52 protein-coding genes (1 of these 52 only partly in view) are annotated in these 57265 nt (G+C 69.4%); 25 read left to right on the forward strand and 27 right to left on the reverse strand.

Features of this window, described 5'->3' with window-relative positions:
* The 5 genes from ASD43_RS06835 to ASD43_RS06855 form a co-directional block, all read right to left on the reverse strand.
* On the reverse strand, positions 1-23 hold the start of the coding sequence (locus tag ASD43_RS06835; RefSeq protein ID WP_056415216.1) for a PLP-dependent cysteine synthase family protein. It extends 1036 nt beyond the left edge of the window; the window shows 23 of its 1059 coding nt (coding positions 1-23); it begins with the start codon at positions 21-23; the stop codon falls past the left edge of the window.
* Positions 24-43: 20 nt separating this feature from the next.
* A complete protein-coding gene (locus ASD43_RS06840) occupies positions 44-874 on the reverse strand; it encodes a hypothetical protein (protein ID WP_056415219.1) in 831 nt (276 codons plus the stop codon).
* 95 nt (positions 875-969) lie between these two features.
* Entirely contained in the window at positions 970-1773 is an 804-nt protein-coding gene (locus ASD43_RS06845; protein WP_056415222.1) for a GntR family transcriptional regulator, read from the reverse strand.
* 1 nt (position 1774) lies between these two features.
* Positions 1775-2179 (reverse strand): D-ribose pyranase, encoded by a 405-nt coding sequence (gene rbsD / locus ASD43_RS06850; protein ID WP_056415226.1) that lies wholly within the window; start codon positions 2177-2179, stop codon positions 1775-1777.
* Positions 2180-2232: 53 nt separating this feature from the next.
* Positions 2233-3183: a ribokinase gene (locus tag ASD43_RS06855; RefSeq protein ID WP_056415229.1), complete on the reverse strand. Its 951-nt coding sequence runs from the start codon at positions 3181-3183 to the stop codon at positions 2233-2235.
* Positions 3184-3290: 107 nt separating this feature from the next.
* On the opposite strand from ASD43_RS06855, the gene ASD43_RS06860 reads away from it, so the two are divergent.
* The gene (locus ASD43_RS06860; RefSeq protein WP_056415231.1) at positions 3291-3953 is read left to right on the forward strand and encodes a transaldolase family protein; all 663 of its coding nucleotides are present in this window, start codon (positions 3291-3293) and stop codon (positions 3951-3953) included.
* 116 nt (positions 3954-4069) lie between these two features.
* On the opposite strand, the gene ASD43_RS06865 is transcribed toward ASD43_RS06860, so the two are convergent.
* Positions 4070-4747 (reverse strand): FadR/GntR family transcriptional regulator, encoded by a 678-nt coding sequence (locus tag ASD43_RS06865; protein ID WP_056415235.1) that lies wholly within the window; start codon positions 4745-4747, stop codon positions 4070-4072.
* A 46-nt stretch (positions 4748-4793) separates the two neighbouring features.
* Between ASD43_RS06865 and ASD43_RS06870 the strand changes: the two genes are divergently transcribed.
* Complete coding sequence (locus ASD43_RS06870) at positions 4794-5774, forward strand: amidohydrolase family protein (RefSeq protein ID WP_056415238.1); 981 nt, start codon at positions 4794-4796, stop codon at positions 5772-5774.
* 130 nt (positions 5775-5904) lie between these two features.
* Here the strand turns inward: ASD43_RS06870 and ASD43_RS06875 are convergent, their stop codons facing one another.
* Both ASD43_RS06875 and ASD43_RS06880 read right to left on the reverse strand, forming a co-directional pair.
* Positions 5905-6678 carry an SDR family NAD(P)-dependent oxidoreductase gene (locus ASD43_RS06875; protein WP_235564059.1) on the reverse strand — a complete coding sequence of 258 codons (774 nt, stop codon included), beginning with the start codon at positions 6676-6678 and terminating at the stop codon, positions 5905-5907.
* Positions 6675-7535: a fumarylacetoacetate hydrolase family protein gene (locus ASD43_RS06880; RefSeq protein ID WP_056415242.1), complete on the reverse strand. Its 861-nt coding sequence runs from the start codon at positions 7533-7535 to the stop codon at positions 6675-6677. Before ASD43_RS06880 ends, ASD43_RS06875 begins: the two co-directional genes overlap by 4 nt.
* Before the next feature lie 136 nt (positions 7536-7671).
* Between ASD43_RS06880 and ASD43_RS06885 the strand changes: the two genes are divergently transcribed.
* Both ASD43_RS06885 and ASD43_RS06890 read left to right on the forward strand, forming a co-directional pair.
* Positions 7672-8967 carry an L-fuconate dehydratase gene (locus ASD43_RS06885; protein WP_056415245.1) on the forward strand — a complete coding sequence of 432 codons (1296 nt, stop codon included), beginning with the start codon at positions 7672-7674 and terminating at the stop codon, positions 8965-8967.
* A 142-nt stretch (positions 8968-9109) separates the two neighbouring features.
* Positions 9110-10081, forward strand: coding sequence for an aldo/keto reductase (locus ASD43_RS06890; RefSeq protein WP_056415248.1), 972 nt, complete (start codon positions 9110-9112; stop codon positions 10079-10081).
* A 116-nt stretch (positions 10082-10197) separates the two neighbouring features.
* Here the strand turns inward: ASD43_RS06890 and ASD43_RS06895 are convergent, their stop codons facing one another.
* The gene (locus ASD43_RS06895) at positions 10198-11199 is read right to left on the reverse strand and encodes a LacI family DNA-binding transcriptional regulator (protein WP_056415251.1); all 1002 of its coding nucleotides are present in this window, start codon (positions 11197-11199) and stop codon (positions 10198-10200) included.
* Positions 11200-11414: 215 nt separating this feature from the next.
* Between ASD43_RS06895 and ASD43_RS06900 the strand changes: the two genes are divergently transcribed.
* The 4 genes from ASD43_RS06900 to ASD43_RS06915 all read left to right on the forward strand — a co-directional run bounded on the left by ASD43_RS06900 (position 11415) and on the right by ASD43_RS06915 (position 16099).
* A complete protein-coding gene (locus ASD43_RS06900; protein ID WP_056415254.1) occupies positions 11415-12284 on the forward strand; it encodes a sugar phosphate isomerase/epimerase family protein in 870 nt (289 codons plus the stop codon).
* 177 nt (positions 12285-12461) lie between these two features.
* Positions 12462-13964, forward strand: a complete 1503-nt coding sequence (locus ASD43_RS06905; protein ID WP_056419282.1) for a sugar ABC transporter ATP-binding protein — start codon at positions 12462-12464, stop codon at positions 13962-13964.
* Entirely contained in the window at positions 13964-14995 is a 1032-nt protein-coding gene (locus tag ASD43_RS06910) for an ABC transporter permease (protein ID WP_174233215.1), read from the forward strand. Before ASD43_RS06905 ends, ASD43_RS06910 begins: the two co-directional genes overlap by 1 nt.
* Before the next feature lie 102 nt (positions 14996-15097).
* Positions 15098-16099, forward strand: coding sequence for an ABC transporter substrate-binding protein (locus ASD43_RS06915; RefSeq protein ID WP_045252554.1), 1002 nt, complete (start codon positions 15098-15100; stop codon positions 16097-16099).
* 98 nt (positions 16100-16197) lie between these two features.
* On the opposite strand, the gene ASD43_RS06920 is transcribed toward ASD43_RS06915, so the two are convergent.
* From ASD43_RS06920 to ASD43_RS06955, 8 genes are all read right to left on the reverse strand, one after another.
* Positions 16198-16494, reverse strand: coding sequence for a putative quinol monooxygenase (locus tag ASD43_RS06920; protein ID WP_056415257.1), 297 nt, complete (start codon positions 16492-16494; stop codon positions 16198-16200).
* Between the two features lie 238 nt (positions 16495-16732).
* Positions 16733-17710: a phosphotriesterase family protein gene (locus tag ASD43_RS06925; RefSeq protein WP_056415259.1), complete on the reverse strand. Its 978-nt coding sequence runs from the start codon at positions 17708-17710 to the stop codon at positions 16733-16735.
* Positions 17710-18654 carry a shikimate dehydrogenase family protein gene (locus tag ASD43_RS06930; protein ID WP_056415262.1) on the reverse strand — a complete coding sequence of 315 codons (945 nt, stop codon included), beginning with the start codon at positions 18652-18654 and terminating at the stop codon, positions 17710-17712. Before ASD43_RS06930 ends, ASD43_RS06925 begins: the two co-directional genes overlap by 1 nt.
* Positions 18655-18666: 12 nt before the next feature.
* Positions 18667-19623: an NAD(P)-dependent oxidoreductase gene (locus ASD43_RS06935; RefSeq protein ID WP_082539300.1), complete on the reverse strand. Its 957-nt coding sequence runs from the start codon at positions 19621-19623 to the stop codon at positions 18667-18669.
* Complete coding sequence (gene xylB, locus ASD43_RS06940; protein WP_056415267.1) at positions 19623-21137, reverse strand: xylulokinase; 1515 nt, start codon at positions 21135-21137, stop codon at positions 19623-19625. Before xylB ends, ASD43_RS06935 begins: the two co-directional genes overlap by 1 nt.
* A 10-nt stretch (positions 21138-21147) precedes the next feature.
* Positions 21148-21738 (reverse strand): glucose-6-phosphate isomerase family protein, encoded by a 591-nt coding sequence (locus tag ASD43_RS06945; protein ID WP_056415269.1) that lies wholly within the window; start codon positions 21736-21738, stop codon positions 21148-21150.
* A gap of 112 nt (positions 21739-21850) precedes the next feature.
* Positions 21851-22834 carry an acetylxylan esterase gene (locus ASD43_RS06950; RefSeq protein ID WP_056415272.1) on the reverse strand — a complete coding sequence of 328 codons (984 nt, stop codon included), beginning with the start codon at positions 22832-22834 and terminating at the stop codon, positions 21851-21853.
* A 15-nt stretch (positions 22835-22849) separates the two neighbouring features.
* Entirely contained in the window at positions 22850-23386 is a 537-nt protein-coding gene (locus ASD43_RS06955) for a CGNR zinc finger domain-containing protein (protein ID WP_056415275.1), read from the reverse strand.
* Between the two features lie 39 nt (positions 23387-23425).
* Between ASD43_RS06955 and ASD43_RS06960 the strand changes: the two genes are divergently transcribed.
* The 7 genes from ASD43_RS06960 to ASD43_RS06990 all read left to right on the forward strand — a co-directional run bounded on the left by ASD43_RS06960 (position 23426) and on the right by ASD43_RS06990 (position 30060).
* Positions 23426-24403: an EamA family transporter gene (locus tag ASD43_RS06960; RefSeq protein WP_056415279.1), complete on the forward strand. Its 978-nt coding sequence runs from the start codon at positions 23426-23428 to the stop codon at positions 24401-24403.
* Positions 24404-24440: 37 nt separating this feature from the next.
* On the forward strand, positions 24441-24884 hold the full coding sequence (locus ASD43_RS06965; RefSeq protein ID WP_157550881.1) for a hypothetical protein: 444 nt from the start codon (positions 24441-24443) through the stop codon (positions 24882-24884).
* Positions 24877-25248: a transcriptional regulator gene (locus tag ASD43_RS06970; protein WP_056415286.1), complete on the forward strand. Its 372-nt coding sequence runs from the start codon at positions 24877-24879 to the stop codon at positions 25246-25248. The genes ASD43_RS06965 and ASD43_RS06970 overlap by 8 nt, the downstream gene beginning before the upstream one ends.
* A gap of 313 nt (positions 25249-25561) precedes the next feature.
* Positions 25562-26233, forward strand: a complete 672-nt coding sequence (locus ASD43_RS06975; protein WP_056415290.1) for a GntR family transcriptional regulator — start codon at positions 25562-25564, stop codon at positions 26231-26233.
* A complete protein-coding gene (locus ASD43_RS06980) occupies positions 26230-27756 on the forward strand; it encodes an MmgE/PrpD family protein (RefSeq protein ID WP_056415293.1) in 1527 nt (508 codons plus the stop codon). Before ASD43_RS06975 ends, ASD43_RS06980 begins: the two co-directional genes overlap by 4 nt.
* A 187-nt stretch (positions 27757-27943) precedes the next feature.
* A complete protein-coding gene (gene prpB, locus ASD43_RS06985) occupies positions 27944-28852 on the forward strand; it encodes a methylisocitrate lyase (protein WP_056415296.1) in 909 nt (302 codons plus the stop codon).
* 74 nt (positions 28853-28926) lie between these two features.
* Positions 28927-30060 carry a bifunctional 2-methylcitrate synthase/citrate synthase gene (locus tag ASD43_RS06990; RefSeq protein ID WP_056415299.1) on the forward strand — a complete coding sequence of 378 codons (1134 nt, stop codon included), beginning with the start codon at positions 28927-28929 and terminating at the stop codon, positions 30058-30060.
* A gap of 293 nt (positions 30061-30353) precedes the next feature.
* On the opposite strand, the gene arfA is transcribed toward ASD43_RS06990, so the two are convergent.
* The 5 genes from arfA to ASD43_RS07015 all read right to left on the reverse strand — a co-directional run bounded on the left by arfA (position 30354) and on the right by ASD43_RS07015 (position 36285).
* Positions 30354-31877, reverse strand: coding sequence for an arabinosylfuranosidase ArfA (gene arfA, locus ASD43_RS06995; protein ID WP_056415301.1), 1524 nt, complete (start codon positions 31875-31877; stop codon positions 30354-30356).
* A 54-nt stretch (positions 31878-31931) separates the two neighbouring features.
* Positions 31932-32837 carry a carbohydrate ABC transporter permease gene (locus tag ASD43_RS07000; protein WP_056415303.1) on the reverse strand — a complete coding sequence of 302 codons (906 nt, stop codon included), beginning with the start codon at positions 32835-32837 and terminating at the stop codon, positions 31932-31934.
* A complete protein-coding gene (locus ASD43_RS07005; protein ID WP_045253584.1) occupies positions 32837-33796 on the reverse strand; it encodes a carbohydrate ABC transporter permease in 960 nt (319 codons plus the stop codon). The genes ASD43_RS07000 and ASD43_RS07005 overlap by 1 nt, the downstream gene beginning before the upstream one ends.
* Entirely contained in the window at positions 33793-35130 is a 1338-nt protein-coding gene (locus tag ASD43_RS07010) for an extracellular solute-binding protein (protein WP_056415306.1), read from the reverse strand. Before ASD43_RS07010 ends, ASD43_RS07005 begins: the two co-directional genes overlap by 4 nt.
* A gap of 108 nt (positions 35131-35238) precedes the next feature.
* Positions 35239-36285, reverse strand: a complete 1047-nt coding sequence (locus tag ASD43_RS07015; RefSeq protein WP_056415309.1) for a LacI family DNA-binding transcriptional regulator — start codon at positions 36283-36285, stop codon at positions 35239-35241.
* A 79-nt stretch (positions 36286-36364) separates the two neighbouring features.
* Between ASD43_RS07015 and ASD43_RS07020 the strand changes: the two genes are divergently transcribed.
* The 8 genes from ASD43_RS07020 to ASD43_RS07055 all read left to right on the forward strand — a co-directional run bounded on the left by ASD43_RS07020 (position 36365) and on the right by ASD43_RS07055 (position 48853).
* On the forward strand, positions 36365-37624 hold the full coding sequence (locus tag ASD43_RS07020; RefSeq protein WP_056415312.1) for a D-arabinono-1,4-lactone oxidase: 1260 nt from the start codon (positions 36365-36367) through the stop codon (positions 37622-37624).
* Between the two features lie 560 nt (positions 37625-38184).
* The gene (locus ASD43_RS07025; RefSeq protein WP_235564061.1) at positions 38185-41145 is read left to right on the forward strand and encodes a family 43 glycosylhydrolase; all 2961 of its coding nucleotides are present in this window, start codon (positions 38185-38187) and stop codon (positions 41143-41145) included.
* A 165-nt stretch (positions 41146-41310) separates the two neighbouring features.
* Positions 41311-42330 (forward strand): LacI family DNA-binding transcriptional regulator, encoded by a 1020-nt coding sequence (locus ASD43_RS07030; RefSeq protein ID WP_056415315.1) that lies wholly within the window; start codon positions 41311-41313, stop codon positions 42328-42330.
* Positions 42327-43874: a sugar ABC transporter ATP-binding protein gene (locus tag ASD43_RS07035; protein WP_056415318.1), complete on the forward strand. Its 1548-nt coding sequence runs from the start codon at positions 42327-42329 to the stop codon at positions 43872-43874. Before ASD43_RS07030 ends, ASD43_RS07035 begins: the two co-directional genes overlap by 4 nt.
* 180 nt (positions 43875-44054) lie before the next feature.
* Positions 44055-45050, forward strand: a complete 996-nt coding sequence (locus tag ASD43_RS07040) for a substrate-binding domain-containing protein (protein WP_056415322.1) — start codon at positions 44055-44057, stop codon at positions 45048-45050.
* A gap of 91 nt (positions 45051-45141) precedes the next feature.
* Complete coding sequence (locus ASD43_RS07045; RefSeq protein ID WP_056415325.1) at positions 45142-46749, forward strand: sugar ABC transporter ATP-binding protein; 1608 nt, start codon at positions 45142-45144, stop codon at positions 46747-46749.
* Positions 46746-47813 carry an ABC transporter permease gene (locus ASD43_RS07050; protein ID WP_056415327.1) on the forward strand — a complete coding sequence of 356 codons (1068 nt, stop codon included), beginning with the start codon at positions 46746-46748 and terminating at the stop codon, positions 47811-47813. Before ASD43_RS07045 ends, ASD43_RS07050 begins: the two co-directional genes overlap by 4 nt.
* Positions 47810-48853: an ABC transporter permease gene (locus ASD43_RS07055; protein WP_056415330.1), complete on the forward strand. Its 1044-nt coding sequence runs from the start codon at positions 47810-47812 to the stop codon at positions 48851-48853. Before ASD43_RS07050 ends, ASD43_RS07055 begins: the two co-directional genes overlap by 4 nt.
* 79 nt (positions 48854-48932) lie before the next feature.
* Here ASD43_RS07055 and ASD43_RS07060 read toward each other — a convergent pair whose 3' ends face one another.
* The 4 genes from ASD43_RS07060 to ASD43_RS07075 form a co-directional block, all read right to left on the reverse strand.
* Positions 48933-50801 carry a glycoside hydrolase family 127 protein gene (locus tag ASD43_RS07060; protein ID WP_157550885.1) on the reverse strand — a complete coding sequence of 623 codons (1869 nt, stop codon included), beginning with the start codon at positions 50799-50801 and terminating at the stop codon, positions 48933-48935.
* Positions 50798-51688, reverse strand: a complete 891-nt coding sequence (locus ASD43_RS07065; RefSeq protein WP_082539301.1) for a carbohydrate ABC transporter permease — start codon at positions 51686-51688, stop codon at positions 50798-50800. The genes ASD43_RS07060 and ASD43_RS07065 overlap by 4 nt, the downstream gene beginning before the upstream one ends.
* Positions 51689-51693: 5 nt before the next feature.
* Entirely contained in the window at positions 51694-52599 is a 906-nt protein-coding gene (locus ASD43_RS07070; RefSeq protein ID WP_056419291.1) for a carbohydrate ABC transporter permease, read from the reverse strand.
* Between the two features lie 81 nt (positions 52600-52680).
* Entirely contained in the window at positions 52681-53976 is a 1296-nt protein-coding gene (locus ASD43_RS07075; RefSeq protein ID WP_056415337.1) for an ABC transporter substrate-binding protein, read from the reverse strand.
* A gap of 189 nt (positions 53977-54165) precedes the next feature.
* Between ASD43_RS07075 and ASD43_RS07080 the strand changes: the two genes are divergently transcribed.
* On the forward strand, positions 54166-55188 hold the full coding sequence (locus ASD43_RS07080; RefSeq protein WP_045253600.1) for a LacI family DNA-binding transcriptional regulator: 1023 nt from the start codon (positions 54166-54168) through the stop codon (positions 55186-55188).
* Between the two features lie 49 nt (positions 55189-55237).
* Here the strand turns inward: ASD43_RS07080 and ASD43_RS07085 are convergent, their stop codons facing one another.
* A complete protein-coding gene (locus ASD43_RS07085) occupies positions 55238-56083 on the reverse strand; it encodes an NAD-dependent epimerase/dehydratase family protein (protein WP_056415340.1) in 846 nt (281 codons plus the stop codon).
* Between the two features lie 57 nt (positions 56084-56140).
* Between ASD43_RS07085 and ASD43_RS07090 the strand changes: the two genes are divergently transcribed.
* Positions 56141-57154, forward strand: coding sequence for a LacI family DNA-binding transcriptional regulator (locus tag ASD43_RS07090; RefSeq protein WP_056419295.1), 1014 nt, complete (start codon positions 56141-56143; stop codon positions 57152-57154).
* Positions 57155-57265: the final 111 nt, after the last annotated feature.

A 57265-nucleotide genomic window follows, 5' to 3' on the forward strand; every position in this document is an offset into this window, starting at 1 on the left:
GCAGTGCTGGTCCAGTCGCTCATCCTTCGAGCGTAACGGTCGCCTACTTCGGCGTGAACCCGCCCTCGCCCGTCTCGCCGTCGTACGTGAAGATCTGGTCCTCCAGCGTGATCTTGATGTCGTCGCCGAGCGGCTGCTGAGCGAGAAGACGCTCCTCGAGCATCGTCATCCGCTCCTCGTACTCCTGCGCCTGCGCCGCGTCGACACCCCAGATCGTCGCGACCTTCATGTCGGTGAGGAAGAAGAGGAAGGCCGCGACCGCGGTGCGGTTGAAGTCGTTGTCGGGAATGCTCTGCCAGAGCGCGCCGCTGTCGCGGAGGCGCTTGTACTCGTCCATCTTGGCGTCGAGGATGTCGGCGATCTCGGCACCGGCCCCGGCATCCGGGCCGCTGGGAGGCTCGCTGATCGATGTGGGGAGCGGCGCGGTCGACGGATCGGTCCTCGTCGCGGTGAGGGAACCCAGCAGCACGGCGACCGCGATGATGCCGACGATCAGCACCGCTCCGATCGAACCGAACACGATCCCGATCGCGCGGCCGGACGTCCGCGCCGGGGCGGGCGCGCCGATGCCGGGGTAGGCGGCAGTCGGGTAGATCCCGGGCTGCGAGACCGCGCCGAACTGCGAGGCCGTGCCGGGCTGCCCCGCTGAGCCGGGCTGCCCCGTCGATGCGTAGGGCGGAAGCTGCGGGGGCGGCGGAGGACCGTATCCACCGGGGGAGGCCGCCGGCGGAGCGCCCGGTGCAGGAGAGGCGGGCCCGCTCAGCGGCGGAGCGAGCGGTACGACGTGCGGCGCCGTCTCGGACGTGCCGGGAATGGCGGGCGGCGGAGGGATGACAGGGTCGGCGCGCGGATCGGGCTCGTGCGGATCGACCATCGTGCTCCCCCTCCGTCGGCGACACCGGCTCGGCGCGCTCTCGCCCCCAGGCTAGCGGCCTCGGATCAGTGCCGGATCAGTGCCCGGATCACCGCTCAGATCACCGTGCCGGCTCGCGAGGTGCCGCCGTCGCCGTCGATGTGCAGCAGTGAGGCCTGCGACTGCTCCTGCTGCAGCTGGAACTCGAAACGCGAGCGATCGCCGCGGTGATACGCGACGAAGTACTCGATCGGGATGCCGTCGGACGCCCGGCTCACGCTGCGCAGCCGCAGGAGGGCGGAGCCGGCGCTCACGCCCAGATGCTGTGCCTGGTCATGGGTCGCGACGGTGGCCTCGGCCGAGCGCACCCCGCTCGTCGCGACGATGCCGTTGTCGGCGAGGAGGCGGTAGAGGGACGCCTCGGAGAGATCGACGCCGAGGGTGACGTGGCCGACCGTTTCCGGCATCCAGGTCGTGGAGAGCGACCACGGCTCGCCGTCGACGTGGCGCAGCCGCTCGAGCGCCACGACGGGTGCGCCGGGCTCGAGGTCGAGGGCGGCGGCGATCTCGTCGTCGGCGACGGCGGGCTCGTGGCGCAGCACATCGCTGTGCACATGTCCGCCGCGTCGCTCGACGTCGTCGTAGAGACCGATCAGGGTGTGCACGAGGCTCTCACTGGTGCGGGGGCGGGACACGAACGTGCCCTTGCCCTTGACGCGTTCGACGAGCCCCTCGTGCTCGAGCTGCGCCAGGGCCTGCCGCACCACGGTGCGGGAGATGCCGTAGCGCTCGCAGAGCCGGTGCTCTCCCGGCAGCGGATCGCCCGGCTGCAGGCCGTCGCGCGAGATGCCCTCGACGATGAGCTGGCGCAGCTGGTCGTACATGGGCGCCGCCGAATGGCGGTCGATCGCATCATCCATGTCAGTACGCGACGCCCGCATGCAGGATCACGTTGGCATAGGGGGTGAACTCGCCCGAGCGCACGAACGCCCGCGCGGAGTGGGTGAGCGCCTTGAACTCGACGTGCGGGACCATGGCGATCTCGAAGTCCTGGCCGGCGAACCTCTCGCGCAGCGCCGCCAGGATCTCGGGGCTCTTCTCGGCGACCTCCTCCGAGACGGTCGCGCCCTCGACGACGAGCTCGGCGAGCACCGTGTCGAGCACGTCGAGGAACGCGGGGGCGCCCGGGCGGTAGGCCAGATCGATGCGCTCGGATCCCGGAGGGATGGGCAGCCCCGCATCGGTCACGACCAGCAGATCGGTGTGCCCGGTCTCGCTGATGACTCGGGAGAGGGCGGGGTTGATGGTCGTCGCTGTCTTTCGCATGATGTCTCCTCGTGCGGGATCGGACGGATGTCGGGGCCGGAGGGCGGATGCGGTCAGAGGGCGTCGCGGGCCGCGAGGAAGGCGTCGACCTCGGCGCGCAGCGGCAGGCTCGGCGACGCGCCCTGCTTGGTGACGGCGAGCGCTCCGGCCGCGGTGGCCAGACGCACGGCATCGGTCAGCTCCCACCCGTTGGCGAGCGCGGCGCCGAGGTATCCGGCATACGCATCGCCGGCCGCGGTCGTGTCGACCGCCTCGACGGGGAAGGGCGGGACGACGAAGGCGGCGTCCGCCGTGACGACGCACGACCCCTGCCCCGCGAGGGTGATCACGGCCGCGCCGACACCCCGGTCGAGGAACCAGCGGCCCGCGAGCTCGGCACTGGTCGCGTCGACGACCTCGATGCCGCTGAGCACCGAGGCCTCGGTCTCGTTCGGGGTGACGATGTCGATGTTCGCCCACACCGAGTCGTCGAGCGGGGCGGCGGGGGCCGGATCGAGGATGACCGTCATGCCGTGCTCCCGTGCACGGGCGGTGATGTGCGCGGTGAGCGCCGAGGGCGTCTCGAGCTGGGTGAGCAGCACCGAGGTCGTGGGCGCCAGGGCGGCCAGCGCCGAATCGATCTGTTCGGTGCTGAGGGCCGCGTTGGCGAGCGGGACCATGACGATGTCGTTCTGCGCCGACGCGTCGACGCGGATGTGCGCGACGCCCGTCGGACCGGGCACGGTGCGCAGATGGGCCAGATCGACGCCCGCCTCGCTGAGACCGTCGACGACGAGGTCGTGGAAGAGGTCGTCGCCCACGCATCCGACGAAGCTCGTGCGAGCCCCCGAGCGTCCGGCCGCGACGGCCTGGTTCGCGCCCTTGCCGCCGAGCATGAGCGTGAACTCGTCACCGAGGATGGTCTCTCCCCGTGCCGGAAGGCGGGTCGAGAAGGTCGTCACGTCTGCGGTCACACTGCCGACGATGACGACGCCGGTGCGATCGGGCGAGGTGGCGGCTGTCATGGCACTCCTGATCGTCGTCGATGCGGGGTGCTTTGACATCCTCCGCGGCTGTCATTACATTAGCCGAATCCGAACCTGTAACGACAGGTTGTGCACAAGGAGACCCGATGACTGCCGCGGCCCCCCGTCTCTACGTCGACAGCGCGGACGTCGATCGCGTCGCCTCGCTCCTCACCGCGGGCGTCGTGCACGGTGTGACGACGAACCCGACGATCCTCGAGCGGGGTGGGCGCACTGCCGCCGAGATCCCCGACCTGTACGCGCGGTGGTCCGCCGAGGGCGCGCGGGAGATCTTCTTCCAGACCTGGGGCGGCGACACGGCATCGTTCCTGCGCAATGCCGAGACCATCCGGGCGCTGGGAGACCGCGTGGCGGTGAAGGTCCCCGCCACGCGCGACGGCTTCGCCGCGGCATCCGCTCTCGTCGCCGACGGGGCCACCGTGCTCGTCACCGCCGTCTATTCCGTCGCGCAGGCACTGGTCTGCTCCTCGATCGGAGTGCAGTACATCGCCCCCTACCTCGGCCGGATGCGGGACGCCGGCATCGACGGGGATGTCGTGATCGCCCGGATGCAGGAGGTCTGCGCCGGGAGCGGCACCGACGTGCTCGCCGCGAGTCTGCGCTCGCCTGACGACATCACCGGGCTGCGTCTCGCCGGGGTGCCGTATTTCACCGCCGCCCCCGATGTGATCGAGCAGATGCTGTTCCACGAGGTCAGCGACGGCTCGGCGGTCGAGTTCGACGCGGCGATGGTGCGGCTCGGAGCCTGAGTCCTCGGTCGCCTCGTTCGCAATTCAGCATGGGTGTGTCCGAAGGCGGACTGGCACCGCGCGGTTCCGCAGATCTGCGGTCGCCGCGGATGAATCCGTGCGGAGAACCGAACGACCTAGGCGGCGGCCGCCTGGCGCAGCCACCGCTCGACGCCGGCGATATGCGCGGTGGCGAGCGAGGTGGCCAGGGCGGGGTCGTGCCGGGCGATGGCCTCGGCGATGGCGCGATGCTCCGAGAGTGTGCGCTCGACCGCCCCGGCCTCGGTGAGCCCGCGCCACACCCGGGCGCGCACGGTCTGACTGCTCAGGTGCTCGATGAGGCTGGCGAGGTAGGCGTTGCCGGCCATTCCGACGATATCGCGGTGGAAGCGGATGTCGTGCTCGACCAGCTCCTCGACGCTGACGCCGGCGTCGATCGAGCCGACCTCGCTCTCGAGGTGCGCGATCGCCTCGTCGCTGCCCAGGGTCGCGGCGAGGCCGGTCGCCTGCGACTCCAGCATCCGTCTGACGGCGAAGATCTCGAGCATCGAGTCGTCATCGTGCATGTCGACCACGAACGACATCGCTTCGAGCAGCAGGTGCGGTTCGAGGCTCGTCACGTAGGTGCCGTCGCCGCGGCGCACATCGAGGACTCGGATCACCTCGAGGGCCTTCACGGCTTCGCGCATCGAGTTGCGTGACAGGCCGAGGCGTTCGGACAGCTCCTTCTCGGGAGGGAGCCGGTCGCCCGGCGCGAGCTCGCCCGACACGATCATCGCCTTGATCTTCTCGATCGCCTCGTCAGTCACTGCCATGGCGTCATCCTAGCCAGTCATCGGATGTCTGCGGCAGGATGGGCGTATGCGCGCACTCGATTCGCACCTGCATCTCTGGGACCCGGAGCTTCTGCACTACACCTGGCTCGAGGGGCCTCTCGCGTGGCTGTTCGCGGAGACCGAGATCGAGCACGCGCGCATCCCGCGTGCGACGACCGAGCGGGCGGTGTTCGTGCAGGCCGAGACGGTCGAAGACGACTTCCTCGAGGAGGTCCGCTGGGTGGCGTCTCTCGCGCAGCGCGTGGGCGTGGTCGGCATCGTCGCCGGCGCGAGGCTCGACCGCGGCACCGACACGACCGCGCATCTCGAGGGCCTCGCCGGCGAGCCGCTCGTGGTCGGCGTGCGGCACAACCTGCAGGGCGAACCGGACGGACTCGCGGTGTCGGCCGCGTTCGTGACCGGCGCGCGCGAGGTCGCCGCCCGCGGCTGGTCGTTCGATGCGTGCGTGCGCGCCTCGCAGCTGCCCGAGATCGCGCGCCTCGCGGGAGCGGTGCCCGAGCTGCGGACGGTGCTCGATCACCTCGGCAAGCCGGAGGTCGGCACCGCGGATGCTCCGGTGGCGCCGACGAGGGAGTGGGTGCGCGATCTCGACGATCTGGCCCGGCATCCGAACGTGTGGTGCAAGCTGTCTGGGCTGCCTGCGGAGGCGGGCGGCGACTGGTCGCCGGAGCAGCTCGCGCCCTTCCTCGACGCGGCCGCGGATGCCTTCGGCGTCGAACGGCTGATGTGGGGCAGCGATTGGCCGGTGTCCGTCATCGGCCCCGCGGAGGAGGGCGACCCGCACAGGACTCCCGACGGATCGCCGATGTATCAGCCGACGGCGCGGAGCCGATGGGCGGATGCCGTGATCGCCTGGGCCGAGCGCCGCGGGCATGACGTCGACGCCCTCATGTGGCGGAATGCCGAGGCGTTCTACCGGATCGGCCAGCGGCCGACGCAGGAGGATGCTCGGGAGGAGCGCCCTCGCCGCGGCATCCGGGGCTGGTTGCGGGGAGAGCGCTCGTAGCGCAAGCGCAAGCGCAAGCGCAAGCGTACGCGCGATCGCGATCGCGATCGCGATCGCGAGCGCACGCGCACGCGCGGTCGCGGGCAGCGCAGACGGCCCAGAACACCGTGACCCGGCGGGACGCGGCGAGTCAGCTCCCGACGGGACGCAGGCGCAGCTGGGCCATTCCGCCGTCGACCTCGATGAACGTCCCGGTGGTGGAGCCGGCCGCAGGGCTCACCAGATACGCGACGGCCGCGGCCACCTCGTCGGGCGAGACCAGCCGGCCATGCGGCTGACGGGCTTCGAGGGCGGCGCGTTCGGCAGCGGGGTCGTCGGCCGCGTCGAGCAGTCGGCCGACCCACGGGGTGTCGGCGGTGCCCGGGTTTACGGCGTTGACGCGGATGCCCTCTCGCAGATGGTCGGCGGCCATGGCCCGGGTCAGTGCCGAGACGGCACCCTTCGACGCGCTGTACAGGGCGCGCTGCGGGAGTCCGGTCGTCGACGCGATGGATGCCGTGTTGCACACCGCCGCGCTCGGCGACCTCTTGAGCCAGGGCAGCGCGGCCGACGTCACGCGGGCGATCCCGGTGACGTTGATCGAGAGCACGCGCGCCCACTCCTCGTCGTCGTTCGCGCTGATGTCGCCCTGCGCGCCGACGCCGGCGTTGTTGACCACGATGTCGATGCGGCCGAACTCCGCGGCGACGGCGGCGACGGCGGCATCCACCGATGCGCGGTCGGACACGTCGGCGGTGAACGCCGCGAAGGCGGCATCCGCCCCCGAGGTGTCGCGGTCGAGCACGGCGATCCGCGCTCCGTCGGCGTGCAGGCGGGCAGCGATGGCGGCCCCGATGCCGGATGCTCCGCCGGTGACGATCGCGACGAGCCCGTCGAGTGCCGGGGTGTGGATCTGCGTGCTCACTTCTGTGCCTCCCAGGCCACGAACTCCTGGCGCTGATGCCCCAGTCCTTCGATCTCGATCTCGACCACGTCGCCCGCCTTCAGGTACGGGAATCTGCCGCCGAACGCGACCCCCTGCGGGGTGCCGGTGAGGATCAGATCCCCCGGCTCGAGAGTGACGTACTGCGACAGGTGGTGCACGATCGTGCGCACGTCGAAGATCATGTCGTTCGTGTTCGAGTCCTGGCGGGGCTCGCCGTTGACCCAGCTGCGCAGCCGCAGCTCGTCGACGTCGACCTCGTCGGGGGTGACCAGCCACGGGCCGGTGGGGTTGAAGCCCGGGGCGATCTTGCCCTTGGACCACTGCCCGCCCGAGACCTCCATCTGGAAGGCGCGCTCGGAGACGTCGTTCGCCACCACGTAGCCGGCGATGTGCGCGTCGGCCTCGTCGGGGGAGTCGAGGTAGGAGGCCCGGGCGCCGATCACGATGCCCAGCTCCACCTCCCAGTCGGTCTTCTCGCTGCCCCGGGGGATCGTGACCGCATCGTTCGGGCCGACGACCGTGTTCGGCGTCTTCAGGAACATGATCGGCACGGTGGGCGGCTCCGCCCCGGATTCCCTCGCGTGCGCGGCGTAGTTCTGCCCGATGCAGATCACGGCGCTGGGGCGGACGATCGGCGCACCGATGCGCAGTGCGGCGGCATCCTCGAGCTCGGGAAGCTCACCGGCCGCACGGGCCGCCTCGACGCGTGCGACGACGTCTCCGGCGAGGAAGTCACCGTTCACATCGGATGTCACGGACCGCAGATCGAGGTAGCGGTCACCCTCGACGAGGACGGGGATCTCGGCGCCGAGGCTGCCTAGACGTGCGAACTTCATGTCTCTCCTGATCAGTGCCGTTTGCGCCGGTGCGGCGGCGCGCTGTCGTAGCGCGGCTCGTTGACAGTATAGACATCGGATGTTTACACTCCAAGAGATCTGCACGAATCCTTCCCCCCGTGCACGAGAGGATCCCGTGAGCCGCATCGTCGCCCTCGACACGACCGACATCCGCTTCCCGACATCGCTGAGTCTGGACGGCTCGGACGCGATGAACCCCGACCCCGACTACTCCGCCGCGTACGTGATCGTGCGCACGGATGCCGAGGACGGCGTCGACGGCCACGCCTTCGTCTTCACGATCGGCCGCGGCAACGACGTGCAGGTCGCGGCGATCGACGCGCTCGCCGGACACCTCGTCGGTCGTGAGATCGAGCCGCTCCTCGACGACATGGGCGGCACGTTCCGCGACATCATCGGGGACTCCCAGCTGCGCTGGCTCGGCCCGGAGAAAGGCGTCATGCACATGGCGATCGGCGCCGTCATCAATGCGCTGTGGGACATCAAGGCCAAGCGCGCGGGGCTCCCGCTCTGGCAGCTGCTGGCGCGGATGACGCCAGAAGAGCTGGTGGACCTGGTGGACTTCCGCTATCTCACCAACGCACTGACCCGCGACGACGCCCTCGAGATCCTGCGCGCCGCCGAGCCCGGCCGCGCCGAGCGCGAGCGCGAGCTGCTCGCCACCGGCTACCCCGGGTACACGACCAGCCCCGGCTGGCTCGGCTACTCGGACGAGAAGCTCGAGCGGCTCGCCCGCGAGGCGATGGCCGACGGCTTCACCCAGATCAAGCTCAAGGTCGGTGCCGACCTCGACGACGACATCCGCCGTTTCCGCAAGGCGCGCGAGGTCTGCGGACCGGACTTCCCGATCGCGATCGACGCCAACCAGCGTTGGGAGGTGTCGGAGGCGATCGAGTGGGTCACCGCGCTCGCCGAGTTCCACCCGGCCTGGATCGAAGAGCCCACGAGCCCCGACGACGTGCTCGGTCATGCCGAGATCGCACGAGGCATCGCGCCCATCCGTGTCGCCACCGGCGAGCACGCGCAGAACCGGGTCATCTTCAAGCAGCTGCTGCAGGCCGAGGCGATCTCGGTCATGCAGATCGACGCCGTGCGGGTCGCCGGCGTCAACGAGAACATCGCCAACCTGCTGCTCGCAGCGAAGTTCGGGGTGCCGGTCTGCCCGCACGCCGGGGGAGTCGGTCTCTGCGAGGCCGTGCAGCACCTGTCGATGTTCGACTTCGTCGCCGTCACCGGCACCCGCGAAGGACGCATGATCGAGTTCGTCGACCATCTGCACGAGCACTTCGTGATCCCCACCGACATCAAGGGCGGCTCGTACATGGCTCCGACCGCGGCAGGGTCCGGCATGGAGATGAAGGCCGTGAGCATTGCCGCCTACACGTGGACGGGACGGCACGTCGGTGTCTGAGCCTGCGGGGTCCGTCCCGAGGTCCGACACTTCGGGGGCCGACGGGGCCGACGTTTCGGGGGCCGACGTTTCGGCGGCCGACGTCTCGGGGGCCGACACGCCACATGTCGGACGGATCCCGGAAAACGGTCCTACATCTGGCGTGTCGGCGGGCGGGCGGGCGCGACTGACGCTTCCCCACCTCGGCTACGGTGCCGCGAACGTCGGCAACCTCTTCCGGGCGCTGAGCGACGAGGAGTCGTGGGGGATCCTCGAGGCGGCGTGGGAGAGCGGCATCCGCTACTTCGACACGGCTCCGCACTACGGGCTGGGGCTCTCGGAGCGGCGCCTCGGCGCCTTCCTGCAGACGAAACCGCGCGACGAGTACGTGCTGTCGACGAAGGTCGGGCGGCTGCTGCGGCCGAACCCCGACCACGACGGCGGCCTCGACACCGCGAACGACTTCCATGTGCCCGACGACCTGCGCCGCGAGTGGGACTTCTCGGCAGACGGCATCCGCCGCAGCCTCGACGAGTCTCGCGAGCGCCTCGGCATCGAGCGCATCGACCTCGTCTACCTGCACGACCCCGAACGGCACGACCTCGACCTCGCACTCGCCGAGGCCCTGCCCGCGCTCGAGCAGGTGCGGGCAGACGGCGAGGTGTCGGCGGTCGGCGTCGGCTCGATGGTGTCGGACGCGCTCGCCGCATCGGTGCGCTCGGCGGATCTCGACCTGATCATGGTCGCCGGGCGGTACACGCTGCTCGAGCAGCCGGCGGCCGAGGACGTGCTGCCGGCATGCCGCGAGACCGGAACGGGGATCGTCGCGGCATCCGTCTTCAACTCGGGCCTGCTCGCGTCGAACGAGCCGCGACGCGACGGCCGGTACGAGTACGGTCAGCTGCCGGATGAGCTGTGGGAGCGGCTGCTGCGCATCGCCGCGGTATGTGCGGCGCACGACGTGCCGGTGCCGGCAGCCGCGATCCAGTACCCGCTGCAGTCCGACGTCGTGCGCTCGGTTGTCGTGGGCGGCAGCCGCGCGGCGCAGCTGCGGCAGAACGCCGAGTACGCGGCGCGGGACATCCCGTCCGCGCTGTGGGAGGAGCTGGCGGCGGAGGGGCTGATCCCCGCCTGAGCGCGGCTGGGCGCGTTCACGATTCAGCAGGATCGCGCGTGGGACGCGGATTCCGGATGCCCGGCATCGGTGTCAGCGCAACGTCGTGCTGAATCGTGCACGGGGCATCGGCGGGCTCAGGCGCCGACCGTCGACTCGCGGACCACGAGTTCGGCCGCGAACGGCGTCGGTGCGGGCAGCTCGCCCGTCGGATCGGTGAGCTGGCGGATCAGCGCCGCCCCGGCGGCACGCCCGATCTCGTACCCCGGCTGCCGCACGCTCGTCAGCGGCACGACGCTCTGACGCGCCTGCGTGACGTCGTCGAAGCCCACGATCGCGACGTCCTCGGGAACGCGGATTCCGTGGCGGAGCAGCTGCGTGAGCACGCCGATCGCCACCATGTCGTTCGCGGCGAAGACCGCGTCGGGGCGCTCGGCGGCGGGCAGCGCGACGACGCGCCCGCCGGCCTCGAGTCCGTCCTCGGTCGCGAGATGCGGCACGTCGATCACCTCGATCGTGGCGTCGGTGCCCGCGACGGCATCCTCCAGCCCTCTCCGGCGATCGTTCGACTGGCTGACGCTGGGGGCTCCGAGAAAGAGGATGCGGCGACGGCCGAGAGAGAGCAGGTGCTCGCCGGCGAGGCGCCCGCCGCCGCGGTCGTCGAAGCGCACCGATCCGATGCTCGACGACTCGGGGATGGGCCCCACCACGACCGAGCGGATGCCGCGATCGGCGAGCTGTTCGAGTCGGGGCACCACGTCTTCGAGCGGATAGATGACGATGCCCTGCACGCGGTGCGCCTCGAACATGTCGATGTTGCCGCGCTCGGTGGCGGCGTCGCGGTTGCTGTTGCTGAAGAACAGCGACCAGCCGCCTTCGCGCGCGGCATCCTCGACGCCCCGGGAGAGCTCGTGGAAGTACGGCAGCCAGGCGTCGAGCAGGATCAGTGCGAGCGTCTTGCTCGACCCCGCACGCAGCTGGCGCGCCGATTCGTTCGGCACGTACCCCAGTCGATCGATCGCGTCCCTGACTTTCGCGGCGCTGGACTCTCCGAGCACATGCGGGTGGTTGAGGTAGTTCGAGACGGTGGATGAGGACACCCCGGCGAGGGCGGCGACATCCTTGACGCTGGCGGGCATGGAGCTCCTTGTCGACGGCGTCGGTGCGCGCATGCGCGGGGGCGACTGCGCGGCCGCGCGGCACCGACGACTCCACAGTATCTCAGCGATTGGCACGTGCCAAGAAAGTTCTTGACACCGCATCCGCCCTCCGCGTACGGTGACTGAACACGGAGTTGGCACGTGCCAAATCCGGCGAGGCGATGGTGCCCCACACCCGTCTTTCGAGAGGTCTCATGAACATCGGCTGCCACGGGCTCGTCTGGACCGGACACTTCGATGCCGACGGCATCCGTCTCGCGGTCGAGAAGACGAAGCAGGCGGGTTTCGACCTCATCGAGTTCCCGCTCATGGACCCGTTCTCGTTCGACGTCGCCGCCGCCAGAGACGCACTCGAGGAGCACGACCTGTCGGTTAGCGCGTCACTGGGGCTGTCCGAGGCCACCGATGTGACCAGCGCTGACCCCGCGGTCGTCGCGGCCGGCGAGGCGCTGCTGCTCAAGGCGGTCGACGTGCTGGCGGATCTCGGCGGGCAGCACTTCTGCGGCGTGATCTACAGCGCCATGAAGAAGTACATGGACCCGGTCACCGCCGAGGGCATGGCGAGCAGTCGCGCCACGATCGCACGGGTGGCCGACCACGCCGCCGAACGCGGGATCTCGGTGTCGCTCGAGGTCGTCAACCGCTACGAGACGAACGTTCTCAACACGGCCCGTCAGGCGATCGCGTTCGTCGACGAGGTGCAGCGGCCGAACGTCGGCATCCATCTCGACACGTATCACATGAACATCGAGGAGTCGGATATGTTCGCGCCGGTGCTCGATGCGGCGCCGTCGCTGCGCTACGTGCACATCGGCGAGAGCCATCGCGGCTATCTCGGCACCGGCACGGTCGACTTCGACACGTTCTTCAAGGCGCTCGGACGCATCGGCTACGACGGGCCGATCGTGTTCGAGTCGTTCTCGTCGGCGGTGGTCGCTCCCGACCTCAGCCGGATGCTCGGGATCTGGCGCAACCTGTGGACCGACAACGTCGAGCTCGGAGCGCACGCGAACGCGTACATCCGCGACAAGCTCGTCGCGGTCGATTCGATCCGGCTGCACTGACGTCCTGTCGAGGGAACCTGTTGCCAACTTGTTATTACAGGCCTTCCCTTCACTCAGGCACTTAGTTACATTTAGATACAACTTGCGCAGAGCGGTGTGCAAGCCGCAGAATTGATCCGATGTTTCCGGTTCGACCGGAATCAGCGGATGACGACCTCCAAGGAAGCAGGTGAGCACATGAGTGACCCCATTCTCAGAGTCGACGGGATCAGCAAGGGATTCCCCGGTGTGCAGGCTCTCAAGCAGGTGCACCTCGAGGTGCGCGCCGGTGAGGTCCTCGTGCTCGTCGGTGAGAACGGCGCAGGCAAGTCCACCCTGATGAAGATCCTCTCGGGCATCTACACCAAGGACGAGGGCACGATCACCTTCGAGGGGTCGGAGGTGGAGCTCACCAGCCCGCTGCAGGCCCAGCAGCTCGGGATCACGATCATCCACCAGGAACTCAACCTGATGCCCGATCTCACCGTGGCGCAGAACATCTTCGTGGGGCGGGAGCCGACCACCGGTCCGTTCCTCTCGGAGCGCAAGCTCAACGCGCAGACGGCGGAGCTGCTCCAGCGTCTCGGCATCGGGCTGAACCCGAAGCAGCTCGTGGGCGAGCTCACGGTGGCCGAGCAGCAGATGGTCGAGATCGCCAAGGCGCTCTCGTTCAATGCCAAGGTCCTGATCATGGACGAGCCCACCTCGGCGCTCACCGACTCCGAGACCGAGACGCTGTTCGTGCTGATCGAGCAGCTGCGGGCATCGGGTACCGGGATCGTCTATATCTCGCACCGCATGGACGAGCTGCGGCGTCTCGCCGACCGCGTCACGGTGCTCCGCGACGGCACATACATCGGATCACTGGACCGATCCGAGGTGAGCATCCCGAAGATCATCGAGATGATGGTCGGCCGCGTGATCGACGAGGGAACGCGCCCCGCGGCCCGCGAGCACGCCGACGACCCCGTCGTCCTCGATGTGCGGGGGCTCTCGACTCGGAACCTCCTCAAGGACGTGTCGTTCCAGCTGCACCGGGGAGAGATCCTGGGCTTCGCGGGACTCATGGGGGCAGGGCGCACCGAGACCGCCCGTGCGATCATCGGCGCCGACCGCAGCGACGGCGGCGAGATCACGATCGGCGGACGTGCGGCCAGGATCACGCAGCCCGCGGATGCCGTCAAGCACGGCCTCGGGTACCTCTCGGAGGACCGCAAGCTGCTCGGGCTGATGCTCGAGCAGGATGTGACCTTCAACACCGTGCTCGCCTCGCTCGGCACCTACGCCAACGGCATCGGCTGGATGGGCGACAGCAAGGCCAAGAGCCGCACCAAGGAGTACGTCGAGCAGCTGCGGGTCAAGACGCCCTCGGTGAACCAGATCGTGAAGCTGCTGTCGGGAGGCAACCAGCAGAAGGTCGTCATCGCCCGGTGGCTGATGCGCGACTGCGACATCCTCATCTTCGACGAGCCGACTCGCGGCATCGACGTCGGCGCCAAAGAAGAGATCTACCGCCTCATGCAGCAGCTCGCGGATGCGGGCAAATCCATCATCGTCATCTCGTCGGAACTGCCGGAGATCCTCCGCGTCGCGAACCGCATCGCGGTCTTCGCGAACGGACGCATCACCGGCACCCTCCGCAACGAGGACGCCAGCCAGGAGAAGATCATGCAACTCGCAGCACACGGGGAGGAAGACTGATGAGCGCTCCGCAGAACGGGTCGTCCACGACGACGATCATCCAGACCGCCCTCGACGAGAACACCGACAAGCGCGACGTCGTCGGGTTCCTGAAGCGTCAGGTCCAGCAGTCGCTGGCATTCGGCACGCTCATCGTGCTGGTGCTGTTCTTCTCGATCGCCAGCCCCAACTTCTTCACCTTCAGCAACATCGCCACGGTGCTGCTGTCGACGGCGGTCATCGGCATCCTCGCCCTCGGCACGACCTTCGTGATCATCACCGGCGGCATCGACCTGTCGATCGGAACCGGCATGGCGCTGTGCGCCGTGATGACCGGCGTCATCGTCACGAACCTGGGCCTGCCGGTCTGGGTGGGTGTGATCGGCGGCGTCCTCACCGGTGTGCTGATGGGCCTGGTCAACGGCGTGAACATCACCTTCCTCCGGCTGCCCCCGTTCATCGCCACCCTCGCGATGATGATGATCGCCGGCGGTCTCGCCCTGGTGATCTCCAACGTCGCACCGATCTACTTCTCGACCTCGGCTCCCGACTTCAAGAAGATCGCCCTCGGCGTGATCATCCCCGGCATCCCGAACGCCGTGCTGATCACCGCCGCCCTCGCGATCGTGGCCTGGCTGGTGCTGTCGAAGACCCTGCTCGGTCGCTACACGTTCGCGATCGGATCGAACGAGGAGGCCACCCGCCTGTCGGGTGTGAACACCCGCCGCTGGACGATCCTCATCTACATGTTCGCCGGTGCCTTCACCGGGATCGCGGGCATCGTCATCGCCGCCCGCCTCGACTCCGCCCAGCCGCAGATCGGCACCGGCTACGAGCTGCAGGCGATCGCCGCGGTGATCATCGGCGGAACCTCGCTGCTCGGCGGGCGCGGCTCGATCCTCGGCACCGTGATCGGCGCGCTCATCATGAGCGTGCTCGTCAACGGCCTGCGCATCCTGTCGATCCAGTCGGAGTGGCAGAACATCGTCGTCGGCGTCGTCGTGCTCCTGGCCGTCTTCCTCGACTCGCTGCGCAACCGCCAGCACACCTGACCCATCCATCACCCGAGAACGCAGCACCAGAGAACGCAGCACCAGCTGCGATCCGCACCACCTCACACGCAGTCCCATCCACCACAGAACAATGGAGTTTTCATGAAATTCGGCAAGAAGACCGCATTCGCGGCGCTCGTGGCCGCATCGGCCCTCGTCTTCGCAGGCTGTGCGGGCGGCGGCGGTGACGTCATCGAAGAAGGAAGCGGCGACGGAGGCAGCGGCGACGGCGAGATGTACATCGCGCTCGTGTCGAAGGGCTTCCAGCACCAGTTCTGGCAGGCCGTGAAGAAGGGCGCCGAGGACAAGGCCGAGGAGCTGGGCGTGCGCATCACGTTCGAAGGCCCCGCCGCCGAGACCGAGATCGCGCAGCAGCTCGAGATGCTCACGAGCGCCATCGACAAGAACCCCGACGCCATCGCCTACGCGGCCCTCGACCCCGAGGCGTGCGTCGCCCCGCTCGAGCAGGCCAAAGCCAAGGACATCCCGGTCGTCTACTTCGACGCCCCGTGCGACGGCGACGTGGGCCTGAGCCTCTCGGCCACCGACAGCAAGGTGGCCGGCGCGCTGGCGGCCGAGCACATGGCGGAGCTCATCGGCGGAAAGGGAGAGGTCGCGATCGTCGGCCACTCGCAGATCAACTCCACCGGTGTCGAGCGTCGTGACGGCTTCGTCGACAAGATCGAGGCCGACTACCCCGACATCGACATCGTCGACATCCAGTACGGCGACGGCGACCACCTGAAGTCGGCGGACATCGCGAAGACGCTGATCGCGGCGCACCCCGACCTCAAGGGCATCTACGGCACCAACGAGGGCTCGGCCATCGGCGTCGTGAACGCCGTGAACGAGCTCGGTCTCGAGAAGGGCAAGATCACGATCGTCGGCTTCGACTCGGGCGCCGCCCAGATCAACGCCATCAAGGACGGCACCATGGCCGGCGCGATCACGCAGGACCCGATCGGCATCGGCGCGCAGGTCGTGCAGGCCGCCTACGACGCCGCCAACGGCGAGTCGGTCGAGAAGTTCTACGACACCGGTTCGTACTGGTACGACAGCACCAACCTCGAGGACAAGGACATCGCCGCGGTCCTCTACGAGTGACCCGAGCAGATCGTCGGAAGCCCCTCGCCCTCGGGCGGGGGGCTTCTTCCGTGTCCGGCGGTGCGCCGGATCAGATGCGGCGGATCAGATGCGGCGGATCAGATGCGGCGGAGGAAGGTGAGGATCGACGACGGCTCGACGATGAGCTGCTGCAGCGCCTCGTTGAACGGCACACCCGCAGGAGCGGCGATGTGCGACCGGAAGGCCGCCTCGTCGCGATAGACCTCGTAGACGAAGAACCGGTCGGGGTCGTCGACGAGACGGGTCGCATCGAACATGACGTTGCCCTCCTCGGCGCGGACGACATCGGCGAAGTCGCGCAGCAGCGCGGCGACCTCGTCGCCCCTTCCCGGGCGCGCGGTGAACACAGCGTGCAGGATGGTCGGTTCGGTCATGAGGACTCCTCGGGGTCGTGGTGCGGCGTTTCGTCTCGGTGCTTCGCTCCTCGCTCAACGGGCGGGGAGGGGTGTGGCTGCCGTTCCTCGCTCAACGGGCGGGGAGAAGTGCGGCTGCCGTTCCTCGCTCGACGGGCGGGAGGGGTGGTGCATCGGCTTCGCTCCTCGCTCAACGGGCGGGGAGAAGTGTGGCTTCGCTCCTCGCTCAACGGGCGGGTGCTTCGGCTTCGGTGGTCGCTCAAGGGGCGGGGCGGTGGGGTGGGAGCAGCGTGAGCAGGCGGGCGGGGTTGGCGACCAGCATCCGCTCGACGGCGTCGTCGCCGATCACCGACCGCAGACGAGGCACGTAGCGCTCGCCGAGGTAGGCGAGGCCGGGCATCCCGCCGTACGAGATGTAGCGGGTACGGCGGGCGACGTCTCCGCCGAGCACGATGCGATCGACGGCCCCGTACTCGACCACCCGCGCGGTCAGCGCGAGCAGCTCGGCATCGGAACGGGTGCGCGGACGGGCGAACCCGTCGTAGCCCAGGTATGCGCCGCGCTCGGCGAGAGACGCGTGCAGACCCGGATCCGGGTCGCGGTCGGCATGCGCGAGCACCACGCGGTCGGCGGCGACGCCCTCACCCTCGAGCAGATCGAGCACCTCGTGCGCGGCGGTGCAGAATTCCAGATGCACCATCACCGGCGCTCCGGTCATCCGCTGCGCCGCCGCGACCGCGAGCAGCGTCGTGTGCTCGAACGGGCTGATGCGCCAGTAGTCGACGCCGGCCTTCAGCAGACCGGCGCGCACGGGCGCCCCGCCGTCGGGGCCGAGCGCGCGCACACCCTCGGGATCGTCGTCGTGGCGCGGCATCCCCTCCTCGACCTCGCGGATGAAGCGCGCCGACAGCGTCTCGGCATCCGCCGAGCGCGTGCGGTGGTCGGGGCCGTAGTGCGCTTCGCGGTGACGCCCCGTCGAGGCGACGACGTGCATCGCGGTGCCGGCGCTGATGCGCGCGACCCCCTCCGGATCCCGGCCGAGCCCGAACGGGGTGGCATCGACCATCGCCGTGAACCCGCTGGCCTTCAGCAGCGCGGCCTCTCGACCCGAGAGGTCTTCGTCGTCGAGCTCGTCGCCGACCAGCAGCGGCGAGATCTGGAAGAGGTGCTCGTGATAGTCCGTCGGCCCGAGCTGCGCAGGGTCGATGTCGCCGAGGACCGTGCGGACGACGGACATCAGCGCACCGATTCGGCGGCTTCGGCGAGACGCTCGACGATCTCGGGCGTGAGGTCGATCTCGAAGACGTCGGCGACCACCTGCGACCAGCCGTGGATGAAGTACCGCCAGCCGTCGACGACGTGCAGGCCCTGCGCGGCCTCCTGGGCGCGTGCCTGATGCAGGAACTCCAGAGAACCGCGGTAGTTGAACTCCCACACCCAGGCGCCCTCGGGGAACACGACATCGTCGGGCAGCGGCGAACCGGGGCGATCCTTGCCGAGACCGGTGGCGTTCACGATCAGCGTCCCGGCGGGCGCCGAGGCGACGACCGCGGCGGCCTCCTGCACCGTGTCGGTGCGGGCGTACGAGAGAAGTCCCTCGGGGGTGCCGTGCTGGCGGTGCACCTCGCGCAGGTGCGCGAGGGCGTCGTCGTCGCGGGCGGTGACGGTGATCTTCGCCGGAGCATCGGCGCGTTCCGCGAGCGCCCAGCTGAGGGCGGTGCCCGAGCCCCCGGCGCCGAGGACCACGACCTCGGCCCCCGTGCGGGCGAAGTGATCGGCGGGAAGGAAGTCGTTCAGCGCGAGGGCGACCGTGAGCGGATCCTTGGCCCGCCCGATCAGCCGGTCGCCGCGCTTCGAGATGCTGGAGATCTCGGCGCACGAGACGGCGAACGGATCGAGCTCGTCGAAGAGGTCGGAGGCGGCGGCGAACACGTTCATCTTGTGCGTCGTCACGAGCGCGCCGCGATGGTGGGGGTCGTCGCGGATCCGCTCGACCATCGCGACGTACTGCGCGGGCGTCGCATCCATGGGCAGGTCGTGGCCCACGAGGTCCGCGGTGGGCAGGCCCAGCACCTCGGCCCACGCCGGGAACACCCTCATGATCGACGACGAGCCGGTGCTCACGCCGATGAAGCCCATGTAGCCGCCGGTCGTGGTGGCGGGAGTCTCGGTGAGTGTCATTGCCTGGGTCCTTCAGGATCGCGGGGAGACGGGATGCAGGGGAGGGCGACCCGCGAGCACGCTGAGCACGTCGTCGAGCGACATCGAGCCCATGGCGTCGACGGCCTGCGTGGTCTGGGCGCCGAGGTGGGGCGTGACGATCACGCGGTCGGCGAGGTCGTCGGCGAGCAGGGGGCTCGCGCTCGCCGCGGTGTCGCCGTCGAGCGTGTCGGCGGCGTACGCGCCGAGGCGCCCGTCGCGCAGCGCCTCGGCCAGCGCCGACTCGTCGACCAGATCGGGGCGCGCCGTGTTCACCAGGATCAGGCCGCGGCGGATGCCGTCGAGCCGCGCTCCATCGACGAGCGCTAGCCCGCCCGGAGCGTGCAGCGTGATGAGGTCGGCGGTGCGGAACAGGTCGTCGAGGTCGGCGGGTTCGGCGCCCGCGTCTGCGATCACGGCGGCGGGCAGGAACGGGTCGGTGGCGAGGATGCGTGGGCCGAAGCCGCTCAGCCGCCGCGCGACACCCTGCCCGATCCTCCCGAATCCGACGATGCCCACGGTCGCCGCGCCGAGCTCCCTGCCGCGGCGGACGCTCCAGTCGCCGCGGCGCACGCGACGGTCCCCGTCGGCGGTGTACCGGAGCGCCGAGAGCATGAGCCCGACGGCGTGGTCGGCGACGGCATCCGCGTTCGCCCCGGGGGTGTTCGTCACCGGGATGCCGCGCCGCACCGCCGCAGCGAGATCCACCGCCTCCGTGCCGACGCCGTAGCGCGCGATGACCCTGAGGTTCGGGGCGGCGGCCAGATGGTCGTCGGTCACCGGTCCGGTGCCCGCGATCCAGCCCTCCGCCGCTGCCAGCAGCGGCGCGAGCTCGGGAAGGGCATGGTGCGCGGGGCCGCGCACGATCTCGTGGCCCGCGGCGTGTGCCAGGGCGACGAGGTCGACGTCACCGTCGGAGAACGAGCGGCTGGTCGCGAGGATGACGCCCATCAGCTCTCGCGGCCGGTGGGGGCGGAAGCGGGGGCGGATGCGAACCACGGTTCGAGGGCGTCGTACGCCGCCGTGAAACGGGCGTGCCGCTGTGCGTGCACGGCGTGCCGACCGGCATCCGGGGTGAACTCGGCCGTGACCTCGCTGAGCGCGCGGGCCGCGGAGAAGTCCGCGAGTCCGAGTCCCACGGCGCCCGTGACGGCCGCGCCGAGGCTGTTCGCCTCTTCGACGATGGTGCGGCGGCGGATCGGCACGCCCCACACGTCGGCGAGGATGCCGAGCCAGGCGTCGCTCTGGGCGCCGCCGCCGACGGCATCGATGCGATCGATCGTCGCACCGGATTCCCGGAACGCCTCGATGCAGGTGAGCAGGTTGTACGCCACCCCCTCGAGCACCGCTCGGGTGAGGTGCGCACGGGTGTGGTGGCGCCCGAGCCCGACGAAGGCCCCGCGGGCGTGCGGGTCCCAGAGGGGCGATCGCTCACCCAGCAGGTAGGGGAGGAAGTAGAGATCCTCGGTGTCGAGGTCGCCGCCGGCCTCGGCCGTCAGCCGCGCGGTGTCGGGGTGAGCGGGGTCGGGGGAGAGCGCCTCGGAGATCCACTGCACCGAGGCGCCGCCCGCCTGCATGGTCGCCGTCGGGACGAAGGAGCCCGGCACCACGTTGTCGAACGTCATGGTGCGCATCTGCGGATCGTGCAGCGGCGCGAGGCTCGCGAACGAGATCCACGACGAGGTGCCGAGACACACGTACGCGCCGTCCTCCGGGGCGACGATGCCCGAGCCGACCGCGGCGAGCGGTCCGTCGCCGCCGCCCATCACGACGCGGACGGAGGTGGGGAGGCCGAGGGCATCCGCCGCCTCGACCGTGAGGGATCCCGCGACGGTCGTCGATTCGAGGATCTCGGGGAACAGTGCGGCGTCGAGTCCCGCGGCCGCGAGCACCTCGGTCGACCAGATGCCGCCCTGCTGGTCGTAGGCGTTCGTGCCGGAGGCGTCCGATCGCTCGGTCGCGAGCCGGCCGGTGAGCCGATAGACGATGTAGTCCTTCGCGACGCAGAAGTGGCGCACCCGCGCCCACACGTCGGGCTCGTTGTCGCGCACCCACATGATCTTCTCGACCGAGTAGGTGGGATTCAGGCGGTGGCCGAGCAGGCGGTAGGCGTCGTGGGCGCCGAGACGCTGCTCGAGAGCGTGGGTCTGGAGGCCCGAGCGGGTGTCGGCCCAGATGATCGCCGGCCGCACCGGATGCCCGTGGGCGTCGAGGAGCACCGTGCCCATCATCTGGCCGCTGACGACGAGGCCGCCGATGGTGTCGGGCGCGACGGTGGCGCGGTCGAGCAGCTGGCGGGTGGCCGCGACCACGGCATCCCACCAGTGATCCGGATCCTGCTCGGCGATGCCGCCCGCGGCGAAGTGGGCGGGGTACGGCACGGTGACCGAGGTGACGAGACGCCCGTCGTCGTGGTGCAGCGACGCCTTGTTGCCTGTGGTGCCGAGATCGTGCGCGATCAGCATGGCCCGGCCCTCATTCCGCCGAGGGGGACGCGGAATACGGGCGCAGGTCCACGCCCTCGCTCGCGCGATAGGCGCGTGCGCCCATCCCGTGATCGAGGACCCACCCGTAGTCGTGTCCGGCGCCGCCGGGGTAGACCGCGAGGAAGGCGTAGGGCTCGTCGCCCGTGTTGACCGAGCGGTGGGCCCAGCCCGGCGGGATGTAGCCGATCGTGCCCGGCAGCATGTCGAGCCACTCGGTGCGTTCGCCGTCGAACATCAACAGGCCCCCGCGGCCCTTCAGTGCGAGGTAGATCTCGCCCTGGTGGTTCGGATGCTGGTGGCCCTTGGTCATCCAGAGCTCACCCGAGGTGTCGCCCGGCATGATCGTCGTGATCGACTGCGGCAGCTCGCGATCCACCTCGGGGACGGGCGAGCTGACCACGGTGTAGACGACGGGGTTCTCGCCGGCCGATGCCGCGGCCCAGGCATCCGCGTCCAGGAACAGGCCCTCGAGGTCGGACATCCGCCGCGTGAGGGTGGGCCCCTCCGGACTCAGCGTGAGCGCCTCTGCGTCGAACGAGATCGCCATCGGCGAGATCGGGGGCGTGTGGAACTGGGGCATCGATGCTCCTCGTACGGATGCTGCGGCGCTGCGCAACCTGTAATGACAAGTCGAGTGTACCTGTGATGACAGGTGGCGTCCAGCGTTCGGAAAGCGCGCGACGCTCCTGATCTCAGGATGCGGCGCGCAGCGTGCGAGCGAGGTGGGCGCGGCTGCCCCTGACCGCCTCGGCCGTCACCTCGTCGAGTCCCGGATAGTCGGCATGGCCGGCCGGGAGGACGAACAGCTCGAGCATCCGGGCCGCGTTCGCGACGCCGAACTGCCCCTGCGGCGGCACCGACTGATCCCACAGCGCCGCCTCGACCCGCACCGGAACGCGGGCGACGCCGAGAGCCGTCGACGCGTCGAACCAGCGCAGCACCTCGCGAGCCTCCGGATGCACCGCGATGTGTGCGCGCACCGCCTCGCCGCTGCCGAGGCACCGCACCGCCAGCCGCTCGTCGTACTGCCCGAAGCTGGGCACGATGAGGGTCGCCCCGATGAAGCGGTCGTCCCACGGGAGAGCGAGGGCGCCGATGCCGCCGCCGAAGCTCTCGCCGATGTAATAGAGCGGCAGGGGTTCCGCCAGGGCGGTCAGCGCATCCGCGGCGAGCCAGAGGTCGCGGGCGCACAGCCCCAGCATGTAGCGTTCCGGATCGTCGATGCCTGTCAGCACATGCTCGAGCGGCTGGTCGGGGGCGCCGACGCCCGCGTTCAACGTCGCGAGGCCGCGGGCGACGGGAAAGATCGCGGCGGCGTCGGCGGGCACGCGCGACAGGTCGATCGCATCCCGCCCGCCATACCCGTGGCCGTGCACGACGCCGACCCGGGCGGGGCCCTCGAGCGGCTCGACAAGCCAGGCGCGCAGGCGGATGCCGTCGACTCCCGCATGCTCGATGATCGACACCTGTCGGCCGTCGACGACAGAGCAGGAGAGCACGGTGGGGGCGGCATCCGTCGTGCGCGCCTCCTCGCGCCAGCGCCTCCACCGCTCGGCGAAGCCCGGCGGGGCGGGGACCGGCGCGATCTCGCGCAACGTGCTCAGCGTGTGGCCGTAGGTGCCGTCGAACTCGGCATCGGGGAACCACGTGTCATAGGGGGAGGGGAAGGAGGTCATCGGTCACCGAGAGGGTCAGGCGTTCGCGCGCCGTGCCCGATAGGCGGCCACGGCGTTGCGGTTGGTGCAGGTGGTCGAGCAGTAGCGCTTCGAGCGGTTGCGCGACAGGTCGAGGGCCAGGGCCTCGCAGGTCTCGTCGGCGCAGATCGAGATGCGGGAGCCCTCGTCGGCGCGGATGACGTCGATCAGGGCCATGGCGGTCTCGATCAGCACGCGCTCGGCGAGCGGACGCTCGTCGTCGACGGCGTGCAGGTGCCAGTCGATGCCGTCATGGCGCACGAGCCGGGGCGCGAGGTGCGCCTCGGCGAGGGCGGCGTTCACGTGCCGGGCCATCTCATCGCGGGGTGCGAGCAGCATGTCGCGCAGCCGTGGGCGGATCGCCCGCAGTGCGGCGAGTTCGGCGTCATCGCGGTCGAGTCGGCCCGAATAGGGGAAGTCCGTGAGAAAGGCCTCGACGTCGGTGAGCGTCTCGAGGGTCTCGGGCTCTTCGGCCGAGTTCACCAGCCGGACCGCCGCGCGCAGCGCCTCTTCCGTGTCATCGGTGAAGTTCATATTGACACCTTACATCCTGCGGGAGTAGCGTCACCTGCCATGAGCCACATTGCGAATGACGCCACGGTATCGGGCGTACGCATCGGTCTGCCGCTGGCGATCGGCGCTGCCTTCGCCTTCGGGATGTCGGGCGGCTGGGCGCGCGGACTCATCGATGCGGGATGGACGCCGGGAGCCGCCGTGACCGCGCGGGTGTGGATCGCCGCGCTCGTGCTCCTGATCCCGACGATCGTGTCGCTGCGAGGGCGATGGGGCGTGCTGCGCAAGAACGCCGCGCTGGTCGCCGCCTACGGCCTGCTCGCCGTGACCGCCACGCAGCTCTGCTACTTCCAGGCGGTCGCCGTCATGGACGTCGGCCTGGCCCTGCTCATCGAGTACACGGCGCCCATCGCCGTCATCCTGTGGCTGTGGCTGCGCAGGGGAGAGCGACCGACCCGCCGCAGCATGATCGGCGCCGCCATCGCGTTCGTCGGGCTCGTGCTGATGCTCGACATCGTCACGGGCGCGGAGGTGAACGTCGCCGGCATCCTCTGGGCGCTCGCCGCGATGGTGGGGGCGGCGACATACTTCCTCCTGTCGGCCAAGGCGGACACGGGGATGCCGCCGATCGCCCTCGCCGGGGGAGGGCTGCTGCTCGGCGCGGTCGCGCTGACGGTCGCCGGGCTCGTCGGCATCCTGCCCATGGCGTGGACGACAGACGACATCGCCTACCGCTTCGGCACCGTGCCGTGGTTCGTTCCGGTGCTGGCGATCGGCCTCGTCGCGACGGCGCTCGCCTACGTCCTGGGCATCTCCTCGACGCGGATGCTGGGGTCGCGCCTCGCATCCTTCATCGCCCTGTCGGAGGTCGTCGCCTCGCTGCTCTTCGGCTGGCTGCTGCTCGGGCAGTCGCCTGACCTGCTGCAGGCGCTCGGCGCTGCGCTCGTGCTGGTCGGCGTGGTCGTCGTGAAGCTCGGCGAGCCGCGCTCCACGGCGCTCGGGGAGCCGGAGATGGTTTCCTCACGCGCAACGATGTGATAGTTTCTTCACGGGAAACCATTGGAGGATGATCGCCGTGAACAATGACGACGCACAGAAGAATCTCGATCTGGCGCGAGAGGGCCAGCGCCGGGCCGCTCGCACGGGTGCCCTCGCCGCTGCTGCCGTGACGGCGGTGATGATCATCGCGTACGCCGCGGTCGTCGATCTCGACATGCTCTGGCTGTTGGGTGTGGTGACGCTCGCCGTCGTGGTGCTCTCGGTGGCCAGGCCGATCCGGTTGCGCCTCGACTGGTCGGATCGACGCGGCGTGGTCCTCCTCGTGGCGAGCATCCTCGCTGTCATCGCCGTCTACGTGGCGACGCAGGCGCTGGTGCGCGCGCTCGACTGGGCGGCGCCGAACACGATCTCGGCCCTGCTCGCCGCGGTCGTCATCTTCGTGGTGTGCGCTCCGGCGCTCGTGCGTCTCGCGACGCGCGGGGAGCCGCTCGACGGAGGGGTGCGGCGCGGCGATGTCTGACGGCTCGCCGTCAGAGAGCGGCGATGCGGCGGGAGGATCGGTCTCTCCCGCCTCCGCGCTCGATCCGCTGTTCCATGAACCGGCGCGCCTGGCGGTGCTGTCGGCGCTGTCGCCGGCCGAGTACGTCGACGTCTCGACACTGCTGCGGCTCACGGGAGTGAGCAAGTCGGCGCTGTCCAAGCATCTGTCGATGCTCGCCGGTGCCGGCGTGGTGAGCGTCAGCCAGAGCGCCTCCGACAAGCGGGGGAGGCGCGTGGCCCTCACGCCGCTCGGGCGCGCGAGCTTCACCGCCTACCTCGCGGCGCTCACGGCTCTCGTGCGCGACGCCCAGCGGCCGGGTGCAGGGGCTTCGAGCCTCTCGTAGCGAGGCCGCCCCGATCGCCGGCGCCTACCTGGCTTGCGCCGACGTGCCCGCTTCCGTGCGGGGTCGATTTCGTGCGGGGTCGATTTCGCATCCCGGAGCGGATTTCCGGATGCGCAACTGACCCCGCACGGATTTCCGGATGCGCAAGTGACCCCGCATGGAGGAGCGGATGCCGTCCGCCCGCCGCTCGCGCGGGGTGGAGAGGGAGGCCGGGTGTCGACGGAGCGACGGCGCTGGAGTCGCTATGTATACGTCGAGGTGCGGTTCATCCCTCGAGGTTCCCTCAGGCCGCGCTTATGTATACACTGAGGGCATGAGCTCCGTCGCCGATCGCATCACCGCGAGCGATCGAGCGCACGCGGCACTGCTGGAGGACATCCAGTCCGGGGCGCTTCCCGCCGGGTTCGTGCTGGGCGAGGTGGAGCAGGCCGCCCGCCTCGGCGTCAGCCGCACCCCGATGCGCGAGGCCCTGCGCCGCCTCGCCGCCGACGGGCTGGTCGTGCAGCAGTCCCCGCGGGTCACGGTGGTCGCCGATCTGGATGCCGACGACATCCGCGCCCTGTTCGAGATCCGCCGCGCGCTCGAGGAGAGCTCCGCGCGCCTTGCCGCCCAGCGGGGCGACGCCGCCCTGTTCGCCGGACTCGCCGAGGAGTTCGCGCACGTCGATCTCACCGCCGGGGTGGGCCGCGACGCGTACTACGCCCTGATCTCCCGCTTCGACGCGGCACTCGACGCCGCGGTCGACAACGACTACATCGCCTCGGCATTGCGCACCGTGCGCACCCACCTCGTGCGGGTGCGTCGCATGGCCCGCGACAAGCCCGCCCGTCTCGCCGCCTCCGCCGCCGAGCACCGCACGATCGCCGCCGCCCTCGCCGCACGCGACGGCGACCTCGCCGCCCACGCCACGCACGTGCACCTGCACAATGCGCTCACCGGCATCCTCGACTCCCTCCCCGATCCCGCGACCGAAGGAAGATCATGACCGTCACGCACCACGTCCGCGTCCACCGCAGCGATGAGGATCTCGCCCGTGAAGACCAGCTCGCCTGGAAGATCGCCGAGGTCGCGGCCGACCCGGTCGAGGTCGAGCAGGACATCGTCGACATGATCATCAACCGCATCATCGACAACGCCTCGGTCGCCGCGGCATCGCTCACCCGCGGACCCATCAACGCGGCCCGCGCCCAGGCGTTCAGCCACCCCGTCTCGACCGGAGGCATCGGGGCCACCGTCTTCGGCGCAGCCCTCGACCACCGCACCAGCCCCGAGTGGGCGGCCTGGGCGAACGGCGTCGCCGTGCGAGAGCTCGACTACCACGACACCTTCCTCGCGGCCGAGTACTCGCACCCGGGCGACAACATCCCGCCCATCCTCGCCGTCGCCCAGCATGTGGGCTCGGACGGACGGGCGCTCGTGCGCGGTATCGCGACGGGTTACGAGATCCAGATGGACCTCGTGCGCGCGATCTGCCTGCACAAGCACAAGATCGACCACGTCGCCCACCTCGGCCCGTCGGCCGCCGCCGGCATCGGCACCCTGCTCGGCCTCGACGTCGAGACGATCTACCAGGCCGTCGGCCAGGGGCTGCACACCACCACCGCCACCCGGCAGAGCCGCAAGGGCGAGATCTCGACCTGGAAGGCGCACGCCCCGGCCTTCGCCGGAAAGCTCGCGGTCGAGGCCGTCGACCGGGCGATGCGCGGGCAGACGAGCCCCGCTCCCATCTACGAGGGCGAAGACGGCGTGATCGCCTGGATGCTCGACGGCAAGGATGCCGCCTACGAGGTGCCGCTGCCCGCCGTGGGCGAGGCGAAGCGCGCGATCCTCGACTCGTACACGAAGGAGCACTCGGCCGAGTATCAGGCGCAGGCGTGGATCGACCTCGCCCGCAAGCTCGGCACCGAGAACCCGGCGCTGCGCGACCCCGCGAACATCGAGGCGATCGTTTTGCACACCAGCCACCACACGCACTACGTGATCGGCTCCGGCGCGAACGACCCGCAGAAGTACGACCCGACGGCGTCGCGTGAGACGCTCGACCACTCGATCCCGTACATCTTCGCGGTCGCGCTGCAGGACGGCGGCTGGCACCACGTCGACTCGTACACTCCGGAACGGGCCAGCCGCGCAGACACGGTCGCGCTGTGGCACAAGGTCACCACGGCCGAGGATGCCGAGTGGACGCGCCGCTACCACTCGGAGGACCCCGACGTGAAGGCGTTCGGCGGTCGCGTCGAGTTCCGCCTCGCCGACGGCACGACCGTCGTCGACGAGATCGCCGTCGCCGACGCGCATCCGCTCGGCGCCCGACCGTTCGCCCGCGACAACTACATCGCGAAGTTCCGTCTGCTGGCCGAGCCCGTGCTCGAGGCCGCCGAGATCGAGCGGTTCCTCGAGCTCGTGCAGCGCCTGCCCGAGCTCACGGCCGCCGAGGTCGGCGAGCTGTCGATCATCGCGAAGCCCGGCCTGCTCGAGGGTGCCGACGCCCCGAAGGGCCTGTTCTGATGTCGCGTTTCGTCTCGTCGCTTCGCTCCTCGCTCAACGAGCGGGGACTCAGCGACCGGGGACCGCGCCACCGGCTCAACGAGCGGGGACTCGGCCCTCGGTCGTTGAGCGGTCGCGGGATCGGCCCTCGGTCGTTGAGCGAGCGAAGCGAGACGAAACGCGCACCCCGCCAGAGAGGGAAGAACTGATGCTGTACTCCCACGTCACGCCGGCCGAGAAGCGCCGCCTGTTCCGCGAGCGGCTCGCGAGCGGCGAGCTGCTGAGGTTCCCCGGCGCCTTCAACCCGCTGAGCGCCCGCCTGATCGAGCAGAAGGGGTTCGACGGGGTCTACATCTCGGGCGCCGTGCTCTCCGCCGACCTCGGGGTGCCCGACATCGGGCTCACCACGCTGACCGAGGTCGCGGGCCGCGCGAAGCAGATCGCGCGCATGACCGACATCCCCGCGATCGTCGACGCCGACACGGGATTCGGCGAGCCGATGAACGTCGCCCGCACCATTCAGGAACTCGAAGACGCGGGCCTCGCCGGCACACACATCGAAGACCAGATCAATCCGAAGCGCTGTGGCCACCTCGACGGCAAGAGCGTCGTCGACGAGACCACGGCGATCCGTCGCATCCGCGCCGCCGCTGACGCCCGCCGTGACCCGAACTTCCTGATCATGGCGCGCACCGACATCCGTGCGATCGAGGGACTGGAGTCCGCGATCGATCGGGCGAAGGCGCTGGTGGATGCCGGGGCCGACGCCGTGTTCCCCGAGGCGATGCGCACGCTGGCGGAGTTCGAGGCGATGGCGGAGGCGCTCGACGTGCCGATCCTCGCCAACATGACCGAGTTCGGCAAGAGCGACCTCTTCTCGGTCGAGCAGCTGCGGGATGCCGGGGTGAACATGGTCATCTGGCCGGTCTCGCTGCTGCGCATCGCGATGGGCGCCGCGGGCCGTGCGCTCGATACGCTGAACGAGGAGGGGCATCTCACCTCGAAGCTCGGTGAGATGCAGCACCGAGCCGATCTCTACGACCTGATCGATTACGAGTCCTACACGCAGTTCGACTCGGGCGTCGCAGGCTTCACGGTAGACAGAGGGCGTCCCTGAGCGCAGCGAAGGGAATCACGCCGGTTGCTGAGCGAGGAGCGCAGCGACGAGTCGAAGTACACGAAGGAGTGAGCATGACCGAGCCGGACATCAAGAAGGGCCTCGCCGGGGTCGTCGTCGACACGACGGCGATCTCGAAGGTCAACCCCGAGACGAACAGCCTGCTCTACCGCGGCTATCCGGTGCAGGAGCTGGCGGCGACCCAGCCTTTCGAGGCGGTCGCCTACCTGCTCTGGCACGGCGAGCTGCCGACATTCGAGGAACTCGCGGCCTTCCGGGCGCAGGAGCGCCCGCATCGCGCCCTGACCGACAACGTCAAGGCGGCGATCGACCTGATCCCGATCGAGGCGCACCCGATGGACGAGGTGCGCACGGCCGTGAGCCTGATCGGCGCGTCCGACACGAACGCCGGCGGTTCGGTGCTCGATGCGGGCGGCAGCCCCGAGGAGAACCTCGAGCGCAGCATCCGTCTGTTCGCCGCTCTTCCCGCGATCGTCGCGTACGGCCAGCGACGTCGCCGCGGCGAGGAGCCGATCGAGGCGCGCTCCGACCTCGACTACTCGGCGAACTTCCTCTGGATGACGTTCGGTGAGGAGCCCGACCCGGTCGTCGTCGACGCGTTCAACCGCTCGATGATCCTGTACGCCGAGCACTCGTTCAACGCGTCGACCTTCACGGCCCGCGTGATCACGTCGACCCTGAGCGACCTGTACTCGGCCGTGGTCGGAGCGATCGGTGCGCTCAAGGGCCCGCTGCACGGCGGCGCCAACGAGGCCGTGCTGCACATCTTCGACGAGATCGGCGAGGCGTCGAACGTCGTGCCGTGGCTCGACGAGGCGCTCGCCGAGAAGCGAAAGATCATGGGCTTCGGCCACCGCGTCTACAAGAGCGGCGACTCGCGAGTGCCGACCATGAAGGCGGCGTTGGACACCCTCGTCGCGCACTATGACAAGCCCGAGGTCGCGGCGCTGTACGACGCGCTCGAGTCGGAGTTCGTGGCGCGCAAGGGCATCTACCCGAACCTCGACTATCCCTCGGGGCCGGCGTACAACCTGATCGGCTTCGACACCCTCACCTTCACCCCGCTGTTCGTCGCCGCGCGCGTGACCGGGTGGACGGCGCACGTCATCGAGCAGGCCGGCGCGAACGCGCTGATCCGTCCGCTGTCGTTCTACGACGGGGTCGACGAGCGACACGTCGAGAGCTGAGCGGACGCAGCGAGACGAAACGCGCGCCACGGCTGGTGGTGCGCGTTTCGTCTCGGTGCTTCGCTCCTCGCTCAACGGGCGGGGGCGTGGTGGTGCTTCGCTCCTCGCTCAACGGGCGGGGGTGCGCGTTTCGTCTCGGTGCTTCGCTCCTCGCTCAACGGGCGGGGCGTGGTGGTGCTTCGCGTTTCGTCTCGGTGCTTCGCTCCGGTTGTTGAGCGAGCGGAGCGAGACGAAACGCGCTCAACGGGCGGAGGCTGGTGCTTCGGCCTCGGACGGGGCGGTGCGGTGCCGCGTCAGGCCAGTTCGATGACCGACCACGACAGCGGCGGCAGCGTCGCGCGCACCGCGCCGTCGACGACCTCGGCGCCGGCGAGCGGCACCATGTGCACAGCATCCGGCGTGGTCTCGAGGTTCGCGGTGTGGCGGTCGCCACCCTCGGGGATCGTCAGGGTCTCGGCGTTCACGACCCGCAGGCCGCTCAGGCCGTGCAGGTCGACGGTGAGGTCGCTCTCCTCGTCGAGTGAGCGGTTCGCGACGAACACGACGACGCGTCCGGTCTCCTCGTCCCAGGTCGCGGCCGCATCGATCGCGTCGACGCCGCCGTAGCGCTTCGTCTCGATCTGCGGAGCCGACACCGCGAGACGCAGGATGCGTCCCTTGGCGAGACGCGCCATGCGCTCGAACGGCCAGAAGCTCGTCTGGCGCCAGGCCGGGCCGTTCTCCTCCGAGCGGATCGGCGCGATCACGTTGACGAGCTGCGCCTGGTTGGCGATCTTCACGCGATCGCCGTGCCGCAGCAGGCTGTTGAGCAGCGTGCCCACGACGACGGCATCCGTCACGTTGTAGGTGTCTTCGATCAGACGCGGATGCTTCTTCCACCCGGCCTTCGCGATCTCGACCGACTCGACATCGTTGAACTTCACCTGGTCCCACACGTTCCACTCGTCGAACGAGATGTCGACCTGCTTCGTGTGCTTGCCCGCCGCCTTCACGGCGTCGATCGTCGCGATGACGCCCTCGATGAAGGCATCCATGTCGACCGACTCCGCGAGGAACGACTCGGCATCGCCGTCGTGCTCCTGGTAGTACGCGTGCATCGAGATGAAGTCGACCTCGTCGTACGCGTGGGTGAGGACGGTGTTCTCCCAGGTGCCGAACGTCGGCATCGACCGGCCGGAGGATCCCACGGCCACCAGCTCGATGCTGGGGTCGACGAGCTTCATCGCCTTGGCGGACTCCTGAGCGAGCCGGCCGTACTCGGTCGCGGTCTTGCCGCCGATCTGCCACGGTCCGTCGAGCTCGTTGCCCAGGCACCACAGCTTGATGTCGAAGGGCTTCTCGGCGCCGTTCCTGCGACGCAGGTCCGACCAGTACGTGCCGCTCGGGTGGTTGGCGTATTCGACGAGCGAGCGGGCCTCCTCGACACCGCGGGTGCCCAGGTTGATCGCCTCCATCACCTCGACGTCGGCCTCCTTCGCCCAGTCCATGAACTCGTGCAGACCGAACGCGTTGGTCTCGATCGTGTGCCAGGCGCCGTCGATGCGCACGGGGCGATCCTCGACGGGGCCGACGCCGTCTTCCCACCGGTACCCCGAGACGAAGTTGCCTCCGGGGTAGCGGACCACGGTGGGGCCCATCTCCTTCACGAGGGCGAGGACGTCCTGCCGGAAGCCCCGCTCATCGGCCTGCGGGTGTCCCGGCTCGTAGATGCCGGTGTACACGCAGCGCCCCATGTGCTCGACGAACGACCCGAAGAGTCTCCGGGGGACATCGGCGATGGTGAAGTCGCGGTCGATGGTGATGCGGGCCTTGCTCATTGCACTCCTTGATTCTGGCTCTGCGGATTTTCGGCCCGGGGGCCGGGGGAGGGACTACTGACCGCCGAAGCCGCTGGTCGCGACGCCCTTGACGATCTGCTTCTGGAAGATGATGAACACGATGATCAGCGGAAGCGCCGCGAGCACGGCCTGAGCCATGACCTGCGCGTACTGCACGCCGTAGGCGCTGATCACCGTCTGGAGTCCGACCGGCAGCGTCATCAGCGTGGTGTCATTGATGACGAGAAACGGCCAGAGGAAGTTGTTCCAGGCGCCGATGAACACGAAGATCGCGACGGAGGCGAGGATCGGACGGGAGAGCGGCAGCACGATCGACCAGAAGATGCGGAACCGACTCGCTCCGTCGACGCGCGCCGCGTCCTCGAGCTCGATCGGGATCGCATCGAAGAACCGCTTCAGGATGAAGACCATGGCCGGAGCCACCACCTGCGGCAGGATGAGCCCCCAGTAGGTGTCGATCATGTTGAACGCGAGCATCTCGTAGAACAGCGGGATGATGAGCACCTGGGGCGGCACCACGATCGAGGCGATGATCGCGACGAAGAGCCACTTGCGCCCGGTGAAGTCGAGCCTCGAGAACGCGTAGGCGGCCAGCGCCGAGATCGTGAGGGTGATCAGGGTCACCGCGATCGACGTCCACAGGCTGTTGAAGGCCCAGGTGTAGACGTTGCCCTGCGACAGGATCGCGGTGAAGGCCTCGATCGTCGGACCGGTGGCGCCGATCCACGAGGGGTCGCCGCTGGCGGCATCCGTCTCGGTCTTGAAGGCCGTCGCCACCGCCCAGAGGAACGGCAGCAGCCAGCCGACGGCGAGCACGATCAGCACCACGAGAGCGCTGATGCGGAGTGCGCCGAACGGCTTCTCGCCCGGCAGGTGCGGGCGGCGGGGGCGCGCGGGCTTGGCGGTGGTGAGGGTCTCGGTGAGAGTGGCGGTGGACATCACAGCTGCGACTCCTTCCGGCGACGCGAGATCAGGGCCTGCGCGACGCCGATGATGACGATGAGAGCGAAGAACACGTAGGAGATCGCGGCCGAGTAGCCGAATCGGTAGCTGACGAAGCCGGCCTCGTAGATGTACTGGACGATCGAGCGGGTGGTGTCGCTCGCGACCCCGCCGAGCATCTGATACGCCTGATCGAACAGTTTCAGCGACGCCAGGATCTGCAGGATCAGGATGAGCACGGTCGCCGGGCCCAGCTGGGGGAGCGTGATCGACCAGAACTGCCGCCACGGCCCTGCGCCGTCGAGCGACGCCGCCTCGTACTGCTGCGGCGGGATGTTCTGCATCGCCGCCAGATAGAGCAGGAAGTTGAAGCCGACGGTCCACCAGACGGTGGCGATGACGATCGACAGCATGTTGGTGTCGGGGTTCTGCAGCCAGGCGATCGGCTCGAGACCGAACGCCTCGAGGATGTTGTTGGCCGCACCGATCTGGGGGTTGAAGATCCACACCCAGATCTGCGAGATCACGGTGGAGGCGAGCAGGTACGGCATGAAGAACGACAGGCGCCACAGCCACTGGCCGGGGATGCCGCGATCGACGAGAGCGGCCATCAGCAGCGCGACCACGACGAGGGGCACGGTGGACAGCAGCGTGAACCAGACCGTGTTGCCCATCGAGCGCCACATGACGGGGTCGGCGAGCGCTTCGGCGTAGTTGGCGAACCCGACGAATGCTCCGCCGGCGCCGGTGAGCGACTGGTCGGTGAAGCTGAGAATGATGCCGTGCACGATGGGCCAGGCGAGGAAGAGCACGAACGCGATCAGGAAGGGCGCGAGGAACGCCCAGCTGATGAGCTGTTCGCGGTTGCGGGATCCCGCACGGCGGGCCGGTGCGCCGGTCTTCGAACCGGTGACGATCGTGCGGGTCGAGTCGGTGGCCGCGGTGGTGGTCGTCATGATGCGAACGTCCCCTCGGGGTCTGCCGGGTTCGGCTGTCGGAGGAGGGTGTTCACACGCGCTTCGAAACGGTCGACGGCCGCGGCGGGGTCGTCGCCCGAGAGCAGCACGCCTTGCACGGCGGCGCCGAACTCGCCCTGGAAGTTCGATCCGGATCCGGTGAACCACGCGGTCGGGTCGTACACCACCTGCTGCGCGGCCTCGGCGTAGTGCGCCTGCGGGATCAGGTCGGCGTATTCGGCGGATTCGGTGACGGGGAGGAACGCGGGGATGTGCCCCGCCTCCGCCCAGCCGAACGAGCCCTTGAGCATGTCGGCCACGAACCGGTAGGTGAGGTCGCGCTTCTCGTCGTCGGCGTTCGCCTGGTGCGGAAGCACGAACGAGTGCGAGTCGGCGTAGACCGCCGGGGTGCCGTAGAGGGTGGGGATCATCGTCGCGTCGAACGGGATCCCCGCGTTCTGCATGGTGCGCAGCTCCCAGACGCCGGTGAACAGCATCCCGCTCTTGCCGGTCGCGAACTCGGCGACCGCGCTGCCGTAGTCGGCCTGCGCGAGGGCGATCTCGCCGTCGAGCAGGGTGCGCATCAGCGTGAGCGATTCGACGGCGGCATCCTTGTCGATCACGGCCTTGCCGCCCGCAGGCAGCTCCATCGCGCCGCCGTGCTGCGAATAGAAGGTGTAGAAGAGGCGCCACATCTGGGCGCCGTCGCCGAGGTAGCCGTACGAGAGCGCATGACCCTCGGCCTGGCCTCCGATCATGCGCAGCTGGTCCAGGAACTCCTCGGGAGACGTCGTCTGCTGCAGACGCCCGTCGCTGTCGAGGACTCCTGCGGCGTCGCAGACGTCGGTGTTGAACATCGCCACGAACGGATGCGCGTCGAGAGCGATGCTGTACATGTTCTCGCCGACGAAGCCCTTCTCCCAGATCGGCTTCGGGAACGTCGTGCTGTCGACGCCGAGCGAGGCCAGCCGGTCGAGGTCCCACGTGTCGAGCAGGCCTCCGGGCGCCCAGCCGACCGTGCGGGTGGCGTGCATGATCGCGACGTCGGGGGCGCGACCGCCGGCTCCGGCCATCGCGAGCTTCGTGTAATAGGGCGTGCCCCAGGCGAGCACGGTGGGCCGGATGCGATACGCGTCCTGTGCGGCGTTGGCGGTATCGAGCAACTGCGACATCGTCACACCGTCGCCGCCCGAGAGCAGGTGCCAGAACTGCAGTGTCTGGGCGTTCGTGCCCGGCGTGGTGCCGGGGGCGCAGCCGGCGAGCAGAGCCGCGGCGGCCGTGACCGAGGCGGCAGTCAGAAACTGCCGCCGAGACATATCGAGCGGGGGCGTCATCGTCACTCCTTCGTGACAGCGGTGAGGGTCGACCCATCATTACATCGATGTAATCGACGGCGCAAGAGAGTTCCGATGCGCACGCGTCCACGGACCGGAGCGGGTGCGTCAGGGGCGGTAGCCGCGCGGGGCGCCCTGGGTGCTGTCGCGTTCGAGCAGATGGTGCGACAGGGTGAGCGACCGCGGGGGAGCGGTGCGGTCGTCCATCCGCGACTCGAGCAGGCCCAGCGCCGCATCGGCGAAGGCCCGACGATCGAAGGCGATGGTCGTGAGCGACGGCGACGTGTAGCGCGAGAACTCGACGTCGTCGAAGCCGGTCACGATCACGTCGTCCGGCACGCTCACGCCGTGATCGTGCAGCGCATGCAGAGCGCCGAGAGCGAGCGAATCGGTGAGGGCGACGATCGCGTCGAAGGCGACGCCGCGGCGGAAGAGCGTCTGCACGCCCTCGGCGCCACCCGTCATCGACCACGGCATCGGGTTGATCTCGAGCGCAGTGTCTCGCGCGATGCCGGCCTCACGCAGGGCATCGTGCACGCCCTCGAGGCGCAGACGGCTGGTCGCGGTCGCGACGGTGGCATCGTCGTCGGCACCGATCACGGCGATCCGCGTGGCCCCGCGGGAGAGGACGTGCCGTGTCGCCTCGGCCGCCGCGCGTCGGCTGTCGATACGCACGTGATCCGCCCGATTCTGCTCGACCTCGCCGAGCACGACCAGCGGCGGCAGGCGGTCGGCGTACTTCAGCACGCTGTCCTCGAGGCGGATGGGGTTGAGGATCAGCCCGTCGACCAGGTGCGCGCGCGCACGGGAGACGAGCTCGCGCTCGCGCTCCGGGTCGGTCGCCGTCTCCTCGATCTGCACGGCGAGGCCCCGCTCATGCGCCGCCTCGACCAGGCGGTGCACGAGCTCGGCCGAGAACGCCGTCGCGAGGTCGGGGAGCGCCACGGCGATGATTCCCGAGCGTCCCTTGCGCAGCCCCCTGGCATTGAGGTTGGGCACGAAGTCGAGCTGCGCCATGGCCGCATCGACCTTGCGCCGTGTCTCCTCGCTCACCGCGGTCGTGCCGGTGACGACGTTCGAGACGGTCTTGGGCGAGACCCCCGCGAGCGCCGCCACGTCCTTCATCGTCGCGCGGGGCGGCGGCATCGCTGTCATGCGGTCAGCCTAGCGACGGAGGGGGCGGGCTCGTGCCGTACATCGATGTACTCCCCGGAGTGCTGGCTACTATGGCGCCATGACGATCGAACGCAACTGGGCCGGCAATCTCACGTACCGGGCGTCACGGATCGAGCATCCGTCGTCGGTCGCCGAGCTCCAGGAGGTGTTCGCGCGCGGCGGGGCGATGCGGATGCTCGGCTCCCGTCACTGCTTCAACGACATCGCCGACACCGACGGGGTGCTCGTCGTACTCGACCGTCTGCCCGAGGTGTTCGAGGTGAACGCCGACCGTGACGCGGTGCGCGTCTCAGGCGGGCTGCGCTACGGCGACATCGCCCCGCGCCTCGCGGCCGAGGGCCTGGCGCTCGCGAACCTCGCCTCGCTGCCCCACATCTCGATCGCCGGCGCGGTCGCGACGGGCACGCACGGGTCCGGAGACGCACTCGGCTCGCTGGCGTCGTCCGTGCGCGCGCTCACCGTCGTCACGCCGGCGGGCGAGGTGCGTGCTCTCGCCCGCGGCGACGAGGACTTCGAGGGTGCGGTCGTGAGCCTCGGCGCGCTCGGCGCGGTGGTCGACGTGACGCTCGACGTGGAGCCGACCTACGACGTGGCGCAGCACGTGTTCGAGCATCCGTCCTGGGACGCGATCCTCGCCGACTTCGACGAGGTGACCGGCGTCGGCACGAGCGTCAGCATCTTCTCGACCTGGACCCGCACCGACATCGCCGACCAGATCTGGGTCAAGCAGCGTCATCCCGAGGCGCACGAGCTGCTGCGCGACGACCTGTTCGAACGGCTCGGCGCGGAGCCCGCCACCGGTGAGCGGCACCCGATCCTCGGTGTCGACCCCATCGCCTGCACGGATCAGCTCGGCGTGCCAGGGCCCTGGTTCGAGCGCCTCGCGCACTTCAAGCTCGAGTTCACGCCGTCGGCCGGGGCGGAGATCCAGAGCGAGTACCTGGTGCCCCGGGCGGATGCCGTCGCCGCGATCCAGGCGGTGCGCACCCTTGCAGGGCAGATCGCTCCGCTGCTGCTCGTGAACGAGATCCGCACGGTCGCCGCGGACGACCTCTGGCTGAGCTCCGCACACGGCACGGATGCCGTCGGCATCCACTTCACGTGGAAGCCCGACGAGGCGGCCGTCCGCGCGTTCCTCCCCACGCTCGAGGCCCTGCTTCCGGCGACCGCCCGGCCGCACTGGGGCAAGGTGTTCACCCTCGATCCCTCCGAAGTGCGCTCGCGGTATACGCGATGGGACGACTTCGCCGCGCTCGCCGCCCGTTTCGACCCCGAGCGCCGCCTCGTGAACCCCTACCTCGAGAGGCTCGGTCTGTAACGAGCACCGGGTCGTCACAGCGAGACCCCGACCGCCGTGATCCGGCGGTGATGCCCGCCTCCGTCTGCATCGAGGACGGGCGGTGTTCCGGATTTCACCCTGTGCCCACCGGACTGTTACCGGTAACTTGCGAACCGTAGTGATCATCGCCCCGCGACAGCTCCACCGGGCTCTCGTCGTGCGGGGCTCCGGCATCTCGAAGAGGAGAGTGCATGAACAACGTCGCGGTCATTTTGCTCAGCCCCCACCGGTCTCGCCCTGTCGCGTCCCGTCGTCTCGCGCACGCAGTGCAGCAGGGCAGCCCCCCGACAGCCACGCTGACCAGGCCGCGGGAATCCCGCTGGGCCGACCCCGCGACCCCGCGACCCCACGACCCCCCGACCCCCCGACCCCACAAGGGACCGACGACCGCCTCGGTGATCCACCGCGGCGGAAGACTCGGTCGCATCCCCACCTTCGCCTGAGGTCCCCGCCCTCGACGGCCTCCTTCACCGAGGGAGCGCCGTGATCGGAGCGCGCCCGCGCGCCCTCGAGCGAATCGATCCACAAGGAGAACACCCGTGAAGTCCCAGTCCAGATCCGCCGATCGGCAGCGTAGCCGATCCCTGTCGCGCCCCGCGGCGCTGTGGGGCATCGCCGCCCTGCTCGCGTCGTCCGTCACCGCGGTCGCCGCACCGGGAGCGGCGGTCGCCGCTCCCGCGAACACCTTCTCCCACGGCGCCTTCGAGACCGGAGTGACCGCGACCGAGCCGCCCGTGGTCGCCGGCAACCTCCTGCCGGACGGCCGGTTCGTCTCCGATCTCGCCGGGTGGACCGCCCCCCGTGGCGGCACGCTCGCCCTCGGCGACGATGCCGCCAGCGGCGCGCACGCTCTCACCGTCACCGGCCGAGAGAACACCCAGTCGGGGCCGTTCGCGAGCGTCGCCGACAAGATCGAGCTCGGTGCCACCTACCGCCTCACCGGCTCGCTCAGATACGACGAGGGGGCCCCGACCCAGCAGTTCAACTTCACGTTCTGCCCGACGAATTTCAACGGATGCGCCGACTACGGCCATACGTTCACGAAGGGAGAATGGGGCACGTTCTCGCAGGAGTTCACCGCTGAGGCGAAGCATGTCGCGGCGGGATGGCTGTTCGTCGAGACCCCGTGGGGCTCCGCCGCGCTGCAGGACTTCTCGGTCGACGACGTCTCGCTGGTCAAGATCGCCGATGTGCCGGAAGCACCCGCCTTCACGAGCCTCGAGAAGGTGCAGACCAAGCCGATCGGCGACCACAACCCCCTCGTCGGGCACAAGTTCGGTGCGGACCCGCATCACCTCGTCTACAACGGCCGTCTCTACATCTACTCGACCGATGACACGCAGCAGTACGACCTGAACAGCAAGGACGAGAACGGCCTGCCGACGCAGTCGAACGGCTACGGCGGCATCACCCGTCTGAACGTGATGTCCACGACCGACATGGTCAACTGGGTCGATCACGGCGCGGTGCCGATCGCTCGTGAAGGCGGTGCCGCACCGTGGTCCCGCAACTCCTGGGCACCGGCGGCCATCGAGAAGGACGGCAAGGTCTACCTCTACTTCTGCGACAACGGAACCGGTACCGCGGTCGTCGTCGGCGGCTCTCCGCTGGGCCCGTGGCAGGACCCGCTCGGCAAGAAGATCATTCCCGACACGGTCTCCCGCGACTACATCGCCGGAGGCGGATTCCCCGCCGGCATGTGGTTGTTCGACCCCGAGGTCTTCATCGACGACGACGGACAGGGTTACCTGTACTTCGGCGGCAACTCGCAGATCGGCACCTCGCCGAACGTGCAGGGTCCGCAGAACCCGAAGTCGACGCGTGTCGTCAAGCTGAAGGACGACATGGTCACCCTCGACGGAGACCCGGTCGAGATCGACGCCCCCGGCATGTTCGAGGCCTCGAGCATGTTCACGCACGACGGCAAGTACTACTACTCGTACTCGTCGAACTTCCAGGTGAACGAGCAGTCGGGCCTGTACCCGTCGCGCGGGGCGATCGCCTACATGATGACCGACGATCCGATGAAGCTCGGATCCTCGGAGTACGCGGGTGTGGCGTTCCAGAACCAGGGCACGTTCTTCGGTGCGGGCAACGGCGGCAACAACCACTCCGACATGTTCGACTACAAGGGCGAGACGTACTTCACCTACCATGCGCAGACGCGCGGTGCGGCGTGGGCGGAGGCCCTCGGCACCCCCGGTGCGACGCAGGGCTACCGCTCGGTGCACATCGACAAGCTCGAGTTCAACGACGACGGCACCATCAAGCCGATCGTCGGCACCCGCGCCGGCGTGGAGCAGGTCGAGAGCTTCGACCCGTACCGCACCTTCGAGGCGGAGACGCTCGCCTGGCAGCTCGGCATCGCCACGGCCACGACGGATGCCGTCTCGGTCGAGTTCCCCGAGCACAACGGGTCGGGGAACATGGTGCTCTCGAGCGTCGATGACGGAGACTTCTCGGGCGTCGCGGGTGTCGACTTCGGTGCCGGCGCCCAGAAGGTGTCGGCGACGGTGAAGCCGCTGGTCGCCGGAAGCAGCATCCAGGTTCGTCTGGATGACGTCGACGGTCCCGTCGTGGCGGAGATCCCCGTCGACGGCGCGGTCGGAGAATGGGCGACGGTCGAGGCCGACGTCACCGGCGCCACGGGCGAGCACGATGTGTTCTTCGTCTTCGCCGGTGCCGAGGGTGCGGATGCCGAGACCGACCTGTTCGAGGTCGACAACTGGGCGTTCACCCCGATCGACGACAGCCCCGAGGTGGAGCTGGAGGCTCAGCTCTCGGTCTCGGAGGTCGCCGCGGGTGGTTCTGTCACCGTGACGGCCACGGGGGTGACGGCCGACGAGGTCGAGATCGGCATCGAGAGCACCTATCGCCCGCTCACCACCGCGACCGTCGCCGACGGTCGGATCGAGGCGTCCGTGGTGATCCCCGCCGATACGACGGCGGGTGCGCACCACATCGTGCTCCGCGACGGTGAGACGGAGCTCGCACGACTGCCGCTCACCGTCGCCCGCGCCGACACCGGCGGCGGGACCGACGGCGGTACCGATGGCGGTACCGATGGTGGCACTGATGGCGGTACCGATGGTGGCACTGATGGTGGGACCGATGGTGGCACTGACGGCGGTACCGATGGTGGCACTGACGGCGGCACCGATGGTGGCACTGACGGCGGCACCGACGGTGGTACTGATGGTGGCACTGACGGTGGGACCGATGGTGGCACTGATGGTGGCACCGATGGTGGTACTGACGGCGGCACCGATGGCGCTGGCCCCGGTACTCCGTCGACCGGCGGCGGCACGTCGACCGGCGGCGGTCCGTCCACCGGCGTGGGCACGGGCGTGGGCACCGACGGTTCCCTCGCGAAGACCGGAGGGGATGCGGGTGCGTCGCTGACAGCGGCATCGCTCGGCGCTCTCCTCCTGGCGCTCGGATCCGCGGTCTGGATCCTGCGCCGTCGAAGCCGCTCGGTCGTGGAGACCGAGACGGAGTGAGGTGGGGTCGCCGTCCCCCCACGGCGACCGACCTCGGGAGCCCACCTCCTCCTGCTGCCCCCCACAGCAGGAAGGGGTGGGCTCCTCGCCCCTGGCGAGGGCCGATTGCACGGCCGTGCCTGTTCTCGGTAACATTCTCTGCAGGCGGGACCGACGGAGGTGCGCATGCCCAACCTCGGTTCCGACAAGCCCGGCCTCCGGCACGTGGCAGACCTCGCGGGCGTCTCGCACATGACCGTGTCGCGAGTGCTGAACGATCACCCGAACATCAAGCCCGACACCAGACGCCGCGTCCTCGAGGCGATCGAAGAGCTCGACTACCGCCCCAACCTCGTGGCCAGAGCGCTCGCCACCCAGCGCACGCGCCGGATCGGCGTCATCGTCGAGAGCGCGGTCGCGCACGGCCCCACCAGCATCCTGCGCGCCGTCGAGCTGTCGGCCCGCGCAGCGGGGTACTCGGTCACGCCGGTCGCGCTGCACGAGGGCGACGCGCTGTCGCCGCAGGAGGCGGTCGACAATCTCGTCACGCAGGGCGTCGACGCGCTGTGCGTGATCGCGCCGCGCTCGTCATCGGTCGCCGCGCTGCGCCGCATCGCCATCACGGTGCCGATGCTGGTCGTCAAGGCCGACGCCGACCCGACGTTCCTCACGGTCTCGATCGATCAGCACGCCGGCACGACCCTGGTCGTCGATCACCTGGTCGCGCTGGGCCATCGCGACATCCTGCATCTCGCGGGGCCCCTCGACTGGCTGGACGCCAGGGCCAGGGAGCGCGCGTTCCACACCAGGGCGAAGTCGTGGGGAATCCGCGAGCGTCCGATCGTGGTCGGCGACTGGTCGGCCGACTTCGCCTACGACTTCGCGAAGGGTCTCACCCGACTGCCCGAGTACACGGCGATCTTCGCCGCCAACGACGACATGGCCATCGGCCTCGTCCACGGACTCCACGACCGAGGGTTCGAGGTGCCGACCGACCTCAGTGTCGTCGGATTCGACGACATCCCCCTCGCCCGGCATTTCCTGCCGCCGCTGACGACCGTGCGCCAGGACTTCGGCTCGCTCGGCGTCTCCGTCGTCGAGATGCTGCGAGCCGCGATCGAGGGGCGCGAGATCCCCGCACTCACCCGCATCCCGACCGAGCTGGTGCCCCGGGCCTCGTCCGCCGCCCCCAGGGAGGTGCGATGAGCACCGACCGAACCCCCGAGCCGGTCGTGCGTCTCGAGGGCATCACGGTCGAGTTCCCCGGCGCGCACGCCCTCGACGACGTCGACTTCCGGCTGTTCCCCGGCGAGGTGCATGCGGTGATGGGTGAGAACGCGGCCGGCAAATCGACCCTGGTCGGCGTGATCACGGGCACCCACGCCCCGGATGCCGGGTCGGTGCTCGTCGACGGCGAGCCCCGCCGCTTCTCGGGCGTCGCCGACAGCCGTGCCGCGGGCATCGCCGCCGTGTTCCAGGAGGCGCAGCTGAGCCCGAACCTCAGCGTCGCCGAGAACGTGATGCTGGGCCGCGAGCGCCGCGGGCGCTTCGGCATCGACTGGCGCCGCACCAGGACCGACGCCGCCGAGGCGCTGGCATGGCTCGGGCTCGAGGATCTCGATCCGAAGACGCCCTTGTCGCTGCTGACCCCCGCGCAGAAGCAGCTCGTGGCGCTGGCTCGGGCCGTCGTCGACGAACCGAGGGTGCTGGTTCTCGATGAGCCGACGTCGAGCCTCGACGTCGCCGAGGTCGCGACGCTGATGCGCGTCATCCGAGGGCTCCGCACGCGGGGTGTGGCGATCCTGTTCATCTCGCACTTCCTCGAGCAGGCGTTCGCGATCAGCGACCGCATGACGGTGCTGCGAGGGGGCAGGAGGGTGGGGGAGTACGCCACCCGCGACCTCGACCGCGCGGACCTGATCTCGAAGATGCTCGGCAAGGACATCGAGAGCCTCAGGGCGCTCGGCTCCGAGCGCAAGGCGCACCACTACGCGTCCGACGGGCAGCCCGCGCTGCAGGCGTCGGATCTGGGGCGGCGCGGCGAGCTCGAGCAGATGGACATCGAGATCCAGAGGGGCGAGATCGTCGGCCTCGCGGGGCTGCGGGGCTCGGGGCGCACCGAGGTGGCGTCGCTGCTGAGCGGCACCGTGCGCGCAGACAGCGGGGTGCTCTGGGTCGACGGAGAGCAGGTGCAGCTGCGCAGCCCGTCGGTGGCGCTGCGGCATCGGATCGCACTGTCGGCCGAGAACCGCGGAACGCAGGGGATCATCGGCGAGCTCACGGCGAGGGAGAACATGATCCTCTCGCTGCAGGCGCTGCGCGGGTGGTCGAGACCGCTCGCGCCGGCCGAGGCGTCGGCCCTCGTGGAGACGTACGTCGAGGCGCTGCATCTCGATCCGGGGGATCTGGATCGACCGGTCGCCGTGCTCTCGGGCGGCACGCAGCAGAAGATCCTGCTCGCGCGGGCGCTGGCCGTGCGCCCGCACGTGCTGATCCTCGACGAGCCGACCCGCGGCATCGACATCGCCGCGAAGGTCGATGTGCAGCGGCGCATCAGTCAGCTGGCGGGCGACGGGGTCGCGGTGGTCTTCATCTCGTCGGAGCTCGAGGAGGTCGTGCGTCTGAGCGACCGCATCATCGTGCTGAAGGACCGCGAGAAGATCGGCGAGCTCAGCAACGGACCGGGTGTGACGGTCGACACGGTGGTGGAGATGATCGCCGCCGAGCTCGGCCACAGCGTCGAATTGTGATCGGTAACAGAATCGTTAGGTAGCGAAATCGCTGATTTGACGATTACCTCTTGTGTTACAGAAATTGTTCCCGGTAACATCACGGCAGGACACGCGACATCGCGGTCCTGCAATCACGACAGGGACCACGGCGGTCCATCGTTGCCGGAATGACTACCGGCGTCTCGAAGAGGAGAGAAAATGTCCGCGAACAAGCGCATCCGCATCGCGTTCGGCCTGGCAGCAGTCGGCGCACTCACCATCGGCCTCGCGGCCTGCTCGACCGGGGACTCCGGGGGAGAGGGTGCAGGCTCCGGCGATGTCACCACCGTCGGCTTCGTCGCCGTCGGACCCGAGGGCGCCTGGCGCGAGGCCAACGAGCAGAACATCCAGGACACCTTCACCGAGGAAGCCGGATACGACCTCAAGTACGCCCCGGCCACCAACCTCGACCAGAAGTCGCAGATCGACGCGTTCACGTCGTTCGTCGACGAGGGCGTCGACGTCATCCTGCTCTCGGCCACCGAGGCCTCCGGCTGGGAGGACTCGCTCAAGCGTGCACAGGAGGCCGAGATCCCGGTCATCCTCCTCGACCGCGGCATCGAGCCCGACGACGACAGCCTGTACGTGACCCGCATCGCCCCCGACAACGTCGAGGTCGCGAAGGAGGTCGGCGCCTGGGCCGCCGCCACGTTCCCCGACGGCGGCAACTACGTCGTGCTCGAGGGTCCCGCCGGCGTCGGCGTCGTCAACGAGCGCAACACCGGCTTCGATGAGGGACTGGGCGGGTCGTCGCTGAAGAAGCTCGACGCGCAGACCGCGAACTGGTCGGCCGAGGAGGGCAAGAGCGTCTTCGAGACCATGCTCAAGTCGTCGGGCAACAACATCCAGCTCGTGTTCGCACAGAACGACGAGATGGGACTCGGCGCGGCGCAGGCCGCTGAGGAGGCCGGCCTCGTGGTGGGCACCGACGTCAAGATCGCCACGATCGACGGCACCAAGAACGCCATGACCGCCCTTGCCGACGGAGAGCTCAGCTACGTGCACGAGTACAACCCGCTGTTCGGCGAGACGGCTCTCGACGTGGTCGAGAAGACGCTGGCCGGCGAGGACGTCGACTCCTACATCGTCGTCCCGAGCGAGGCGTTCGACTCCGCCGAGGCCGCGCAGGCCGTGCTGGCAGACCGCAAGTACTGATCGAGACCGACCCCGACGCCGGAGCGATCCGGCAGCGAGTCCGGGTGGCGCAGACGCTGCGCCACCCGGACTCACCCGGACGGAGAGACCCATGAACGAAGAATTTCCCCTCGTCGAGATGCGCGGAATCTCCATCGAGTTCCCCGGTGTGAAGGCGCTCGACGCCGTCGACTTCCGCCTGTTCCCCGGCGAGGTGCATGCGCTCATGGGTGAGAACGGAGCGGGCAAGTCGACGCTCATCAAGGCCCTCACCGGCGTGTACCGCATCGACTCCGGCTCGATCGTCGTCGCGGGCAGCGCGCGCAGCTTCGGCGGTGCCGGCGACGCGCAGGACGCCGGGATCTCGACGGTGTACCAGGAGGTCAACCTCGCGCCCAACCTCTCGATCGGCGAGAACGTGATGCTCGGCCATGAGCGCAGGGGAGTGTTCGGCATTAACTGGACGGCGACCCATCGCGCGGCCGGTGAGGCTCTCGAGCGCCTCGGGCTCGGCCACCTCGACACCCGCAAGCCCCTCTCGACGCTCTCGATCGCCGTGCAGCAGCTCGTGGCCATCAGCCGGGCGATGGCGATCAAGGCCAAGGTCCTCATCCTCGACGAGCCCACCTCGAGCCTCGACGCGGCCGAGGTCGAGGGGCTGTTCACCGTCATCCGCTCGCTCCGCGACCAGGGCGTCGCGATCCTGTTCGTCTCGCACTTCCTCGACCAGGTCTACGCGATCAGCGACCGTCTCACGGTGCTGCGCAACGGACGATACGAGGGCGAGTACCTCACTCGGGAGCTCGACCGGCACGCACTCATCTCGAAGATGATCGGCAAGGATCTCGACACGCTCACCTCGCTCGGCGGCAACCGACGCCGCGAGCCGCGCGACCCCGCCGAGCAGCCGCTGCTGTCGGCGACGGGGATCTCCAGGCGGGGTGCGGTCGAGGCGACCGACATCGACATCCGCCCCGGCGAGGTGGTGGGATTCGCGGGCCTGCTCGGCTCCGGCCGCACCGAGCTCGCGCGGCTGCTGTACGGCGCGGATCGCGCTGACGAAGGCTCCATCGAACTGCACGGGCAGCGGGTGGATCTCCGCTCGCCCGCCGACGCACTGCCCCGACGGCTCGCCTTCTCGACCGAGAACCGCCGCGACGAGGGGATCATCGGCGACCTGACCGTGCGAGAGAACATCATCCTCGCGGTGCAGGCCGAGCGCGGCTGGGCGCGGCCGATGAGCCGCAAGGAGCAGGACGCGATCGTCGACCGCTACATCGAGCAGTTCCACGTGCGACCGGCCGACCCCGATCGCATGATCAAGAACCTCTCGGGCGGCAACCAGCAGAAGGTGCTGCTCGGACGCTGGCTCGCGACGCAGCCCGAGCTGCTGATCCTCGACGAGCCGACCCGAGGCATCGACGTCGGCGCCAAGGCCGAGATCCAGGAGGCCGTGGCCGAGCTCGCCGAAGAGGGAGTCGCGGTCGTGTTCATCTCGTCGGAGCTGGAGGAGGTTGTGCGACTGTCCGAGCGGATCGTCGTGCTGAAGGACCACCGCAAGATCGGCGAGATCCAGAACGGCCCCGATGTCACCGCACAGGTGATCGTCGACGTCATCGCCGCCCACGGTGTGGACGCCGCGGCCGAGACCCTCGACGACACCGACGGCGCAGTGACCGATAGCATCGCCCCCACGACCGACAAGGAGGCAGCGCGATGACCGCGTCAGCCGGCACCGCCATCTGGCGGGATCTGATCCACAAGCCCTTCTTCTGGGGGATCGTCGCGATCCTCGCGCTGCTCGCCCTGAACGTCGTCAAGGATCCGACGTACCTCGCGCTCTCGATCAACCCCAACAACGGCAACCTCGTCGGCAACCTCGTCGACATCCTGCGCCAGGCCGCCCCGGTGATGATGATCGCGATCGGGATGTCGCTCGTCATCGCCACCGGCGGCATCGACCTCTCCGTCGGCTCGCTCATGGCCGTCGCCGGCGCGGTCTCGATGGAGTTCCTCAGCGCGGCCGGCGACTCGTTCGGCGCGGCGCTCGCCGCCGTCGGCCTGGCGCTGGTGATCGCCGGAATCCTCGGGGCGGTCAACGGACTGCTCGTCGCCTACGTCGGGCTGCAGCCCTTCATCGCCACCCTGGTGCTGATGCTCGCCGGTCGAGGGATCGCCAAGGTGATCACCGGCGGGCAGAACACCACCGCCTCGAACGACTCGTTCCGCTGGATCGCGAACGGTTTCGTGATCGGCATCCCGGTCGTGTTCATCCTCGCGGTGCTCATCGTGATCGCGGTCGGCTGGGTGGTCAGGCGCAGTGCGCTCGGCCTCATGATCGAGGCGATCGGCATCAACCCCAAGGCGAGCCGCATGGCCGGCATCAAGCCGAAGGGGCTGCTGCTCACCGCCTACATCATGAGCGGCATCCTCGCCGGAGTCGCCGGCATCATGTCGGTCGGCAGCGTCATGACCGTCGACATCTCGCGCACCGGCTACCAGCTCGAACTCGACGCGATCCTGGCGGTCGTGATCGGCGGCGCCTCGCTCGCGGGCGGCAAGTTCTCGCTGAGCGGCGCGTTCGTCGGCGCCCTCCTGATCGCCACCCTCGACAAGACCGTGCTGTACCTCGGCGTCTCGTCGTCGGCCACCCCGGCCTTCAAGGCCATCGTCATCGTCGTACTGTGCCTGCTGCAGTCGCAGCGGGTGCGCAGCTGGTTCACACGTCGACGCCGGGAACGTCCGGTCGAACAGCTGCTGCAGAAGGAAGAGGTGTCGGCATGACCGCCCTGACCGTCGAATCCCGAGCCGACGAGCGCTCGACCCAGACGCTCCTCGAGCGCGTGCAGCGCATGATCCGCGCCAACCCGTCGGTGCTGCCGACCGTCGCCTCGGTCGTCATCTTCGTGGGCATGGTGATCTTCGGAGAAGTCGCGTACGGCCGCATCCTGCAGTTCAACACTCTGTCGAACCTGCTCATCAACAACGCGCACCTGATCGTGCTCGCCGTCGCCCTGACCTTCGTCATCCTGACCGGAGGCATCGATCTCTCCGTCGGATCGGTCATCGCGGTCTCGTCGGTGGCCGGAGTCATGCTCTCGAATGCGGGATGGAACGCATTCGCCGTCATCGTCGCGATGATCGTCATCGGGATGCTGTTCGGGGTCGTCTCGGGCGTGCTGATCCGATACTTCAACGTGCAGCCGTTCATCGCGACGCTCGCGATGATGTTCCTCGGTCGAGGGCTCGCCTCGCTGCTCAGCACCAAGCCCGAGCGGCTGGGCGAGGACTCCCCGATCCGCTGGATCGGGTCGCAGCTGAAGATCATCGACGGGCCCAAGGTGAACGACCTCGTCATCACCCCGGCGGTGCTCATCGCGGTGATCGTGGTGGCGGTCGCGTTCTTCGTGCTGCACCGCACCCGCACCGGCCGCACCGTCTACGCGATCGGCGGATCCGAGAACTCGGCGCTGCTGATGGGACTGCCCGTGCAGCGCACCAAGGTCATGGTCTACGTGATCAGCGGTGGCCTGGCCGGCCTCGCCGCGGTGCTGTACACGGCGCGACTGGGCACGGCGCAGAACATCACCGGCATCGGGTGGGAGCTCGACGCGATCGCCGCGGCCGTCATCGGCGGAACCGTGCTGACCGGTGCGTACGGCTACGTGCTCGGATCTGTGATCGGCGCACTGGTGCTCGGACTCATGAACGTGCTGATCACGCGCGACGGCGGCATCCCGCCCGAGATGACGACGATCATCACCGGAGGCATCCTGCTCGTGTTCGTGCTGCTGCAGCGGGCGGTGATCCGCAAGCGGGAGTAGCGGCGTCAGACGCCATCGACGACGAACGGCCCCCTCTCGATCGAGAGGGGGCCGTTCGTGTGCGCGGGATGCGGCTGCGTCAGCTCGTCGGGATCCACACCCGCATCGTCGACGGGCCGCGCCGAGCCCAGTCGTGGTAGGCGACCAGGGGCGCGTCGGAGGCCTCTCCCGTCGAGCGATGCCGCACCGGCAGCACGACATGACCGTCCCGCTCGACGGGCTCTCCGGCGACGACGGCGTCTCCGACGTCGGCGCCGAGGTCGATCGACTCGAGCGCCAGGACCTCGGGGCCCCGTTCGATCGCGACGCTGCCCCGCACGGCATCGACCATCGGATGCGGTGCCGTGGCGCGCGCCACGATCGGCAGCGTCAGCTCGACGACGTCGCCGGCGCGGAACGCATGAGCGACCTGGAGCGCACCGGCAGGCGCAGGGGACTCCTTCGCCTCGTCTCCGCGGCGCACGCGCACCGTCGCTCCCGAGGCCCAGGAGGGCACGCGCAGCGTCAGGGCGAACTCGGCGTCTTCGGTGATCGTGATCCGCACGACCCCCTCGGCGGGGTAGGTGGTCGACACGTCGAACGCGACGACCCGGCCGTCCGGCAGCGTCGTGCGCACGGTCGACGGCGCGTACTGGTGCAGCTGCACGCCGTCGTCATCGGCCGTCGCGACGTAGGCGGCGAGGCTAGAGAAGGTGCGCGCCACGTTCGGGGGGCAGCAGGACACCTCGAACCACGGTGCCCGCAGCGATGACGAGGCGCGGGGGGAGGTCGCGTCCGGGTCTGCGGGAATCCCCGGCGTGCGCTGATGCAGCGTGTTGGCGTAGAAGAACGAGCGGCCGTCCGACCCCGGAGAGGTCGCGACCACGTTGAACAGCGTGCGCTCGATCAGGTCGGCGTACTGCGCCTCGCCGGTCGCGAGCAGCAGGCGCCACGAGAACATGATCGATCCGATCCCCGCGCAGGTCTCGGAGTAGGCGCGATCCGACGGCAGCTCCCAGTCGTCGCCGAACGCCTCGTCCTGATGGTGCGACCCCTGGCCGCCCGTGACGTAGGTGCGGCGCTCGACCGTGCGATCCCACTGCGCGCGCAGGGCGTCGAGCAGCGACGCATCCGACAGCTCGGTCGCCACGTCGGCGGCGGCGGCGGAGAGGTAGTTGGCGCGCACCGAGTGCCCGCGCAGCGCCTCGGCGTCGCGCACCGACACATCGTCCTGGAAGTAGCTGCGCCCCCACTCGATCTCGCCCAGAGAACCACGGCCGTGCCGCTCGACGAACAGAGCGGCCTGATCGAGGTAGCGCCTCTCGTCGAGAGCTCGGCCGAGCTCCGCCAGGCCCACCTCGACCTCGGAGTGTCCGCAGATCGCGTCGCGTGCGTCCGGACCGAACTCGCGGCAGACGAGGTCGGCGGCGCGGCGGGCGATGTCGATCAGCCCGTCATCCGACTCGGGCCGCGTGCGCACCCGCGCGACGGCCGCCTGGAACAGGTGCCCGAGGCAGTACAGCTCGTGGCCCCACTGCAGCGCCGTCCATCGGTCGTCCTGCCCCTCGCGTCCGAACATGGTGTTGAGGTATCCGTCGGGCTCCTGCGCGGCGCCGACCCGATCGACGATGCGACGGAATCGCCGCTCGAGGTCGCTGTCGGCCGCGGCGTCCGTGCGGCCGATCTCCCACGCGAGCGCCTCGAGGTACTTGTAGATCTCGGAGTCGGCGAACTCGCGCCCGCGGCGCCCGGACGGCAGTGAGCCGGCGGCCGCGAGGTCGAAGTTGGGCAGCCAGCCCTCCGATTCGAGTCGCGATTCGATGTGCGCGAGCGTGGCCGACCCGTTGACGGCCTGCCGCTCGCCCCAGAATCCACCGGTGATCGAGACCTCGTCGAGGCCGAGAGGGCGCAGGCGTCCGCGGGTGGGGACCACCGGAGCGGCGGGTGTGGTGGTGTCGAACATGGTCATCCCTTGAAGGCGCCGGACATGAATCCGCGCACGTAGTGTCGTTGCAGGATCAGGAAGAGCAGGATGCAGGGGAGCGCCAGCACGACGACCCCCGCCTCGGTGGCGCCGTAGTCGACCACTCCCTGCACCTGTCCTCGGAGGTTCGCGACCGCGAGCGGCAGCGTCATGCGGTTGGTGTCGTTGATGAGGATCAGTGGGGCCATGAAGTCGTTCCACGCGGTGAGGAACGCGAACAGTCCGACGGTCACGAGGCCGGGCTTGACCGCGGGCAGCAGCACGCGCCAGAGGGCGCCCCAGCTCGAGCATCCGTCGACCATCGCCGCCTCGTCCATCTCCTTCGGGATCGACTCGAACGAGATGCGCATCATGAACATCGAGAACGGCAGCTGGAACATCGTGATCACCAGGGCGACGCCGACGAGCGAGTTCTGCAGGCCGACCGCGTTCAGGATCACGTACAGCGGGATCAGCAGCGTGGCATACGGCACCATCAGGATCGCGAGGGTCAGCAGGAACAGCGCGTTCTTGCCGGGGAAAGAGAAGCGCGCGAATGCGTAGCCGCCCAGCAGCGAGATGAACAGGGTGAGCGCGACGGTGAGCACCGAGACGAACAGCGAGTTGCCGAGGTACACCCAGATGCCGGCCTGGTAGTCGCCGAGGGCGATGTAGTTGCCGAAGCCCCAGCCGTCGGTCTGGCTGGTGCCCGCCACCGGGCTGAGCGACGACACGGCCGTCCAGATGAGGGGATAGAGGAAGATCACGGCGAGCGCGGTCGTGAACACCCAGTACGGGATGCCGAAGATGACGCGCATCGCCGTCGAGCGGTATCGCGGTGCGACGGGCTGACTGTTCGGCGCGACGATCGTGCGGGTGAGCGTTTCGGTCATGGTTCTCAGCTCTCATCCGGACGCCGGAAGGCGCGCAACTGGAAGACGTTGATGACGATGAGTGCGAGGAGCACGATCACCGAGAGGGCTCCGGCGATGCCGAGGCTGTTCTGGCCCTGGAAGGCCACGTTGTAGATGAGCTGCACGACCGTCATCGTGCTGTTGTCGGGGCCGCCCTTGGTGAGGATGTAGAACTGCTCGAAGGCGAGCAGCGACCCGGTCACGCACATCACGGTGGTGAGCGCGAACGTCGGCTTGAGCAGCGGCACCGTGATGTGGCGGAACGTCTGCCACGGGCTCGAGCCGTCGATGCGCGCGGCCTCGTAGATGTCGTCGGGGATGCCCTGCAGACCCACGAGCATCAGCAGCATGTAGAAGCCGGCGAAGCGCCACACGATGAGGAAGATCGTCGACCACAGCGCCCCCTCCGGCGTGCCGAGGAACGTGATGCCCCACGACTTCATCAGGCCGGCGAAGGGGCCGGCGATGGGGGAGTACAGCACGTAGAACAGCAGCGACGCCGACGCGAGGCCGAGCGCGCTGGGGATCAGGAAGGCGGTGCGCAGGAAGCCCTTCCACCGCGTCGACTCCTGCACGAGCAGGGCGAGCCCGAGGCCGAGACCGATCAGGATGACGGTCGTGATGACGGTGTAGAGCAGCGTGAAGCGGATCGAGTCCCAGAAGAGGCGGTGGGTGACGGCATCCGCGTAGTTCTCGGGGAAGTTGATGCCCCGGTTGCCGCTGAGCAGAGGCCAATCGGAGGCCGACATCTGCACCACCAGCACCAGCGGCACGACGAACAGCAGGGCGACGAAGATCGCGGTGGGGGCGGCATAGAGCCAGCCCTGCACCGGGCCGCCGAACGCGGTGCGCGGTCTGCGGCGCCGCAAGAGGGGTGCGGTCTGGGTCATCTCGGTCTCTTTCGATCGGGAGTGCGGGACGTGCGGGACGGATGCGGGGGCGGCGCGTTCGCTCCGGCCCCGCATCCGTGGTCACTGCGAGAGGATCGCGGTGATCTCCTCGTTGTCGGCCGGCACCGAGTCCTCGCCGTTGAGCACCGCGTTGCGGATCAGCGTGAGCCAGGGGCTGCCCGGAGCGTTGAAGGCCTGCTGGAAGTTGAGCGCCACCGGGGTGTCGCCCTTGGCCGCCACCTCGTTGATCGTGACGAGCCTCGGGTCGGCGGAGGAGTACTCGTTGTCGGCGAGGTCACCGCGCGACACGGCGTTGCCGTCTTTCGCGAGCACCTCGACCTGAGCGTCCTCCGACATCATCCAGTTGAGGAAGTTCCAGGCCTGCGCTGCCTTCTTCGAGTCCTTCGAGATGCCGATCCCGTCGCCTCCGACGAAGGTCGAGACGCCTCCGTCGACACCGGGGATGCCGGCGACGCCGGCGTCGAAGTCGAGAGACGGGAGCAGGGTGGCGGGGAAGGGCATCACGCCGACCTTGCCCTCGCTGAACGCGGCCGTCCACGTCGGGCCGGCCTCGTCGGTCGAGCTGGGGAGCACGGCTCCGGCCTCTTCGAGCCCGGCCCAGGTGTCGTACACCGCCTGGGCGGAGCCTCCGTCGAGCAGCGACTCGGTGCCGTCGTCGTTCATGACCTCGTCACCGGATGCCCAGATCGAGGGGAACCAGGTGAACACCAGGCATCCGCCGCAGTTCAGGCCCGTCGCCGTGCCGTAGGTGTCGGGCTTGTTCAGAGTCTGCACGGCCATGGCCGCCTCGGAGAACTCCTCGAGCGTGGCGGGTGCCTTCTCGGGGTCGAGGCCCGCCTCGGCGAAGAGCTCCTTGTTCCAGAAGAGCATCGAGAGGTCGAGGGCGAACGGCAGCACGTACTCCGCGTCGTCGACCGTGCCCGCCGCCAGGTGGCCGGGGTTGATCTCGTCTTTGAAGTCGAGGCCGTCGATCTGCTCGGACATGTCCTGGAAGAGTCCCTGCTGGGCCCAGTTCGGCACATAGACGATGTCGGCGGCGAAGAGGTCGGGCAGCCCTCCCGAGCCGGCTGCGGCGCCGACCTTGGCGACATAGTCGTCGTTGGGCACGACCGTGAGCTCGACCTGGTTCTCGTGGCTCGCGTTGTAGGCGTCGACGAGCAGCTTGGCCTGGCGCTCGATGGGCGCGCGGGTCCACAGCGTCAGCGTCGTGCCGTCGTCGGTCCCCTCCGCCGTGATCGGCTCGTTCGAGGCCTCGTCTGCGGCGGGTGCGCAGGCGGCGAGGCCGCCGACCAGCAGGCCGGCCGCGACGACGGCGGCGGATGCGCGGCGCGCGGCGTGTGTGCGGATGATGTTCATGGGCGGGGGCTCCTCTTGGCTCTTCCTCGAGCGGATGCGGTGTGGCGCTTCGGCAGTGCAGCGCCGGTGTGGAGATGGTGTGGATCCGGATTTTTCGAAACTTACGAAAACCCTTTCGAAAAGGTATAGCGTGGTTGTGACGGGGTCGTCAAGCCTTGTTCCGATAACCTTTCAGCATCAGGGAGTGAGATGAGCGATTCGACCGGAGTGCGGGCTGTGACCCTCGGCGATGTCGCCGCGCGCGCAGGAGTGTCGATCTCGACGGCCTCCAAGGCGCTGAACGATCGCGGTGACGTCTCGGCGGCGACGCGGGCCAAGGTCCGTGCGATCGCCGACGAACTCTCGTTCACGCCCAACGCGATGGCCCGGGGCCTCCTCGCCGGCCGCACGGGCACGGTCGGTCTGCTCACCAGCGACCTCGAGGGTCGGTTCATGCTGCCGATCCTCATGGGCGCCGAAGACGCCTTCGGCGCCGGCCGCATCAACGTCTTCCTGTGCGATGCCCGAGGTGACGCCATCCGCGAGCAGCACCACCTGCGTGAACTTCTGAGCCGCCGGGTCGACGGCATCATCGTCGTGGGGCGGCAGACCGATCCGCGTCCGTCGCTCGGGCAGGAGATCCCGGTGCCCGTCGTCTACGCCTACGCGCCGTCAGACGACCCGCACGACCTGTCGCTGACCCCCGACAACTACGCGGGAGGGCGTCTCGCGATCGAGCATCTGCTCGCCTGCGGACGGCGGCGCATCGCGCACATCTCGGGCGACCCGACCTATGCCGCGGCGCAGGACCGCCTCGCCGGCGCCAGAGCTGCACTCGGCGACGCGGGACTCGAGCTCGTCGGCGAGCCGATGTTCTCGGAGTGGACGGAGCACTGGGGACGCGATGCCGCGGCGATGCTGCTGCAGCGGCATCCCGACATCGATGCGGTGTTCTGCGGGTCGGATCAGATCGCCCGGGGGGCGCTCGACTCGGCGCGGGATCTCGGCCGATCGGTTCCCGACGACCTCGCGGTGATCGGCTACGACAACTGGCAGGTGCTCGCCACCAACGCCCGACCCGAGCTGACCAGCATCGACGCCAACCTGCAGCAGCTGGGTCGCGAGGCGGCGCTGCGGGTGTTCGACGCGATCGACGGCATCGACATCGGTGAGGGCACGCACCGTCTGCCGGTGCGTCTCGTCATCCGCGGATCCACGATCGCCCGACGCTGAGGCGTGCCCGCACGTCCGGTCGATCGTGCGCGCGGCACGGTGCGTCCGATCAGACCGCGTCGCGCCAGGAGTGCTGCGGATCGAAGCCGAGCACGCGTCGCGCCTTGTCGATCGAGAGCAGCGTCTCGTGCGGACCGAATTCGCGGGCGCGCGGCACGTCGGGAAAGACCTCGGCGAGCAGCTCGTCGTTCGGCCGCGACATCACGGTGTCGGCCGCCGCGATGATGAAGGTGTCGAAGCCGGGAGTTGCGACCTCGAGGGCGCGCTGCACGGCCTGGGCTCCGTCACGGGCGTCGATGTAGCCCCAGAGGTTCCACTTGCGACGAAGGGCGTCGGCGTCGAAGTCCGGGAACTCGGCGTAGTCCGCGGGGTTCATCACGTTCGAGAAGCGCAGCGCCGTGATCGAGAGGTCGGGATGCCAGCGGACGAGCTCGGTCGCCATGCGCTCCTCGAGCGTCTTGACCAGCGAGTACACCGACTCGGGGCGGGCGGGGTAGTCCTCGTCGACGGGCACGTAGGGCGGTGGCACGTCGAAGGGCAGGCCGAGGACCGTCTCGCTCGACGCGTAGACGACGCGGCGGATGCCGAGGCGCACCGCCGCCCAGAACACGTTGAACGTCGCCGGCATGTTGTTGTGGAAGGTCGCGACGTCGCTGCGGATGCCCGGGGCGGGGATCGCGCCGAGATGCACCACGGCGTCGATGCCGTCGTGCCGATCGCCGACGCCGCCGAGGGCATCCACGACCTGGCCGTAGTCGGTGAGGTCGACCTGCACGAAGTCGGGGCCGCGGGTGCCCGCGACGTCCATGCCGATGACCTCGTAACCCTGGGCGCGGAGCTCCCGCGCGACGACGCTGCCGAGCTTGCCCGATGATCCGGTGAGTGCGATGCGCATGTCACCAGAGTGGCACGAAGGCGGGGAGTCTGGGCCGTGCGGCATACACTCGTCGGCGTGAGTGACACGAACAGCGAGCCCCCGCGCACCGTCGGGGTGCGTGATGTCGCCGCTCGTGCCGGGGTGTCGCGGCAGACGGTCTCCCGAGTGCTCAACGACCATCCGGAAGTCGCGGTCGAGACGCGCGAGCGGGTGCTCGCCGCGATGGCCGAGCTCGGCTACCGCATGAACAACGCGGCCAGGGCGCTGGGGACGCGGCGTTCGCGCACCCTCGGTGTGCTGGCCACAGACGCCCTGCACTACGGTCCCTCGCGCAGCATCGCCGCTCTCGAGGCCTCGGCCCGCGAGGCCGGGTACTGGCTGAGCACGGCGTTCGCGGACGCGGGGGACGCGGATGCCGTGGTCGCCGCTGTCGACCACCTCGTGATGCAGGGCGTCGAGGGCATCGTCGTCGTCGCACCGCACGCCCACACCCTCGACGCGCTCGACGAGGTGCGCATCGGGGTTCCGGTCGTCACGCTGCACGCGGCCGACCGGGGGGCTCGTGGCCTCTCGGTCGATCAGGCGGCGGGAGCCCGGCTCGCGGTCGGGGCGCTCGCGGATGCCGGTCACACGCGCATCGCGCACCTCGCCGGACCCGCCGACTGGCTCGAGGCCGAGTCCCGCGCCGAGGGGTTCGCCGCCGAGCTCGCCGCGAGAGGGCTCGCCGCCGGGCCCGTGTTCGAGGGCGACTGGACCGCGGGATCGGGCTATGCGGCGGTCGAGGCCGTGCGCGGATCCGGTGTGACGGCCGTGTTCGTGGCGAACGACCAGATGGCGCTCGGGCTGCTCGGCGGTCTGCACGAAGCCGGGCTCACCGTGCCGGGCGACATCAGCGTGGTGGGATTCGACGACACCCCGGACGCCGCGTACTACTGGCCCAAGCTCACGACCGTGCGGCAGGACTTCGCCGAGTTGGCGCGTCGTGCGGTGGCGGCGGTGCTGGCGGGCAGCGTGGAGGCTCCGGCATCCGATCTCCCTCCCGTGGCGCCGGTGCTGGTCACCCGGGATTCGGTCGCCCCGCCGCGCTGACCCGGGATTCGCCGTGCCGTGCCGTGCTGACCCGTCCCGTCCCGTCTCGCGCCGTGCCGACCGGTCCTGTCCCGTCCCGTCCCGTCGCGGCGCGGGGTCGATTTCGCACGG

It is taken from the genome of Microbacterium sp. Root553 (assembly GCF_001426995.1).
Classification (GTDB): domain Bacteria; phylum Actinomycetota; class Actinomycetes; order Actinomycetales; family Microbacteriaceae; genus Microbacterium.

Coding starts and splice junctions, on each gene's coding strand:
- ASD43_RS07070 (WP_056419291.1), bottom strand. CDS start 52,599: ATGACCCAGACCGCACCCCTCTTGCGGCGCCGCAGACCGCGCACCGCG.
- ASD43_RS06905 (WP_056419282.1), top strand. CDS start 12,462: ATGAGTGACCCCATTCTCAGAGTCGACGGGATCAGCAAGGGATTCCCC.
- prpB (WP_056415296.1), top strand. CDS start 27,944: ATGCTGTACTCCCACGTCACGCCGGCCGAGAAGCGCCGCCTGTTCCGC.
- rbsD (WP_056415226.1), bottom strand. CDS start 2,179: ATGCGAAAGACAGCGACGACCATCAACCCCGCCCTCTCCCGAGTCATC.
- ASD43_RS06960 (WP_056415279.1), top strand. CDS start 23,426: ATGAGCCACATTGCGAATGACGCCACGGTATCGGGCGTACGCATCGGT.
- ASD43_RS06920 (WP_056415257.1), bottom strand. CDS start 16,494: ATGACCGAACCGACCATCCTGCACGCTGTGTTCACCGCGCGCCCGGGA.
- ASD43_RS06900 (WP_056415254.1), top strand. CDS start 11,415: ATGAACATCGGCTGCCACGGGCTCGTCTGGACCGGACACTTCGATGCC.
- ASD43_RS07075 (WP_056415337.1), bottom strand. CDS start 53,976: ATGAACATCATCCGCACACACGCCGCGCGCCGCGCATCCGCCGCCGTC.
- ASD43_RS06895 (WP_056415251.1), bottom strand. CDS start 11,199: ATGCCCGCCAGCGTCAAGGATGTCGCCGCCCTCGCCGGGGTGTCCTCA.
- ASD43_RS07030 (WP_056415315.1), top strand. CDS start 41,311: ATGCCCAACCTCGGTTCCGACAAGCCCGGCCTCCGGCACGTGGCAGAC.
- ASD43_RS06950 (WP_056415272.1), bottom strand. CDS start 22,834: ATGACCTCCTTCCCCTCCCCCTATGACACGTGGTTCCCCGATGCCGAG.
- ASD43_RS07080 (WP_045253600.1), top strand. CDS start 54,166: ATGAGCGATTCGACCGGAGTGCGGGCTGTGACCCTCGGCGATGTCGCC.
- ASD43_RS06840 (WP_056415219.1), bottom strand. CDS start 874: ATGGTCGATCCGCACGAGCCCGATCCGCGCGCCGACCCTGTCATCCCT.
- ASD43_RS07010 (WP_056415306.1), bottom strand. CDS start 35,130: ATGACGCCCCCGCTCGATATGTCTCGGCGGCAGTTTCTGACTGCCGCC.
- ASD43_RS06930 (WP_056415262.1), bottom strand. CDS start 18,654: ATGACACTCACCGAGACTCCCGCCACCACGACCGGCGGCTACATGGGC.
- ASD43_RS07085 (WP_056415340.1), bottom strand. CDS start 56,083: ATGCGCATCGCACTCACCGGATCATCGGGCAAGCTCGGCAGCGTCGTC.
- ASD43_RS06925 (WP_056415259.1), bottom strand. CDS start 17,710: ATGTCCGTCGTCCGCACGGTCCTCGGCGACATCGACCCTGCGCAGCTC.
- ASD43_RS06970 (WP_056415286.1), top strand. CDS start 24,877: ATGTCTGACGGCTCGCCGTCAGAGAGCGGCGATGCGGCGGGAGGATCG.
- ASD43_RS07005 (WP_045253584.1), bottom strand. CDS start 33,796: ATGACGACCACCACCGCGGCCACCGACTCGACCCGCACGATCGTCACC.
- ASD43_RS06870 (WP_056415238.1), top strand. CDS start 4,794: ATGCGCGCACTCGATTCGCACCTGCATCTCTGGGACCCGGAGCTTCTG.
- ASD43_RS07045 (WP_056415325.1), top strand. CDS start 45,142: ATGAACGAAGAATTTCCCCTCGTCGAGATGCGCGGAATCTCCATCGAG.
- ASD43_RS07020 (WP_056415312.1), top strand. CDS start 36,365: ATGACGATCGAACGCAACTGGGCCGGCAATCTCACGTACCGGGCGTCA.
- ASD43_RS06975 (WP_056415290.1), top strand. CDS start 25,562: ATGAGCTCCGTCGCCGATCGCATCACCGCGAGCGATCGAGCGCACGCG.
- ASD43_RS07000 (WP_056415303.1), bottom strand. CDS start 32,837: ATGTCCACCGCCACTCTCACCGAGACCCTCACCACCGCCAAGCCCGCG.
- ASD43_RS07065 (WP_082539301.1), bottom strand. CDS start 51,688: ATGACCGAAACGCTCACCCGCACGATCGTCGCGCCGAACAGTCAGCCC.
- xylB (WP_056415267.1), bottom strand. CDS start 21,137: ATGCTGATCGCGCACGATCTCGGCACCACAGGCAACAAGGCGTCGCTG.
- ASD43_RS06990 (WP_056415299.1), top strand. CDS start 28,927: ATGACCGAGCCGGACATCAAGAAGGGCCTCGCCGGGGTCGTCGTCGAC.
- ASD43_RS07015 (WP_056415309.1), bottom strand. CDS start 36,285: ATGACAGCGATGCCGCCGCCCCGCGCGACGATGAAGGACGTGGCGGCG.
- ASD43_RS07055 (WP_056415330.1), top strand. CDS start 47,810: ATGACCGCCCTGACCGTCGAATCCCGAGCCGACGAGCGCTCGACCCAG.
- ASD43_RS06880 (WP_056415242.1), bottom strand. CDS start 7,535: ATGAAGTTCGCACGTCTAGGCAGCCTCGGCGCCGAGATCCCCGTCCTC.
- ASD43_RS06910 (WP_174233215.1), top strand. CDS start 13,964: ATGAGCGCTCCGCAGAACGGGTCGTCCACGACGACGATCATCCAGACC.
- ASD43_RS07060 (WP_157550885.1), bottom strand. CDS start 50,801: ATGACCATGTTCGACACCACCACACCCGCCGCTCCGGTGGTCCCCACC.
- ASD43_RS06915 (WP_045252554.1), top strand. CDS start 15,098: ATGAAATTCGGCAAGAAGACCGCATTCGCGGCGCTCGTGGCCGCATCG.
- ASD43_RS06845 (WP_056415222.1), bottom strand. CDS start 1,773: ATGGATGATGCGATCGACCGCCATTCGGCGGCGCCCATGTACGACCAG.
- ASD43_RS07035 (WP_056415318.1), top strand. CDS start 42,327: ATGAGCACCGACCGAACCCCCGAGCCGGTCGTGCGTCTCGAGGGCATC.
- ASD43_RS06955 (WP_056415275.1), bottom strand. CDS start 23,386: ATGAACTTCACCGATGACACGGAAGAGGCGCTGCGCGCGGCGGTCCGG.
- ASD43_RS06855 (WP_056415229.1), bottom strand. CDS start 3,183: ATGACAGCCGCCACCTCGCCCGATCGCACCGGCGTCGTCATCGTCGGC.
- ASD43_RS07050 (WP_056415327.1), top strand. CDS start 46,746: ATGACCGCGTCAGCCGGCACCGCCATCTGGCGGGATCTGATCCACAAG.
- ASD43_RS06865 (WP_056415235.1), bottom strand. CDS start 4,747: ATGGCAGTGACTGACGAGGCGATCGAGAAGATCAAGGCGATGATCGTG.
- ASD43_RS06945 (WP_056415269.1), bottom strand. CDS start 21,738: ATGCCCCAGTTCCACACGCCCCCGATCTCGCCGATGGCGATCTCGTTC.
- arfA (WP_056415301.1), bottom strand. CDS start 31,877: ATGAGCAAGGCCCGCATCACCATCGACCGCGACTTCACCATCGCCGAT.
- ASD43_RS06860 (WP_056415231.1), top strand. CDS start 3,291: ATGACTGCCGCGGCCCCCCGTCTCTACGTCGACAGCGCGGACGTCGAT.
- ASD43_RS07040 (WP_056415322.1), top strand. CDS start 44,055: ATGTCCGCGAACAAGCGCATCCGCATCGCGTTCGGCCTGGCAGCAGTC.
- ASD43_RS06935 (WP_082539300.1), bottom strand. CDS start 19,623: ATGGGCGTCATCCTCGCGACCAGCCGCTCGTTCTCCGACGGTGACGTC.
- ASD43_RS06980 (WP_056415293.1), top strand. CDS start 26,230: ATGACCGTCACGCACCACGTCCGCGTCCACCGCAGCGATGAGGATCTC.